The 53034-nt window shown below is 33.6% G+C and carries 88 protein-coding genes (2 of these 88 running past the window's edge); 84 read left to right on the top strand and 4 right to left on the bottom strand.

The window, feature by feature from the left end:
- Positions 1 to 1103 carry the 3' portion of an ATP-dependent helicase gene (locus CBF29_RS06850; protein ID WP_126808815.1) on the top strand. It extends 850 nt beyond the left edge of the window, so the window shows 1103 of its 1953 coding nt (coding positions 851–1953); its start codon lies off the left edge, out of view; the stop codon is at positions 1101 to 1103.
- Between the two features lie 457 nt (positions 1104 to 1560).
- Here CBF29_RS06850 and CBF29_RS06845 read toward each other — a convergent pair whose 3' ends face one another.
- Both CBF29_RS06845 and CBF29_RS06840 read right to left on the bottom strand, forming a co-directional pair.
- Positions 1561 to 2091 (bottom strand): hypothetical protein, encoded by a 531-nt coding sequence (locus CBF29_RS06845; protein ID WP_126808812.1) that lies wholly within the window; start codon positions 2089 to 2091, stop codon positions 1561 to 1563.
- Positions 2092 to 2103: 12 nt separating this feature from the next.
- Positions 2104 to 3012 carry a ParA family protein gene (locus tag CBF29_RS06840; protein WP_126808810.1) on the bottom strand — a complete coding sequence of 303 codons (909 nt, stop codon included), beginning with the start codon at positions 3010 to 3012 and terminating at the stop codon, positions 2104 to 2106.
- Between the two features lie 374 nt (positions 3013 to 3386).
- On the opposite strand from CBF29_RS06840, the gene CBF29_RS06835 reads away from it, so the two are divergent.
- From CBF29_RS06835 to CBF29_RS06645, 43 genes are all read left to right on the top strand, one after another.
- Positions 3387 to 3680 carry an XRE family transcriptional regulator gene (locus tag CBF29_RS06835; RefSeq protein WP_126808808.1) on the top strand — a complete coding sequence of 98 codons (294 nt, stop codon included), beginning with the start codon at positions 3387 to 3389 and terminating at the stop codon, positions 3678 to 3680.
- 213 nt (positions 3681 to 3893) lie between these two features.
- Positions 3894 to 4937 (top strand): hypothetical protein, encoded by a 1044-nt coding sequence (locus tag CBF29_RS06830; RefSeq protein WP_126808806.1) that lies wholly within the window; start codon positions 3894 to 3896, stop codon positions 4935 to 4937.
- Positions 4938 to 4941: 4 nt separating this feature from the next.
- Positions 4942 to 5532 (top strand): hypothetical protein, encoded by a 591-nt coding sequence (locus CBF29_RS06825; protein ID WP_126808804.1) that lies wholly within the window; start codon positions 4942 to 4944, stop codon positions 5530 to 5532.
- A gap of 557 nt (positions 5533 to 6089) precedes the next feature.
- Positions 6090 to 6989 (top strand): Rossmann-fold NAD(P)-binding domain-containing protein, encoded by a 900-nt coding sequence (locus tag CBF29_RS06820; RefSeq protein ID WP_126808801.1) that lies wholly within the window; start codon positions 6090 to 6092, stop codon positions 6987 to 6989.
- Positions 6990 to 9257: 2268 nt separating this feature from the next.
- Positions 9258 to 9656, top strand: coding sequence for a hypothetical protein (locus CBF29_RS06815; protein WP_126808799.1), 399 nt, complete (start codon positions 9258 to 9260; stop codon positions 9654 to 9656).
- 292 nt (positions 9657 to 9948) lie between these two features.
- Positions 9949 to 10308, top strand: coding sequence for a hypothetical protein (locus CBF29_RS06810; RefSeq protein WP_126808797.1), 360 nt, complete (start codon positions 9949 to 9951; stop codon positions 10306 to 10308).
- Positions 10309 to 10382: 74 nt separating this feature from the next.
- Positions 10383 to 10574 (top strand): hypothetical protein, encoded by a 192-nt coding sequence (locus tag CBF29_RS06805; protein WP_126808795.1) that lies wholly within the window; start codon positions 10383 to 10385, stop codon positions 10572 to 10574.
- A 38-nt stretch (positions 10575 to 10612) separates the two neighbouring features.
- The gene (locus CBF29_RS06800) at positions 10613 to 11179 is read left to right on the top strand and encodes a hypothetical protein (protein ID WP_126808793.1); all 567 of its coding nucleotides are present in this window, start codon (positions 10613 to 10615) and stop codon (positions 11177 to 11179) included.
- A gap of 56 nt (positions 11180 to 11235) precedes the next feature.
- A complete protein-coding gene (locus CBF29_RS06795) occupies positions 11236 to 11544 on the top strand; it encodes a hypothetical protein (protein ID WP_126808791.1) in 309 nt (102 codons plus the stop codon).
- Between the two features lie 125 nt (positions 11545 to 11669).
- A complete protein-coding gene (locus CBF29_RS06790) occupies positions 11670 to 12068 on the top strand; it encodes a hypothetical protein (protein WP_126808789.1) in 399 nt (132 codons plus the stop codon).
- Positions 12058 to 12564 (top strand): hypothetical protein, encoded by a 507-nt coding sequence (locus tag CBF29_RS06785; protein WP_126808786.1) that lies wholly within the window; start codon positions 12058 to 12060, stop codon positions 12562 to 12564. The genes CBF29_RS06790 and CBF29_RS06785 overlap by 11 nt, the downstream gene beginning before the upstream one ends.
- Before the next feature lie 25 nt (positions 12565 to 12589).
- On the top strand, positions 12590 to 12757 hold the full coding sequence (locus CBF29_RS13750; RefSeq protein WP_170170015.1) for a hypothetical protein: 168 nt from the start codon (positions 12590 to 12592) through the stop codon (positions 12755 to 12757).
- 34 nt (positions 12758 to 12791) lie between these two features.
- A complete protein-coding gene (locus CBF29_RS06780) occupies positions 12792 to 13166 on the top strand; it encodes a hypothetical protein (protein WP_126808784.1) in 375 nt (124 codons plus the stop codon).
- Between the two features lie 58 nt (positions 13167 to 13224).
- Positions 13225 to 13758 (top strand): hypothetical protein, encoded by a 534-nt coding sequence (locus tag CBF29_RS06775; RefSeq protein ID WP_126808782.1) that lies wholly within the window; start codon positions 13225 to 13227, stop codon positions 13756 to 13758.
- Positions 13758 to 14135 (top strand): hypothetical protein, encoded by a 378-nt coding sequence (locus CBF29_RS06770; RefSeq protein ID WP_126808780.1) that lies wholly within the window; start codon positions 13758 to 13760, stop codon positions 14133 to 14135. Before CBF29_RS06775 ends, CBF29_RS06770 begins: the two co-directional genes overlap by 1 nt.
- A gap of 38 nt (positions 14136 to 14173) precedes the next feature.
- Entirely contained in the window at positions 14174 to 14431 is a 258-nt protein-coding gene (locus CBF29_RS06765; RefSeq protein WP_126808778.1) for a hypothetical protein, read from the top strand.
- A gap of 25 nt (positions 14432 to 14456) precedes the next feature.
- Positions 14457 to 14768: a hypothetical protein gene (locus CBF29_RS06760; protein WP_126808776.1), complete on the top strand. Its 312-nt coding sequence runs from the start codon at positions 14457 to 14459 to the stop codon at positions 14766 to 14768.
- Between the two features lie 91 nt (positions 14769 to 14859).
- The gene (locus CBF29_RS06755) at positions 14860 to 15057 is read left to right on the top strand and encodes a hypothetical protein (protein ID WP_126808774.1); all 198 of its coding nucleotides are present in this window, start codon (positions 14860 to 14862) and stop codon (positions 15055 to 15057) included.
- 12 nt (positions 15058 to 15069) lie between these two features.
- Positions 15070 to 15225: a hypothetical protein gene (locus CBF29_RS13745; RefSeq protein ID WP_170170014.1), complete on the top strand. Its 156-nt coding sequence runs from the start codon at positions 15070 to 15072 to the stop codon at positions 15223 to 15225.
- Positions 15226 to 15260: 35 nt separating this feature from the next.
- Positions 15261 to 15626: a hypothetical protein gene (locus tag CBF29_RS06750; RefSeq protein WP_126808772.1), complete on the top strand. Its 366-nt coding sequence runs from the start codon at positions 15261 to 15263 to the stop codon at positions 15624 to 15626.
- Positions 15627 to 15708: 82 nt separating this feature from the next.
- Positions 15709 to 15918: a hypothetical protein gene (locus CBF29_RS06745; protein WP_126808770.1), complete on the top strand. Its 210-nt coding sequence runs from the start codon at positions 15709 to 15711 to the stop codon at positions 15916 to 15918.
- Between the two features lie 21 nt (positions 15919 to 15939).
- Entirely contained in the window at positions 15940 to 16386 is a 447-nt protein-coding gene (locus tag CBF29_RS06740) for a DUF7659 family protein (protein ID WP_126808768.1), read from the top strand.
- Positions 16387 to 16489: 103 nt separating this feature from the next.
- Positions 16490 to 16687 (top strand): hypothetical protein, encoded by a 198-nt coding sequence (locus CBF29_RS06735; RefSeq protein WP_126808766.1) that lies wholly within the window; start codon positions 16490 to 16492, stop codon positions 16685 to 16687.
- A gap of 48 nt (positions 16688 to 16735) precedes the next feature.
- Entirely contained in the window at positions 16736 to 16987 is a 252-nt protein-coding gene (locus CBF29_RS06730; RefSeq protein ID WP_126808763.1) for a hypothetical protein, read from the top strand.
- Between the two features lie 42 nt (positions 16988 to 17029).
- Complete coding sequence (locus tag CBF29_RS06725) at positions 17030 to 17281, top strand: hypothetical protein (protein WP_126808761.1); 252 nt, start codon at positions 17030 to 17032, stop codon at positions 17279 to 17281.
- Positions 17282 to 17362: 81 nt separating this feature from the next.
- Positions 17363 to 17554 carry a hypothetical protein gene (locus CBF29_RS06720; protein ID WP_126808759.1) on the top strand — a complete coding sequence of 64 codons (192 nt, stop codon included), beginning with the start codon at positions 17363 to 17365 and terminating at the stop codon, positions 17552 to 17554.
- A gap of 14 nt (positions 17555 to 17568) precedes the next feature.
- Positions 17569 to 17841 carry a hypothetical protein gene (locus tag CBF29_RS06715; RefSeq protein WP_126808757.1) on the top strand — a complete coding sequence of 91 codons (273 nt, stop codon included), beginning with the start codon at positions 17569 to 17571 and terminating at the stop codon, positions 17839 to 17841.
- Positions 17842 to 17843: 2 nt separating this feature from the next.
- A complete protein-coding gene (locus CBF29_RS06710; RefSeq protein WP_126808755.1) occupies positions 17844 to 18080 on the top strand; it encodes a hypothetical protein in 237 nt (78 codons plus the stop codon).
- Between the two features lie 2 nt (positions 18081 to 18082).
- Positions 18083 to 18331, top strand: a complete 249-nt coding sequence (locus tag CBF29_RS06705; protein WP_126808752.1) for a hypothetical protein — start codon at positions 18083 to 18085, stop codon at positions 18329 to 18331.
- Between the two features lie 112 nt (positions 18332 to 18443).
- Positions 18444 to 19163 (top strand): LPD29 domain-containing protein, encoded by a 720-nt coding sequence (locus CBF29_RS06700; protein WP_126808750.1) that lies wholly within the window; start codon positions 18444 to 18446, stop codon positions 19161 to 19163.
- An 85-nt stretch (positions 19164 to 19248) separates the two neighbouring features.
- A complete protein-coding gene (locus tag CBF29_RS06695) occupies positions 19249 to 19494 on the top strand; it encodes a hypothetical protein (protein WP_126808748.1) in 246 nt (81 codons plus the stop codon).
- A 2-nt stretch (positions 19495 to 19496) separates the two neighbouring features.
- Positions 19497 to 19940 carry a hypothetical protein gene (locus tag CBF29_RS06690; protein ID WP_126808746.1) on the top strand — a complete coding sequence of 148 codons (444 nt, stop codon included), beginning with the start codon at positions 19497 to 19499 and terminating at the stop codon, positions 19938 to 19940.
- Between the two features lie 34 nt (positions 19941 to 19974).
- Positions 19975 to 20145 carry a hypothetical protein gene (locus tag CBF29_RS13740; protein WP_170170013.1) on the top strand — a complete coding sequence of 57 codons (171 nt, stop codon included), beginning with the start codon at positions 19975 to 19977 and terminating at the stop codon, positions 20143 to 20145.
- Between the two features lie 23 nt (positions 20146 to 20168).
- Complete coding sequence (locus tag CBF29_RS06685) at positions 20169 to 20627, top strand: hypothetical protein (RefSeq protein WP_126808744.1); 459 nt, start codon at positions 20169 to 20171, stop codon at positions 20625 to 20627.
- Between the two features lie 51 nt (positions 20628 to 20678).
- Positions 20679 to 21503 (top strand): hypothetical protein, encoded by an 825-nt coding sequence (locus tag CBF29_RS06680; protein WP_126808742.1) that lies wholly within the window; start codon positions 20679 to 20681, stop codon positions 21501 to 21503.
- Entirely contained in the window at positions 21496 to 21738 is a 243-nt protein-coding gene (locus tag CBF29_RS06675) for a hypothetical protein (RefSeq protein WP_126808740.1), read from the top strand. Before CBF29_RS06680 ends, CBF29_RS06675 begins: the two co-directional genes overlap by 8 nt.
- Positions 21739 to 21749: 11 nt before the next feature.
- Positions 21750 to 21881 carry a hypothetical protein gene (locus CBF29_RS14110; RefSeq protein WP_281272910.1) on the top strand — a complete coding sequence of 44 codons (132 nt, stop codon included), beginning with the start codon at positions 21750 to 21752 and terminating at the stop codon, positions 21879 to 21881.
- Entirely contained in the window at positions 21878 to 22132 is a 255-nt protein-coding gene (locus CBF29_RS06670) for a hypothetical protein (protein ID WP_126808738.1), read from the top strand. Before CBF29_RS14110 ends, CBF29_RS06670 begins: the two co-directional genes overlap by 4 nt.
- A gap of 9 nt (positions 22133 to 22141) precedes the next feature.
- Complete coding sequence (locus CBF29_RS06665; protein ID WP_126808736.1) at positions 22142 to 22330, top strand: hypothetical protein; 189 nt, start codon at positions 22142 to 22144, stop codon at positions 22328 to 22330.
- 48 nt (positions 22331 to 22378) lie between these two features.
- The gene (locus CBF29_RS06660; RefSeq protein ID WP_126808734.1) at positions 22379 to 22564 is read left to right on the top strand and encodes a hypothetical protein; all 186 of its coding nucleotides are present in this window, start codon (positions 22379 to 22381) and stop codon (positions 22562 to 22564) included.
- A gap of 96 nt (positions 22565 to 22660) precedes the next feature.
- Positions 22661 to 22933, top strand: coding sequence for a hypothetical protein (locus CBF29_RS06655; RefSeq protein ID WP_126808732.1), 273 nt, complete (start codon positions 22661 to 22663; stop codon positions 22931 to 22933).
- Positions 22934 to 22957: 24 nt separating this feature from the next.
- On the top strand, positions 22958 to 23293 hold the full coding sequence (locus CBF29_RS06650) for a hypothetical protein (protein WP_126808730.1): 336 nt from the start codon (positions 22958 to 22960) through the stop codon (positions 23291 to 23293).
- Between the two features lie 13 nt (positions 23294 to 23306).
- Positions 23307 to 23492, top strand: a complete 186-nt coding sequence (locus tag CBF29_RS06645; RefSeq protein WP_126808728.1) for a hypothetical protein — start codon at positions 23307 to 23309, stop codon at positions 23490 to 23492.
- Between the two features lie 61 nt (positions 23493 to 23553).
- Here the strand turns inward: CBF29_RS06645 and CBF29_RS06640 are convergent, their stop codons facing one another.
- The gene (locus CBF29_RS06640; protein WP_126808726.1) at positions 23554 to 24168 is read right to left on the bottom strand and encodes a hypothetical protein; all 615 of its coding nucleotides are present in this window, start codon (positions 24166 to 24168) and stop codon (positions 23554 to 23556) included.
- Between the two features lie 288 nt (positions 24169 to 24456).
- On the opposite strand from CBF29_RS06640, the gene CBF29_RS06635 reads away from it, so the two are divergent.
- Together CBF29_RS06635 and CBF29_RS06630 are read left to right on the top strand one after the other, a co-directional pair.
- Positions 24457 to 24987 (top strand): DUF1653 domain-containing protein, encoded by a 531-nt coding sequence (locus CBF29_RS06635; RefSeq protein WP_126808724.1) that lies wholly within the window; start codon positions 24457 to 24459, stop codon positions 24985 to 24987.
- An 11-nt stretch (positions 24988 to 24998) separates the two neighbouring features.
- Entirely contained in the window at positions 24999 to 25277 is a 279-nt protein-coding gene (locus CBF29_RS06630; RefSeq protein WP_126808722.1) for a hypothetical protein, read from the top strand.
- Between the two features lie 58 nt (positions 25278 to 25335).
- On the opposite strand, the gene CBF29_RS06625 is transcribed toward CBF29_RS06630, so the two are convergent.
- Complete coding sequence (locus CBF29_RS06625; RefSeq protein ID WP_126808720.1) at positions 25336 to 26274, bottom strand: hypothetical protein; 939 nt, start codon at positions 26272 to 26274, stop codon at positions 25336 to 25338.
- A gap of 85 nt (positions 26275 to 26359) precedes the next feature.
- Between CBF29_RS06625 and CBF29_RS06620 the strand changes: the two genes are divergently transcribed.
- The 38 genes from CBF29_RS06620 to CBF29_RS06435 all read left to right on the top strand — a co-directional run.
- Entirely contained in the window at positions 26360 to 26599 is a 240-nt protein-coding gene (locus CBF29_RS06620) for a hypothetical protein (protein ID WP_126808718.1), read from the top strand.
- Positions 26600 to 26703: 104 nt separating this feature from the next.
- The gene (locus tag CBF29_RS06615; protein WP_126808716.1) at positions 26704 to 26961 is read left to right on the top strand and encodes a hypothetical protein; all 258 of its coding nucleotides are present in this window, start codon (positions 26704 to 26706) and stop codon (positions 26959 to 26961) included.
- Between the two features lies 1 nt (position 26962).
- Positions 26963 to 27160, top strand: coding sequence for a hypothetical protein (locus CBF29_RS06610; protein ID WP_126808714.1), 198 nt, complete (start codon positions 26963 to 26965; stop codon positions 27158 to 27160).
- Between the two features lie 174 nt (positions 27161 to 27334).
- Positions 27335 to 27946: a hypothetical protein gene (locus CBF29_RS06605; protein ID WP_126808712.1), complete on the top strand. Its 612-nt coding sequence runs from the start codon at positions 27335 to 27337 to the stop codon at positions 27944 to 27946.
- A 4-nt stretch (positions 27947 to 27950) separates the two neighbouring features.
- Entirely contained in the window at positions 27951 to 28352 is a 402-nt protein-coding gene (locus CBF29_RS06600; protein WP_126808710.1) for a type II toxin-antitoxin system PemK/MazF family toxin, read from the top strand.
- A gap of 215 nt (positions 28353 to 28567) precedes the next feature.
- Positions 28568 to 29101 carry a nucleoside/nucleotide kinase family protein gene (locus CBF29_RS06595; protein WP_126808708.1) on the top strand — a complete coding sequence of 178 codons (534 nt, stop codon included), beginning with the start codon at positions 28568 to 28570 and terminating at the stop codon, positions 29099 to 29101.
- A gap of 283 nt (positions 29102 to 29384) precedes the next feature.
- Entirely contained in the window at positions 29385 to 30455 is a 1071-nt protein-coding gene (locus tag CBF29_RS06590) for a tyrosine-type recombinase/integrase (protein WP_126808706.1), read from the top strand.
- Complete coding sequence (locus tag CBF29_RS06585) at positions 30452 to 30814, top strand: hypothetical protein (protein WP_126808704.1); 363 nt, start codon at positions 30452 to 30454, stop codon at positions 30812 to 30814. The genes CBF29_RS06590 and CBF29_RS06585 overlap by 4 nt, the downstream gene beginning before the upstream one ends.
- 25 nt (positions 30815 to 30839) lie before the next feature.
- On the top strand, positions 30840 to 32105 hold the full coding sequence (locus CBF29_RS06580; protein WP_126808702.1) for a hypothetical protein: 1266 nt from the start codon (positions 30840 to 30842) through the stop codon (positions 32103 to 32105).
- Positions 32098 to 32562, top strand: coding sequence for a hypothetical protein (locus CBF29_RS06575; protein WP_126808699.1), 465 nt, complete (start codon positions 32098 to 32100; stop codon positions 32560 to 32562). Before CBF29_RS06580 ends, CBF29_RS06575 begins: the two co-directional genes overlap by 8 nt.
- 5 nt (positions 32563 to 32567) lie before the next feature.
- Entirely contained in the window at positions 32568 to 32849 is a 282-nt protein-coding gene (locus CBF29_RS06570; protein WP_126808697.1) for a hypothetical protein, read from the top strand.
- Between the two features lie 87 nt (positions 32850 to 32936).
- Positions 32937 to 33608: a 3D domain-containing protein gene (locus CBF29_RS06565; RefSeq protein ID WP_126808695.1), complete on the top strand. Its 672-nt coding sequence runs from the start codon at positions 32937 to 32939 to the stop codon at positions 33606 to 33608.
- 22 nt (positions 33609 to 33630) lie between these two features.
- Entirely contained in the window at positions 33631 to 34254 is a 624-nt protein-coding gene (locus CBF29_RS06560; protein WP_126808693.1) for a hypothetical protein, read from the top strand.
- Positions 34255 to 35529, top strand: a complete 1275-nt coding sequence (locus CBF29_RS06555; RefSeq protein ID WP_126808690.1) for a hypothetical protein — start codon at positions 34255 to 34257, stop codon at positions 35527 to 35529.
- A 45-nt stretch (positions 35530 to 35574) separates the two neighbouring features.
- Positions 35575 to 36555, top strand: a complete 981-nt coding sequence (locus tag CBF29_RS06550) for an AAA family ATPase (RefSeq protein ID WP_170170012.1) — start codon at positions 35575 to 35577, stop codon at positions 36553 to 36555.
- 58 nt (positions 36556 to 36613) lie between these two features.
- Positions 36614 to 37846 (top strand): hypothetical protein, encoded by a 1233-nt coding sequence (locus CBF29_RS06545; RefSeq protein ID WP_126808685.1) that lies wholly within the window; start codon positions 36614 to 36616, stop codon positions 37844 to 37846.
- A 12-nt stretch (positions 37847 to 37858) separates the two neighbouring features.
- The gene (locus CBF29_RS06540) at positions 37859 to 38608 is read left to right on the top strand and encodes a hypothetical protein (protein ID WP_126808683.1); all 750 of its coding nucleotides are present in this window, start codon (positions 37859 to 37861) and stop codon (positions 38606 to 38608) included.
- 11 nt (positions 38609 to 38619) lie between these two features.
- Positions 38620 to 38958, top strand: a complete 339-nt coding sequence (locus CBF29_RS06535; RefSeq protein WP_126808681.1) for a hypothetical protein — start codon at positions 38620 to 38622, stop codon at positions 38956 to 38958.
- 12 nt (positions 38959 to 38970) lie between these two features.
- Positions 38971 to 40407 carry a DnaB-like helicase C-terminal domain-containing protein gene (locus CBF29_RS06530; protein WP_126808679.1) on the top strand — a complete coding sequence of 479 codons (1437 nt, stop codon included), beginning with the start codon at positions 38971 to 38973 and terminating at the stop codon, positions 40405 to 40407.
- Positions 40408 to 40421: 14 nt separating this feature from the next.
- Positions 40422 to 41489 carry a DNA primase gene (locus tag CBF29_RS06525; RefSeq protein WP_126808677.1) on the top strand — a complete coding sequence of 356 codons (1068 nt, stop codon included), beginning with the start codon at positions 40422 to 40424 and terminating at the stop codon, positions 41487 to 41489.
- A gap of 9 nt (positions 41490 to 41498) precedes the next feature.
- Positions 41499 to 42020 carry a deoxynucleotide monophosphate kinase family protein gene (locus tag CBF29_RS06520; RefSeq protein ID WP_126808675.1) on the top strand — a complete coding sequence of 174 codons (522 nt, stop codon included), beginning with the start codon at positions 41499 to 41501 and terminating at the stop codon, positions 42018 to 42020.
- Between the two features lie 109 nt (positions 42021 to 42129).
- Positions 42130 to 43284 carry a PD-(D/E)XK nuclease family protein gene (locus CBF29_RS06515; protein WP_126808673.1) on the top strand — a complete coding sequence of 385 codons (1155 nt, stop codon included), beginning with the start codon at positions 42130 to 42132 and terminating at the stop codon, positions 43282 to 43284.
- A gap of 64 nt (positions 43285 to 43348) precedes the next feature.
- Complete coding sequence (locus CBF29_RS06510) at positions 43349 to 45454, top strand: PHP domain-containing protein (protein ID WP_126808670.1); 2106 nt, start codon at positions 43349 to 43351, stop codon at positions 45452 to 45454.
- Between the two features lie 75 nt (positions 45455 to 45529).
- Complete coding sequence (locus CBF29_RS06505) at positions 45530 to 46540, top strand: helix-turn-helix domain-containing protein (protein ID WP_126808668.1); 1011 nt, start codon at positions 45530 to 45532, stop codon at positions 46538 to 46540.
- 226 nt (positions 46541 to 46766) lie between these two features.
- Positions 46767 to 47948 (top strand): hypothetical protein, encoded by a 1182-nt coding sequence (locus tag CBF29_RS06500; protein WP_126808666.1) that lies wholly within the window; start codon positions 46767 to 46769, stop codon positions 47946 to 47948.
- A gap of 44 nt (positions 47949 to 47992) precedes the next feature.
- Entirely contained in the window at positions 47993 to 48337 is a 345-nt protein-coding gene (locus CBF29_RS06495) for a hypothetical protein (RefSeq protein WP_126808664.1), read from the top strand.
- Between the two features lie 13 nt (positions 48338 to 48350).
- A complete protein-coding gene (locus tag CBF29_RS06490; protein ID WP_126808661.1) occupies positions 48351 to 48677 on the top strand; it encodes a hypothetical protein in 327 nt (108 codons plus the stop codon).
- Positions 48678 to 48703: 26 nt separating this feature from the next.
- Positions 48704 to 49360, top strand: coding sequence for a hypothetical protein (locus tag CBF29_RS06485; protein WP_126808659.1), 657 nt, complete (start codon positions 48704 to 48706; stop codon positions 49358 to 49360).
- Positions 49361 to 49392: 32 nt separating this feature from the next.
- Positions 49393 to 49935 carry a hypothetical protein gene (locus CBF29_RS06480; RefSeq protein ID WP_126808657.1) on the top strand — a complete coding sequence of 181 codons (543 nt, stop codon included), beginning with the start codon at positions 49393 to 49395 and terminating at the stop codon, positions 49933 to 49935.
- The gene (locus CBF29_RS06475) at positions 49929 to 50249 is read left to right on the top strand and encodes a hypothetical protein (protein ID WP_126808655.1); all 321 of its coding nucleotides are present in this window, start codon (positions 49929 to 49931) and stop codon (positions 50247 to 50249) included. The genes CBF29_RS06480 and CBF29_RS06475 overlap by 7 nt, the downstream gene beginning before the upstream one ends.
- Positions 50250 to 50262: 13 nt before the next feature.
- Complete coding sequence (locus CBF29_RS06470; protein WP_126808653.1) at positions 50263 to 50562, top strand: hypothetical protein; 300 nt, start codon at positions 50263 to 50265, stop codon at positions 50560 to 50562.
- The gene (locus CBF29_RS06465) at positions 50555 to 50770 is read left to right on the top strand and encodes a hypothetical protein (protein ID WP_126808650.1); all 216 of its coding nucleotides are present in this window, start codon (positions 50555 to 50557) and stop codon (positions 50768 to 50770) included. The genes CBF29_RS06470 and CBF29_RS06465 overlap by 8 nt, the downstream gene beginning before the upstream one ends.
- A gap of 59 nt (positions 50771 to 50829) precedes the next feature.
- Positions 50830 to 51039 carry a hypothetical protein gene (locus CBF29_RS06460; protein ID WP_126808647.1) on the top strand — a complete coding sequence of 70 codons (210 nt, stop codon included), beginning with the start codon at positions 50830 to 50832 and terminating at the stop codon, positions 51037 to 51039.
- A 19-nt stretch (positions 51040 to 51058) separates the two neighbouring features.
- Entirely contained in the window at positions 51059 to 51487 is a 429-nt protein-coding gene (locus tag CBF29_RS06455; RefSeq protein ID WP_126808645.1) for a DUF1642 domain-containing protein, read from the top strand.
- A gap of 38 nt (positions 51488 to 51525) precedes the next feature.
- Entirely contained in the window at positions 51526 to 51963 is a 438-nt protein-coding gene (locus tag CBF29_RS06450) for a hypothetical protein (RefSeq protein WP_126808642.1), read from the top strand.
- A gap of 14 nt (positions 51964 to 51977) precedes the next feature.
- Entirely contained in the window at positions 51978 to 52298 is a 321-nt protein-coding gene (locus CBF29_RS06445) for a hypothetical protein (RefSeq protein WP_126808640.1), read from the top strand.
- On the top strand, positions 52295 to 52726 hold the full coding sequence (locus CBF29_RS06440) for a hypothetical protein (protein WP_126808638.1): 432 nt from the start codon (positions 52295 to 52297) through the stop codon (positions 52724 to 52726). Before CBF29_RS06445 ends, CBF29_RS06440 begins: the two co-directional genes overlap by 4 nt.
- Positions 52723 to 53034: the 5' portion of a hypothetical protein gene (locus CBF29_RS06435; protein WP_126808636.1), read on the top strand. The gene runs 3 nt beyond the window's last position; the window shows 312 of its 315 coding nt (coding positions 1–312); it begins with the start codon at positions 52723 to 52725; its stop codon lies beyond the right edge, outside the window. Before CBF29_RS06440 ends, CBF29_RS06435 begins: the two co-directional genes overlap by 4 nt.

Here is a 53034-nt window from a genome sequence, read left to right as displayed (position 1 = left end):
ATTTTAGATCTACTAAAAATATTGTTGGAATATCGAATAAGATAATTGACATGAGTCCGATCGAAAAGTATAAGAACTTTGAGCCACAAGTAGCTGGTAGAAAAGAAGAAGGATCTAACATAGAGTTTAATGTGTATCGTGATGAAGCCTATGAAGTTAAAGATATAGCCAATCAGATTATAGATTTAGTCGAGTCTGGTGAGAATGTTTATGAAGATTTTGCTATTCTGCTAAGAACTAATGCTCAATTAGGTATATATGAAAGTGTATTTTCTAGCCAGGAGATACCTGTCGATGTTTCGTCAGATCGATCATTTTTTGATAGAAGAGAAATATCAGATTTGTTAGCATATGCTGAACACACACTTGATCCAAATGATGACAGTTCGTTCAGAAAAGTTTACAATTCACCTAGTAGATTTATAAGTAATCAAGTACAAAAATCTATAGACGAGTATGCATATAAACACGAGGTAAATTTAGAAGAGGCTGCAATTAGAGCTGATATTGGGAAGAGTGGATCTGTACTGAGTAGTTATGTAGATCTTTTCGATGACCTAAGAGATATTGTTGACGATGTTAGAGCAGACTCATTTTTAATCGAAGTTTATAAGCGAACAAATTATAAAAAACATGTAGAGAATACATCTACCACTGCCGTCGATCTTGAAATGCGATTAGAGGCAATAAATAGCCTGTTTGAGATCGCCAAGAAGTTCCGTAGTGTTAATGCATTCCTTGCTCATATAATGGCTGTAAAGCAAAATAATAGCAAAACAAACGAGCATGCAGTTAGGTTGATGACAGCACACGCTTCTAAAGGTTTAGAATTTAAGCATGTTTTCTTCCCTGCATTCACAAGTGAGAATTACCCTCATAAGATGAATCCAGATATTGAAGAAGAGCGTCGATTGTCTTATGTTGTCGCAAGTAGAGCTGTGGATAAATTAACAGTAAGTATGCCTAACTTTATATCTGATGGCGGATCTAAATACGATCCTTCTCCATTCCTAGTCGATATTGCTGGAGACGAAATAAAGGATCTTCAAAAGAATGTGACTCGTGGAGATTCAAAATCTAATTTAAGTATTTCCTTTTTATAATATTTTAGCTATAGTAGTGATGATGCATCATACTGTTTTATATATCATCACTCTACAAAGCTATATATACCAACATTCGTAAAGAAAGTAATATATTATATTACTATTATATTAACATTACTAATATAATATATTCCGTAACATAATGTATTATATTAAATAAACCTTATCTAATGTATTTTATTATATTAGATAAGGTTTATTATTATAATAAGTAAACTAATAAAAAACATTACTTAATGTATTTTGTTATATTAAGTAAAGTAATAAATTGTATTATGTAATTATTACTATTATCAATATATTAGTAATAGTATTATAATATAAAACTAATGTATTATGATTTTATTATATTAGTAATATTAATAGTAACGTAATAGTATTATAATAATAAACATTATGTAATCTATACTTATCTTAATAGTAATATAGGCAAAAAAATAGAGCATAAGCTCTATTAGTAACTCTCTAATTTATCTAAATAGTCCTCGTCAAGTGCACCAAGTTCCACCAACTCTTTTATAAGAGCATTTGTTGCCACTTTTGACATCATGCCTCTTACTCCTTTGATTTTTCTTCCTCGACTGTCTTCGAAGAGCGAGTCGAAAGCCTCAACAACATCTTCTCTTATCTTAAAAGTCTTGGCTACCATAGCCTCTGTATCGCTCATAAAAGAAAGGGCGTTGGCCTTTTTGGAAGGCTTCTTATCTAAGGATGTTTCATCATTCTTGCCCTCTTTTTTATCGTCTCTCTTCTTAGGAAGCTCAGACCAGTTTATAGGTGTATCATCGCTCTCAGTGACTGGATCTTCTTGAGAACTGCTTCGATCTTCAATCTTGTTTTGTAGTTCAAAAACAACCTCGTTAGAGCGATCCACATCTTCTAATTCATTTTCAACTGGTATAAACTCCTCTGGTTCAACATCAAAATTCATCTTGTCGTTTAAGAAACTGTTGTCTCTCTTTTTAAAAGTATCTCCTCTTGCCATCTAGAACACCTCCTATAAAATTCCTTGATTAGTCATTTCATCTAGCAGAGAATAGTACATTAAACTAAAATCATTTTTTGGTTTTGCTATAGTTGCAGGAACTCCATGAAAAGCATTAGAGTCAGCAAATCGTATAGAGTTGGAAATTTCCGTTTGATAGTAATTTATTTTATTTCTCATACAGAACATCATTACACCTTTTGTAACCTCTGCGTGAAGTTTTGTATTTCCTTTAACCTTGGTTGCTAATAATCCAGCGACCTCAAGCTTAGGATTGTACTCCTTTTTAATTGCATTTATTCTCGATAATATATTTTCAAGACCATCCATTGCATACAGCTCTGGTTCGAATGGTATAAGTACATAGTCACAAATAGCAAGTATAGAACTCGTAACGGCTTTAAGCTCTGGTGGAGTGTCGAAAAATATATAGTCGTATTTCTTATCTAACTCGTCTAGCTTTCCACTAAGCATATTAAAGTAATTCTGAGTAGGTGATCCGAACTCTTTTGTTAGTGCTTTAAAGGTTTCAAAGTCCATACTAGAAATGTCTACATTTTCTGATTCCATCTGTTTAGATAGTTTATACATATTTTCTGTCATGACTTGTTCGAATCTAGTCATTTCATCAAATTCAAGAAAGTTCATGTCGTTGTTCGCTGGTATAATATCAATGTTTTGAAATGCATTTACAACACAGTCCTCAGCTTTAGCATTCCCCATAAATACGTCATATATGCTTTTATTCAGTTTTTTTGATTCGATTCTAAAACTCGTTGATGCATTACCTTGAGCGTCACCCTCAACTAATAGTATCTTAGCATTTGGTTTTGTATAAGTTAGAGCGCCTGCCAAATTGACTATTGTAGTAGTTTTTGTAGATCCACCCTTGTTATTCACTGCTGCTAATTTTACAGCCATTGTATAAAACTCCCCTCGACATATATTTTTTTTAATAATCTTTTTATAATTTAAAAGTAATATAATATATTACTAAAAAATTATTTGTGAATTACTTTTTATTTACAAGATGAATTATAGACTATTATAGGGCTGAAATCAACCCTTTAATTATTGATGTTATAACATTTTATACAAAAGTAATACGAAAGGTAATGATAAGCATTAAGTAATATAGATTATTAGTAATATATTACTAATAATAATATAAAAGTAATATATCTTTTTTGTTTCAAATATGTTTAACAGGGTTGATTTCAGCCCTTGATTTATTTTGTATACATGCTTATAATGGGTTTTACAAGATAGATTTGTTTGTGGGGTGAGAGTGTTTGATGACTACAAGTGGGATTGATAGGATGGACAGGAATATATATGTTAGGTACGTCCTTAAGATCTTGGTAGAGACATATTTAATTAACCAGGCTCAGCTTGCTTATAGAATAGGTGTTCAGCCTAAGTATTTAAGAGAGTTTACTAATGGATCTAGAAATATCGGTAATAAAAGATTAGACGATATCGAAGAAATCATATCAGAATTGTATAGGCCTATACTAGAAGAGGAACTACCTAGTACACCAGAGGAACTTAGTAATCTACTTGAGATTATAAGACCTTCGAATATTTAACAAAAAAATACGCTGCGGGAACAGCGTAGACTCTCATGATTTATCATGAGTATAATTTGGCTTAAGAATCACAGAAGCATTATTTATAACCATTTATATTAAAGATAAACGGTTCTTTGACTAGCTATGAATCTTGTACTGATATTATACTATACAAATTCATCAAGGTCAATTACACCAGTCTTTATAACAACGATGATTGGAGAAATTGATATGTCCGAAAATAGCGGAGGAAGAATTTTCAATGTAAGTAAAGGTAAAGGTTACGAATCTCTTAGTAGGGAAATGCTACAGGATGAAAATCTAAGCCTAGAAGCAATTGGTTTATTGGCTAATATACAAAGTTATCCATCAAATTGGAAGTTGTATAAAACTGAGTTATATACGAGGTTTAAGCACAATAAGCGAAAAAGCATTGAGCGAATATGGAATGAGCTAGTTTCCAATGGGTATATAGTTCAATTTAGAAAACGAATTGGTAAAAAATATATATATCAATATCTCGTGTCTTCTGAGAAATATACCAAAAATGAAATTATAGACCTCATAGAAGAGGCTAAAACTGATGGCTTTGATTTTTATCATAAAGATATGTTAAATGTTGACGATATATCCTCTATCAATCCGATCGATTTTATCAACTTAAAAGGTGATAAAATTAAAAACTCGGATAACGTTAAACAAGGTGGTGGAAAGGAAGCAGCATGTAACTCGGATAAACATGATAATATCAATGATTCTTGGGATGTACCTTTTGGACAGTCCAACTTGAACAGCTCAAAAGGTACAGATAATAAATTAACTAGTAAGAGATCTACTACAAAGAAATTAACTAATACTAAAGAACTTAGTAAAAAAGATGATGATGAAATAAATAATAATAAAGCAAATGACTTACTTGACAGAATGTCTCAAATAATCAAAAGCAACGACGAATTTAAAATACTTGCCCAACTTCTTTTTGAGATAAATGTCGGCCTGGACGAGATATCGATTATACTTGAATACTTTAATTCTAACCCAGAAAATTTTAAAATAGATGTGATCGAACAGCAGCTAATATGGATGCAGCAGAAGAGTGCCACTGGAGTCGGAATAAGTGACTTCTCTGTTTATTTTATAAAAGGTGTCGAAAAAAGGATGCAAAGCAACAGAGTTTCTGTAGACGAATCAATCGAGAAGGAATTTTATAGCAGGCTTGGAATTGAAGAGGATCTTCCGCAGGTTCCTATGTTTAATTGGCTAAAAGGAGAGTAAGGACATGATGACTATGAATGAAATTGAGAAAAGACTATACAAAGCATTGGGTGAAGACTTATTTAAGGTCTACTCAGATGGACATATACTTGAAAACAGGTATTCTAAGACAGGTATAAATATTGACGATATAGAATCATATTGGTTTGATGAATACGATTATTTGCTTTTTCCAGTATTTGAACAGCAGCACCCTTTTAGTGATGGAAGCGAGTTTATGTATAAGGAAAAGCGTAGACTAATGTTTATGTCACCAGTTTTTATTGAGGATGAAGAGTCTGATATAAAAAAATATAAGCTAAACACGATGCTGTACTACACTCCATTTGACAAGCCAAATGTGATCATTAGCAAAAAGGTTCCAAGAGGTATTGTGGAAGTTAATAAAACAATCATTTTAAAGATAATGCTGTCAAATGGCAGAGTCATACCAGTTTTAATGGACGGCAATTCCCTTAAATGTGAAGATGATGGATTATACCTGGAGAATGATGGAATGTTGACTCCTACAGTTGAGTATTTTAACAGATCGTCCAGTGTCGCTCGTGTTTTAAAAGAGTTTGGCATTGAATGTGTCGATAAACCGTCAGAATAAGCATTGTGTTAAAAAGCATGGCAAGTTTACGATTTTATATTTCTCTAAAATTACGATAAAATATATGGCAAAAAACAGTGCGTTTTTATCCAATATCAGCCTATATTTGGCTCGTTAAAGTGAAATATGATCAAAATAACGTAAAAACTGTTGAAAAACGCAAGTTTTCATTAGATTTTAGTGTCGTTAAAAAAATGGCATAAAATTAGTTATCTTTATAAAAGATCTTTTATAAACTTAGTCATTTTCAGAGTAACTTTAGTGTTATTTAATATTCAAAACGCACCATAATTGATCGTAGTAAATAGAGTAAAATTTAATCATTTTTAGATTATTTTGATATAAAAATTATAAATGCTATGTTTCACGGCCGATATCACATGCTAGATATATGTTATTCTATGTTTTATATGATTGAAATTTAATATAAATTAGGTCATACAATGGCGATTTACATATATATATGCTAGTTTAAGTCTGCATAATGATGTGGTCTGCTGCTGTGAAACATTTGATATTTTTTAATTATCTATTTTCAAATATATGGAGGTAGTTTCTTGCACTATTTTGATATGAATAAGTTTTATAAAATAAGATCCTTTTCTTTTTGGATGTATATCGTTTTGATTGCTGCGGCATCTATATTTTCTTTATATGAGATATTTAAGGGAAGTGGAGTTCCAATACTTCCTACTATAGTATCAGCTTTTATTTTTGTTTATTCCAGTTCAAGAAGAGAGATAGTTGAAAATTACCTGTACGACATATCAAAAATTAAGTATAGAAGAGTAGATGCGTGCGCGACTACGATATTGTTTCTTTCAAATGTTCCACTTGTACTATCTATGTACTCTATATTTAGAAAGGTATTCATCAGTAGAACTCAAGGAGGTTTTAAATATGATGCTATAGCAATAGTTGCTAGTATAATTATAGTTACACTGCTGAGCCTTCTTAAGTGGATTTTAAAGTTTGTCACCTCGTCAATAGGACTAAAAAGAATGAGTATGAGAAAGTATTCTGATAATTTAGAAGATAACGGATCATGCATTGATGAGAATGATGAAGTTATTAAGTCTTTTAAAACAAATAATGGAATGACAAGGTTGTCCGACGATTATTTTGACTATTTAAGCAATGACGGAAATCCCGACGAATATAAAGGTATCAAAAGTGTTTTGAATGAATATACGATTGAATTAAGATCAACTAGAAATGGACAGAGATATTATGTAATACTTGATACGAATGATGGCACACATCCTGGAGCTTTTGTTAAGATTATGTTTGATGCTTTATATGATGGAAACAAAGATTTGAATAAGAGTATTCCGATGTTTAGGGAAGACACTTGGCCGATGTTGGATCAAGGATCAGATAAGAAACTTCATGAGAGTTTAGTAGAGTCATTTATTGGCGAAGTAAAGAGTTATTTTAGATCTTGGCTTGCTAAGTAGCTTAGTATTTTATTGATTGCTGGAGACTATAATTGATTGCTTTGTATGGATTAAATTTAGCCCGTGTAGTGAGTTAAGTTCTTGTTGTGTTAGTTTATTGGTGAATAGATTAAATTTGTTAACTGCTTTAAATTAGCTGAGACGAGAGAATAGAAGAGTAGTAATAGAAAAGTTTGATCAGAGTATGATAAAATTATTGTAGATGAAAATTGAGGTTGGGATCAAGGTTAAAATTAATATGGTTGTCAATTATAGTAAACGTGGAATAAACGAGATAATTTTAATCATGTTTGCGTGTAGTAACTACCCTGTATTTTTAAAAATTTTAGTCCTTGTTTTGAGTAAAAAATCCCCGTCACTTACTTTTTGAAAGTATCACTAACTATGGTTATTTGTACTCATAAGATTTTAGATTAATTTTTGAGTAAAAAAGACAACTTAATAATTATTTTTGAAACGGTCATTTTTTAATAAAGTGACTGTTTTTTTATTGTCATTTTAGCAGCAGCCAAAAAGTCGTTTTTTTGATTACTGGAAAAACTGGACGACTATTTTTAAAAATTTAAAATTATTTTTTTAAAAAGTTTTATGTGTGTTTTTAACTACTCAATTTTTCCACCAAAAATTTCTCACACTATTTTCTAATTTTTTTCTCATGTCAGCTTAATTTTTATTTTTGCCTATTTTTTCTAACATTTTTATTTTTACTTTTTATTTTCACTCACTTAATTTTTTATCTATCCAATTTTTATTTTTATTTTCAATTTTTATTTTCTCACACTCAAAAAAAATCTCACTGAAAGATTTTTAATCACTATCACAAATTTATTTTTTTATTTTCACTTTTCACTTTTCGATATCTCACTTTTTATTTTTCATTTTTCTTTTTATTATTCTATTCTTTCACGCACGCACACACAACACACGTATATATCACTAGTCATTTAATAGGCTATCACTCACACCAGGCACACGCTAGGGACTCACTGGCACACTATACAACTATAGATTGATAATCATACATAACTATATATAACTATATATAACTATATTATTTTATTATCACACTATAATTTTTAATCAGTCAAAAATATATTATCATTTTTTTATTTTCGCTATGATCCCGACAATTTTATTTTATATATTATTTTCTTACTGATACCACGCGACAAACAATAAAATTAAATAAAAGTTTTTTTGTCTATATATAGAAGGAAAAAGTTTTTTAGAAAAAAATCAAAAATCTTTTAATTTTTTGTTGACAATTGAAAATTATATATGGTATAGTTGTTTCAAGTTAAACGAACGCAACAAACAAGGCACTACAGAAACACACGTTTAACTTTATATACTATTAAGGAATACCATCACAACAAACTTTTAAATTCTTTTTTAAAAAAGTGTTGACAACAAATAAGCAAGTATGGTAATCTTTAAACATCAACAAACGCAACAAAAAATCTTTTTAAAAAATTCTTTTAAAAAGTAGTTGACAATCGAAAAGCTATCGTGTAACATGATAGACAGGTTAGACATCACTAACAAAACAACTTCAAAATTCTTTTAAAAAAGAGTTGACAATCCACAAAGCAATGTGGTAAAGTTAAAACAGTTAGTGAGCCATAACTTTTGACAACTAACTACTCAAACTAATTGCTAGGTATTCCAATTCAAACTACCTAAAACAGAAACACATTTTTATTTTATCGAAAAAGAACCATAAGTATTTACATCTGTTAAAACTGATTGCAAGTAGGCAATTCAAAAAATACGTTTAGTAATTTTAGTCTATGAAAGTATCGAACCATGAAAAATTGTAGGTGCTGATATAAGTAGCCTCTTATATCAAGAAAGATTATCAAACGGCGTTCATTGATAATTAAATAGGTAACGGCTAGAAAACTTTTAAGAGACTCTTATAAGTTGATGTTATAAAAACAATCGCTATCATGCTTGAGAAAGTGGACTACCATTTTTAAAACAGACCGAATGAACTTAATTCGAAGTGAAAATGATTGCCAGTAATAACTATAAAACTTGCCAAAATAGGACTTATCTCCTAATTCATATCGTTGCTTTACTAACCATGTAAAGACCGTTACCACGTAGAAAACTTACTATCGAACTAAAACTTTTAGATAGTAACTTAGTATACAAATATTATCGTAGAAACTTTAAACTGATACTGATTTTAATCAGTATCAGAAACAAGGTTTTTACCTTGAAATAATCGACTGTAGGAAGTCAAAATGAAAGGAAGTAAATAAAATGTTTAAATTAATGAATACAGTATCAATCACACTAATGAACGAGGATAACAATCAAAAACCGCTTAATTATGGTGCATTCTTAAAACAGGCAGCAAATGAATTTGGAGGATATACACTAACTAATCAAGAAGGTGGTTGGTTGTCTGATGAAATTAACGAATTAATGGTGGATAAATCTCAAAAATTAGACTTGAGTTTTGAAGAGTTAGATTCTGGAAAATCACAAGTAATTAGCAACGTGGCAAACTTCTTATTTGATAAGGACTTTGGAGGTCAAGAATCGATATTCGTACAATTGGACGGAAAGCCTATGCTAGTATTTCCAGGTCAAGTAGCAGAAATGATGGAATTTATAGAATCACATTACAACGTAGAAACAAAAACAACTGTAAAATAATCGGACTAGGGAAGGACTTCCTTCCCTTAATAATTGGAGGAACTCAAAATGATTAAAATATTCATGTTATCAAACTTAATCGCACTATATACAATCGTAGGAATCGCGAACGGCTATAATATCGCTTATCGAATCGTTAGACAACGCAAACAATCTAAAAAAGAGTGCTTTTTAGCATTCGTAACAATTATCGTATCATTGCCAGTCTTTATTATATCAATCGTATCACTACTAGCATTCTATAGAAAACGCAAAGTTGAAAGAAGAGAAAGACAAGGATCGGTGGCTTAATATGAAAATCAGAAATATTGTAGGGATTATTGTATCATTCGGATTAGGTTTATCAGTGAATGCAATTGTAAGCAGAACGGAAGCAAGTAATAATAAGCAAAAAAATGACGTATCATATCAAGTAATCGAAACGGAAAAAGTAAAGGTAGAATATTGGGATATTGACAATGGCGACTTTGATATATTAGTGACACCAAAAAATGAATATAATATATCACCCGAATTTTCTCTTGATGAAACTAAATATTATCAAGATGGCTACCTAGTTGGGAAAACAGAATCGAATGCAAAAAAATTATTTAACAATAGCAAGGAAAAATACCCTAATATCGTAACATGGGATTTTGATTGGAATAACTAATATCACGAATAAAAAGAAATTTTAGGCAAGTGACAAACAGGAACGCTTGCCTAAAATAAAAGGAGAAAATTAAAATGAAAAACCCGACAAAAATTAAAGTACCTAAAAAATATGCAGATTTTATTGATGAAATACATGATGGCGATGGTTATTGGGCTTATTGTAAAGATGGCTATATATTCGGTGCGACTGGCTGCCAAACGGCTCATGCCTACACTCAAAAAGAAATTTTAGCTGAAATAAGAACATTGCAAGAAAATAACTAATATCACGAATAAAAAGAAATTTTAGGAGGAAATAGAAAATGAAAGAATTAAGAGCACTTATCGAATTAATGGTGGAATTTGAAGGAACAATAAACATCTTAGGTAATGACGGAAAAATGTATGAAGCTTGCGAACTTATTAGAGATTTTCATGAGAAAAAAGAATTTAAAGCAATGGGTGTTAGTTATTGGCTAATTGATTGTTTTGGCAAGGCATACCAAGGAGAACAAACGACTGGAGGAAAAAATAATATTGAACCTGTGTCGGGATTAAAAGAAATTTTAGATTGGGTTCGCGAGCTTTTAGATGAAGACGGTCATGTGTACCAACACTGTGACGAATGCGGACATCACTTTACAAGTGGCGAAGGAATGTTTAGATATGCAGATGGCGATTATTTATGTAACGGCGATTGCTTTAGAAAAAAATTCCCTACGGATAGAGACTGGCATATCTACGCTTTAGAAGATTGGTGGAAAGAGTATGGCGGAAACGAACAATGGACGGAAGAGGAATTAAAAAAATTAAGTGACGAAAAACTTGATGAATTAATGAGTGAAGCAGTAGACGATTGTGACTTCCCTTGTTTCTATACAGAAGCATAAGTATTTACATCGGACAAAAAAGAAATTTTACCTAATAAAAATCGGAGGAATTAAAAATGAAATTACATGAATTAATGGCGACAACAGAATACTATGACGGCGAATTGATTTTAAATGGTCACAACTTTTGGAATGAGTGCAGCTTTCACTTCAATCAAGTAAAAGTTAGTGAATCGGCACTAAAAGAGTATGACGGCGTATTAAATGCAGAGTATATCGGGAAAAATAAAGATGGCGATATTATGCTAGAAAATAAAAAACTTGATAGCGAACAAACGGCAACGCAAGGAAGAAAATTTCTATTCGCTCATAGTGGTTACATATCAGATAAATTATATCAAGAGTATTTTCCAGAAATGGAATAAGCAAGTGTTAAATCACTTGCTAGATTGTATGAACCTTCCTACAGGAAAAATAAAAAAACTTCCATTCGTACAATCTAGTAAGTGATTTAACACAAATAAAAAGAAATTTTAGGAGGAATTAGAAAATGTTGACATTGAAAGAGAAAATAATTGAAAGTGCCTTAAGTAAAGGTAATCATTTTGAAATTTGGGAAAAGGAAGTGAATAAAACCGAGATTGGAGTTGAGACAGAAGTAAAGAGTCGTACAAGAGAGTACATGCTAGACCACGAATTTGATTACCTAGACGAGTTGATAGATTTAGGGTACTTAAAAAGATTAAATAAAGATGAGGGTACATTTAAGCTAGGTAGCAGTGAAGATGACGAATTTCTACTAAAAATTGCTTATACATTTACGGAAGCCTGTGGGTATATTACAGAATACGAAAATGATTACTACGAAGTGGCTAAGCAACAAGGCATAATCGCGAAAGAATTTTTAGCAAAAAAAGAAATTTTAGGAGGAAATAATAATGGCAACTAACAATTTTTGGAATCATGAGAACGGTATATTCGTATTACAACAAATAAGTGAGTCAGACGCAAAAGAAAATTTAATCGAAAACGGCTGGGAATTGGCAGATATTACAGAAGAAGCCATCCAGGAAGAAATTAACATGTATGAAGAAATGGATTGTGGAGAAATGTTTAACGACGGTTGCGGCCTAAACTATTGGTTGACAGAACGCGGCTATACAGTAGTAAAGGAAAAAGGAAATTATTCAGCAAAAGTTTATAACAAAACAGATAAGCTTGTAGCCGAGTTAACTCTTGAAAGTGGGTACTATGCAGGTGTGCAAGTAATTGTAGAGACCGATCCCGACAATTTACTTGACGGATACTACGATACACAAGCTGAATTATTGGAACAGTACACACCACACCACAAACGTTTACTTAAATTAATTGGCAAGTATACAACGCCATTATTGAAGGTTGCGCAATTTAGCAACGGCGAAGCGATTTATAAAGCAGCGTAAAAAAGAAAATTTAGGAGGAAATGAAATGGGAATCGAAGAAAGAAAGTACATTATTGAAAGATTAGAAATTATGAGAGGACATGGGCAATTCGAAGGACAGACAGAAGACGATATGGACTTCTCAAAATTAAGTGACGAAGATTTGAAATATTACAGTGATGAATGGCTTGTTGGTCAGTTTGACGAAGAGTAGTTAACGAATAAAAGAAATTTTAGGAGGAATTAAAATGAAAGAAAAGCAATATAAGGTATTAGATGATTTTTCAAAATTAGAATCTAGCATGACTGAAAGTGAAATTATAGAGTATGCAAAAACATTAAAAGGAGAAATGGAGAAAGAGACATTTGAAGAGTCGTTTGAAGTAACATGTATTTGTAGCGCATTAAGCGTATTAGAATCAGCCAATATTTATTGCAAAAACATTGATGATTTTAAAGATTTTTATGAGAAAGAATATAAAAATGAAATCGGAGGCAGCGAAAGTGACTTAAAGGATAGCTGGAAGATGTTTGTTGACAGCCATGATTATTCCGAGTTTATTAACTATAATTTACTGATTGACACAATAGACCAATGGATAACTGATATGCAATTTGATTAATGACAACTGTATAAAATGATGATTTTAACAACTAAAAGAAATTATCGGAGGAATGGAAATGACTTACAAACTTATCGAAAAAGAAACTGGAAGCAAGATTATAGATGAATGGTGCAAAGGACAGGATAACGAAAGCTATGAATTTACAAGCGAAAATACAGGCAGCTTTATTTTCCAAGATGGAGAAATTTTTATAGGAGTCATAAATGAAACCTATTCAGAATGCAACGTAGAGGAATTTGACACATTAGAAAAAGCAGTAGCTTGGATAAACGGAGAAGATGAAGCGGAGGAAATGGAAATGGAAACATTAGAAAATAAATTTAATCAAGAGGATATCTCATACATATTAGAAATGGTTGGCATTCAAGGTGACATTATCAACGAAGGATACGAAGCTATCGATGGAGATTGTGACCTACATGAGTATGGTGAGTTTGTGACAAGTGTTAGATATTCAGACACAGTAATGAAGGCCTGGAAAGATGAAGATAGTCCATATCATTATTGGTCGCAATTATTTAGTGACAATCAACTTATGAAATCGGCAGTGAACGAGATTGTAGAAAAAATTAAAGGCGGAAGAAAATAATGAAAACAGTAAAAGAATTTTTATCAGAAGAAGAATTGGCAGATGTTAGAAAGAATCATGAGCAGATGTTTTACGAGTCATTTATGTACGACGGACTAATATACGACACAGCATTGAAGGCTATTGAAGAGTGTTGTGGAGAAGATGGATTAAAAAAAATTGCTAGAGGGTACGCAAGAAAAGAATTTGATAGAACTATTGATATGACAGTAGAAGAATACATTGACTACTACGGAGATAATGACACAACAGTAGCGAGTAAGTGGGAAAAATATCTAAATGATGTTGAGAAGTTTGCAGAAGATTATTTAAACATATTCCAATTGACAGATGGTACGCCAGCCAACTTTAAAACATTCGTAGTTATTTCAATTTAAAGTTATCAAATAAAAAAGAAAATTTAGGAGGAAGAAAAATGAAAAAACATACAAGTAAGTTAGTGATAGGAATCTTATTAGTAACGGTGGTAGTTATGGCCGCAGCACTTAAAGAAAGGAAGCAAGAAGCAGATTATTATCATACTCTTCACAACAGACAAACTTGGATGCTTCAATTACTAGATGATGAATCAAACAATAAGCTTGGCAAAGAGATTGAAAAGCGTATGAATAAAGATACTGACGAGGTTTTGAGCAAGCGATACGAACACATGAATTATAAAGGGCAAAAATAAAAAGAAATTATCGGAGGAAATGAAAATGAAAACATTTGAAGAGAGACTAGAGCAGTATTTCCAAGAAAAAGATATAACAGACGAAGATTTAAAAAAATCAATTAAGAATTGCCTTGGAAAACCATCGGGCAACGCCGAAGAGATAATTAATGAAGTTGATAGCGATTGTCAAACATACTACTACGACGCAAGTTTTGAATCGGTGTTAGATTTATATTCAAACTTATTCAGTGAAGAGACGCCAGCTGGGATCTTTGAAAGTGTATGCGGGTATTATGGTTGCGATACGCTGTTCGTTACAAGTGACTTACATGGAATATCAGTAACAACACATTAAACCATAAGTATTTACATCTTTAATCGTTGCTAGAGCACTTATTAATTAAGTGTTCTATGGAGCAATTAAAAAAATTTTAGGAGGAAACAAGATGATTATAAACCCAGTAATTTTATACTATGAAGAAAAAGGTGTCGAGAAGGTAGTCGCGTTTGAAAGAGAGTTTGTTGAGAAGTGGCTAGACGGTGTGACAGATGGTCAGCAAGATTTAGAATTTTTCCTAACTGACTACACATATGACGACGTAGAAGCTTTAGTATTAGAAAAATCATTAGAGAAATTAATCTAGGAGGAAATAAAGATGACACAGGAAAGAATGAAAGAAATTGCAGAAGAGGTTAAAGGAAAAGCAAATATAGGCTTATCAGATATTTATGATGGACGCTACAACGATGATGAAATTGAATTTTATCTAACTATGAGAGCTAGAGAAAACGTTAAATACACAAATATGTAGGGCAGCATTAAAAAGAAATTTTAGGAGGAAGAAAAATGAAAAATTTAGGGTTTGATATTACAAAATTAAATGGTGGCAACGTGACTTATGAGAACAGAAAATTTGTTGGAGGACTTAAGACAATCGCGAGATTAGAGCAGAATGGAATTATTACAGAAGTATCTTATGTAAAAGGCGAAAACAATAATCTATCAGCTTACTTGGCCTTAGCAACAAGAATGAGTGAAAACGGAAAGAACAAAACGTCAAACCTAGCGAATGACATTAGACATCTATTATCTTATGGACTAACTCAATTAGAGGTAGCTAATAAATTAGATAAGAAGAAGTCTTATATTAATCAAGTAGTAATGTTATACCAATTAAATAATCGTCCACAAGTAATTGTCGGTCAGCAATAATTATTGTCAGAAATAAAAAGAAATTTTATTAAATGCGAAACGCAGTGATAAGCAAGGTTAATAAAAATCGAAAGGAGACATCATGAAATTAGAAAATGCCGTAATAATAAAATCAACAATGAGCGGCCAAACATCGACAAATTATAAAGACTTTGAAGCGGCCGACAATTTTATGAAAAACCTAGCTAGTCAGTCAGAAACAAAAGAAAATTATCGAGACCACGAACAGTGGTACATAGAAACATCGGAAAATATTGGATATGAACTTAGATATAAAGAATACAAAAACTAAAAAATAAAGGTGGAAAATAAAATGACTAACAAATACGCAGAAATGAAAAGCAGACATCAAAAACGAGTAAACGAATTTCCTATGAGATTCTTCTTTGATGAAAAACAATTCGAGGAAGCAATGAATGATTTAGGCCTTACAAAAGACGACAAAGACAAAGTGTTATCAATTGCAGGTGGAGGAATCATTAGAAAAACTGACGCAGAAGCTTATGAAAAAATGTTTGAAGAGATAAGGGCAGAAGAAAAAAGAAATATCGCAGAAGATAAAGACGGAACAGGATATATCGCAGATATGTTTGAGTACGAGCTAAACAACCATGAATATGGATATACTTATGACGCTGATCCTGCTATTGAAGCACTTGGAATGACTGTCGATCAAATCAAGAATGATAATGCGTTACTGGTGGGAGTAAACATCGCAATGAAACGAATCGAAGATTTTGAAAATTCAAAAGAAGACTAATAAAAAAATAAAAATTAAAGGCGGAAATAATCGCAGAACAAAGCGAACACGATTGATAGAATATTTCTTTTATCAAGAAAAATAAAATAAAGGTGGAATTGAAATGGAAAAATATAACTTTACACACTTGTTAGATTTAGCAGAGAATAGCGAGGTTAATGAAAGATACAATAAAGAAAAATCTTTACTTGATAGAGGTTTAATTACAAAAAGTGAAGCTATCTATTCTTTTCAAAAGTGGGCAATGGATAAATTTACTAATCATGAAGCTTTTGAGATATGTACAAATATAGAATTTTAACTAGATAAAAAATTACACAAATAAAAAGAATTTATTGGAGGAATTGAAATGAGAATAGAGGTCATCAAGTCAAAGTACGAAACAGGAAGAGACTCTTATAAAGTCGAAGTATCCGAAGATGAATATATGGAAATTCTAAATAAAAAGTTGGAAGAACACAATTGTACAGAAAATGAAATAAGTCAAAATATAAGTATTAATATGTGGAAACAGTGTAGTTACAACGGATATACATACGGAAGCACACCAGAGCAATGGATTGAATACATGATAGTTAATTTTAGAAAAGATGTGGAATAGAAATGTAGATAAAACAATTATTTTAGAAAGTAGGAATATATCATGAAGATTTTTAAAGAAAAACCATATTTAGTTTATCATTCAGAAACAGAGAAAAATTATTTTAAACCAGAAAAGAGAATCAAAAGAGATAATACAGAGTATTTAATAGGTAATTATCAACAGAATAACTTATATGATAGGGAACAACTTGATTCAACTCACGAGGTAGAAGTTAAAATAGATGGCTTTAAGAGAGAAGAATATATCGAATTTATGGGGCAAGTCATCTTTGCTTCAAAGTATAAAAGATGACAGGAATAAAAAGAATTTTTGCTAAGGCATTCATATTATGAGTGTCTTATGGAGAAAAACTTTTAATAAGGAGAGGTTAATATGAGTTTAAGAGCATGGTTTAAGAGGTTTGATGTAGACAAAAATAGTACAACAGAAACAATCACTAATGAGTGTTTTTCATTCTTGGGAAGTTGCGAAGAGCTTAGTGTAGAGGATAAAAAATATTTAAACGAGCTAGGATATAGCGATGGTGAGATTTCAGAAATTGAAGAAATTATGGATGAAAAATAAAGGAGGAATAGAAAATGTTTGAATTTGAGTCAATTGAGTTCACTACACAGTCAGTAATGAATAAAGAAAAGAAAAGACTGGTAGAAGAGTTATGCGAGTTCGCAGGGGTTAAGAGAGAGGAATTTAGACTACAGCAGGGAAATGTTACAATGTATGGATTAACTAAGGAGGGAAATTGGATACCACTTACAAGTCACATAGGAGATTTTGCTGATAGAATTAGACAGAAGAGTTACGAGTCATTTAAGCTAAAAACTAAATTACAAATTAAGAAAAGAGGGAGTTAATCATGAGAAGAAAACATAAATTCATGTTGGTGGATAATAATATAGAGAATCACAAAGGAATAGAGCTTGCTATGTGTTGGGATATAATGACGGCGGATATGTTAGCCGACCATTACAGATCAGTGTACGAAGGTAACGACATGGGATTGAGTGTAATGTACAAGCTTGGACGAAAAGAAAAAATTATCGTAGATGGAAATAGTCAAGAAAATAAAGAAATTATCCAGGAGGGAAAATAAATATGAGTAGAGAAGACATTTTGAAGATAATCGAAGATAGAAAAGTTACGGTTGAAATAATGGGTCGTCAAATAAAACATGCTTATAAGATAGAAGAAATTGATACTTGTCACAATGAGAGAACAGCTGCAGTAAAAGAATTATATAAGCTTGAAGAGTTTTTATCTATGTTTGACAAGTATATCAAAGAGGTAAGAGAGAATGACGAATCAGAAATGATTGAAGCTGCAGAAGAATCTTTTGGTATGTAAAAAAAATATTAACCATAAGCATTGACAACAAAAGTATATAGTGTTATGATTCATTCATCAGCAAAAGTTTCAAAGAACCATAAGTATTTACAATTAAAAAGGAGAGATTAACATGGCACATTTTAAGAGAGTTAAATCATTTGATGATTTAAAGAAACAATTTAGAGAATTATCGAAAAAGCATCATCCAGACATTACTGGCGGAGACGATTCAGTAATTAAAGAAATTAACAATGAATACGATATGCTATTCCCGATTTGGAAAACGAAGAGTAAAGTCAAAACAACAGAAACAGCTAGCAGCACAAGATCTGAATTTTACACTCAATATGGATGGGCTGGTAGCCAGTATAATTCTAATCTTGGAACAAAAGAAATTGCAGCAAACTTAAGAAAATATGTAAAAGAAGTTTATCCGACTTGGAAATTCAGTATCACATGTCAATTCTATAGTGGAGGATCTTCTATCAGCGTGGCAGCAATGGAGGCCCCTTATGAAATTCTAGAGCGCGACAAGATTAAAGATAACTGCTACGTAGACTTTTACGATCACGAAGAAGGAGAAGATTTTAAAGCAGGTGGAATTAACATTGATATTCATAGAATGCGAGATAGAGAGGAAATGCCTATCTTAAATGATTTTGGATATGAAGTATTAAATGATGTTTTCGAGCAGCTTATGTCTTATAGATACGACGATAGCGACGGTATGATCGACTACTTTAGCACAAACTTCTACTATAGCTTTGGTCTTGGAAAATACGACAAAGGTTTTAGAATCGTTGAGAAGACAGCAAGAGTTAAGAGTCCAAAATTTGAAGTGAAAAAATAAATTGTCCCGAATCTAGAGAATTTTTCCTCGAGATTGATTCTCTAGATATCAACTTATACAAACGAGCAAATTGGAGGTAGAAAGAATGCCAAAACATGAAGATAATCGAGTTGCGATATTAAGATCTGGGGCTACAAACAAAAGAAATTATATTACAGCTGAAATGCGTCATTACAAACCAAGCGATTACGAGGCAGATGATCTAGAGTTTATCCTTATTAATCATGGAGTAAATGATCAGATGACAAAAGATCAAGTCATTACATTTGCTATGGGGTTACTGGAGTTGACTGGAGTATTAGAAACAGAAAAATTTATTAAGGAGTTATAAAAATGAAATTTATCGAACCAAGCTTTAAAGGAATGGTGTCAAGCGGAGACTTAAAAGGTCAGTGGGTATTTGGAACTGGATTGTCATTCGTAGAGTTTTCAGATGACTACAAGAAGGAAACTGGAAGAGAAGGAAATTGGTATTTAGATTTAACGGATTACGATGGACATGCAATAGTCGATGGAGATACTATCGGCCAGTTTATAGGGAAGACGGATGTTGAAGGAGAAAAAATTTATTCTGGAGACAATGTACTTATTACATACACAAATGGATCAAAATATATCGCTAAGGTTGTATATGATATTGAATCTGTAAGTTATAGATTGGAGATAGACGAAGATACGACGGTTCCTTTCAATAACTGTTTAATATCAAAATTAATCATTAACGGTGTTGTAGAGTTATCTAATAAGAATGTTATTTCTGAAATAAAAGTTATGTAAATAAAATGAACATTTTATAAGGAGGAAGTCATTTATGAAAGGTGTAGTATTTCCTACAGATATAGTAATTGATACGTGTGGATTATATCAGACTAACAAATCACTACTTACTAACGAGAACAGTGATAATGTATTCAAGGATCTGGAAGAGGCCGTAAAAGAAAGCAAAGGCGAATGTAGAACTATTATTATAGATTCTATTTAAAAAGTACATCAACGGAGGAAATTATGAGTAAGAGTTTAAAAGAAATTATCTTTACTGATACAAATGGAGTAGATTTAATAGTTCAATATAGGAAATCAGCAGTATTCTTTATGAAGCGATACGAAGACAGCGACTTAAAAGAGCATCCTCGTGGCGGCATTTACATTGATGGCAAAGGTCTTAAAAATGATTATGAATTTACGTCAGATCAATTTAAGAAATTACTAGATTCATTAAAAGAGATATCTGACGAGTGCTGGACAGACTTTAAACCAATTGAAGCCGATTCTATAAAGGCAGATTATGATGATTATTACGATCGTGACTTTGACAACAATGGTTACTTAAGAATTAAAGAACGTGGCATAGTTATTGAAGGCGCATATGCTCAGCCACCTAATAAGGATAATCTTACAAGGTTGATTAAGTTCAATAAAAGAACTTTTTCATCGTTTATTTATGACATGGAAAAAAGAATTTAAAGGGCAGAATAAAAAAGAATTTTTACTATAAAAATAAAAGGGGAAACTTATATGATTAACGCAGAGGAAATGAAAGTAGTATTCGGACAAGGAGACATTTTAGTAGAGGGTAGAAAAGATTTGACTCTTTGTGTATTTAGTCTGGGAGGAAATTATACTGTAGGAGAGCAGGTTAAGCCTGGAGAAAAGGATTATAAATTTGTTGGAGCCATTCAATCTACGGCACAAGGATGGTTCGATACGATTCAATATTTAAAAACTATTGATAAGCCAGATGTAGAGTCAAAAATTAACTATAACGGACGTGACCTAACAGTTATCTTTACTGGTGATGACTGGATGAAATCAATTAAAATCGTTCAAAGAGCTATTTTATATACATTAAAAATCGAAGCAGAAAGAATTGAGGCGCAAGAAAGTAAAATTCCAAGCAGCCTTATTTATGAGAATAAAAACGGAGAGGTAACCTGGATGTCTAGATCAAAAAATGTATTAAGTATTACAGAATCAGATATTGAAATCATTTCTAAATCACTAAAAGAGGATGCGGACAACACTAGGTTATCATTGAAAGAATCTAGAGAAAACATTGATAAAGTTCCTCAAGATAAGATGAAGACTTATGAAGCAGCTATGGATGAAATGGATCGAGATATTAAATATACAGAGGATTTATTATCTAAAATTAGCAACCCAAAAAATATTGATGAGGATGGATGGAGACATATCTTTATTACACTTGTAAAAGATGATGATGAACAAGCTGCATCATTCCTTAGAATGGAAAAGAAATCTGACGAATACTACAACAGCCTAAGAGATACTACTTATAGAGTCGAACTAATCAGTGGAATTGCAGGAATGTACAATGGCTAAAGTATACAAAGCAACCGTTTATTATGTTGATGCGAATGATCAAATTGAAAACAAAGAAGCTTTCAAAGGTGAGTTATCTCACCTTTTTGAAAGAGGCTATATGGGGAGAGCTGATTTAATCGTCGGAGAGGACGAGTCAAATGAGTTTGAGTGGCATGACGATATTGACTTAAATAAAATTAATGCCACGAAAGAAACTTATGACAAGTATTTTCAAAACAAAGAAAATGACTAGGAGGAATTAAAATGGATGATATTTCTAAAAAAATTAATGAGTACAGAGACAATAAAATTAAAGAAATTGATTGGCCACATGAAGGCTTGATCAATGGTATCATCGACGATATTTTGGAAATAGTAGAGGAGTCGTCAAAATGAGAAAGGAATATATATCTGTTCTAAAGCCAGGAAATGTCGTTGTAGATGTATCTGGTATGTATATGATAACTGATTGCGAAGATGATGACGATAAAGTTACGGTACTAAATCTGTCCGATGGCACATTAGAATCTAAGTATACCGAAAGTGTCCTTAGCGATATTAACTTTGTTTTATCTATAGATTTCCTGGAGAGCATTAATGAAGTAGAAGACTGGATGAAGAAGCAAAAAGGGATATGGAAATGGTAGGCTATGGAAATGACTAAAGAAGAAATACAAGAATTATACAGAAAAAGCAGCGACTACTCATCAAGAATGTTTTGGATCAAAATAAAAAACTTGTTTCTTAAAAATAAAATTGATGAAGCTCACTGGATAGACGACAGTCGATGGTGGCACCTAGAATACAACCATAAGTGGAAGGAGCGTTTTAAGAATGGCAATTAAACCAGACTTTCATATACTTGCAAGAGATTGCGGAAACGGAAAATTAGATTGGAAAATCATATTCACACATCTGAAAAAGCAGCTAATGAGTTTAGAGATAAGCTTGATGGTAAATGGAGGATTTTTAAACTTAAACCAGTTGAAGTTATTGAAGAAGTTAATGAGGGTGACGGAGAGTATTATGTGGAACCAATTCCAGACGATGAAATGTTCCATGGAAGTAATGGGTGGTAGATAAGATGAATAGTAAAAAGTATAAAGATAGTAAAAAGGTAATTATGGAAGATTGAGGGAGTATATCAAGCATAAATAGAGAGAGGGTTGATATTAATGACAACATTCGAAGATATTAAAGATGTTATCGTAGAAGAGGTTATGAAGAATAAGGGAGATCTTATATATGTCAAAGTCCAGGATCACAGTATGAATATTACTATTCATGCAGGTTTACTGGAAACAACGTGGTCTATAAGTAAGCGTACAGTAAGGAGCGTCTCTTCATGTTCTGAAGAATTTAGCTTAGAAGATCTATCTAATGACTTAGTTAGAATGAAAAATTATAGCTGGGTATTAAGTGTTATGCAGAGAATGTTATTAAAATAATCATTTTAGAAAGTAGGAAAAGATATGGAGAAGAAAAAGGTTAGGCACAAGCTAAGTTGTAACAATTGCTCCAAACCATTTAATATGCACTCATTTGTTATTAGAGAAGCTAGGATAGTAAGAGATTTGGACTTTTCATCTACTGGTGCGTATTGTTCAGATTGCTTCCATGAAGCCTGTAAGTCCATCAAAGAAAAGCGCTTTGTGGAAGAATACAAAGGAGAAGCCATTTACATGAAAGATGGTCGATATGCTCCATATTGGGGAGCTAGTTACGCTTTCGATAATATAGACGATTGCAAGAAGAGAATGGAAATGAAAGGTATAGCTGTTACGCCTTTTGGAATGATGGATATATAAAGGAGAATGAAAAATGAGTTTATTAAAAAATAACATAATACCGATTTTGATATATGTAATAGCTGGACTGGTGTTATTTTCAGCTTCCTACATTCCAAGCTATATACTTACAACCATTTTAAGAGTTTTGGGAGCTATAAGCGAAATAACACCTTTTGCAGTATTGTCATGGATAATTATAAAAGGGCGAATTAAATAGAAATTTATCGTTGTTGATAAAACAATGATTTTATCAAAAAAAACATACTTTCAAGTATGTTTTAACTGTTATTGACAACTGAACCAATGATGTCAAAATATGCAGTTGTTTTTTTAATCTCATTATCTATCTCTTTGTATATACTACTTCCTTCTTTTACTTTAGCTCCGCCCCATATGATACAACTTTCGAAAGGATGGTCGAAATTGTTGAGATAAATGGTAACTTTTGCACTATGCAATCTTTTGACAGAAAAAGTTCTAACGTTTGAAGCCGCTGGTGTAAATAATGCACCAGCCAAATCTTTTTGAACGATACTAGAATCATCTACTGTGATTTCATACTTGTTAACTTCTTCAAATTTAAAAGATTTAACTTCGTTATTTTCGTTTAGTAAAGTAACTACTTTTTCATCGGCATTAATTGCAATGATTGGCGTTTCAGAACCTACATTTAAAATGAATTTATCATTAGGATTTATTTTTGCCACCAATTGATTTCTCAATATTTTTGTTTCCTTTTGAATCTTCGAATTTTTAACAAATCTGTAGATGAAAAAGACAAAGATGGCTACTCCTATAAAAAAAGGAGCGGATTGAAAATCGAATCCTTCAACAGACATGTAGAAGAAAAACAAACTCAAAATTAACAATAACAACTGCGTAAATTCAAACATAAAAAATCCTCCAAATATAATTTATGATTTTATCATATCACAAATTTGGAGAAATAAAACTAAATAAAAGGATTGATTAATATGCACGGAGATATAAACGAATGTCCTCACTGCGGACACGACACCTGCTACACAACATCTACCGTAAGTGGTAGAAGTCAGTTTCATTTGAGATACGATGGAGAAGAGACTGATAACGGTGGAATGTACGAAGTGTTGATACATAAAGAGCATAAATGGGCGAAATGTTCATCTTGCGAAAAGAGATTATTTATAGGAGGAAGATTGATGGCAAGAATTGGAGAGCCGATAGTTTTAAGCAGCGAAGAATCTAGAGATTTTCTTAAATTAAATGGAGGGAAAGTAGGAGAGAGTAACACTCCAATACAAAGAGTCGCAAATGATTTTTACAAGCACTACAAGGGTGGTATTTACGAAGTTGTAGGAGCTTCTACTCACACAGAAACAGAAGAAGAATTGGTTCTATATAAGGACGAGAGTGGTAGGTTGTGGAGTAGACCTGTCGAGATTTTCTTAGATGTAGACAATTTTATTCCAGAGCTTAGATCACAGATGTCAAGATTTGAAAAAGTTTGGGTGTCAGTAATTGATACAAATTTTGGATATTTAGGTGGGCGTGATTCGATATATGCAGGTCGTGGGATGTCTTGGTCTGGAGGGATGTTGTTTACAAATTTCAAACATGCCAAAAAGTATGAACATGACGAACGTGGAATCGAAGAATTTCAAAGAGATTTTGATATGCACAAAGAAATCGGAGCTGTATCAAGAAAGATTCATAAACAAAGGGAATATTAGGAGGTGAAATGATGAACGAGACTTTAGTTGTCAGACAATCGTATCATGGTACTGGATCTTACGAAGGATATGTTTGGAAAGTATATGACAGAAACAATAACTTTATTGGAGAGCTCGGTAGTTTTTCTTCCGACGTTAATGTTGATAGCGTATGTAAATTAAACAATAAATTGTATGTAGTAACAGACGTATGTGACAGTAAAATTCAAGAAGAAGTTCATGACGAAGTTATCTATTTTAAACTTAAAAGATGGGAATACAGTCCAGATTTTGATTTGAATTTTAAATAGCTGGTAAAAGAATGGTTTTATAAAGAGAAAGAGAGCGCATAAGCACTCTCTCGAAAGTTTAATATACTTTGATATGCCAACTGATAGGTTCTACATTTTTCAATTCAACATGGAAACTACCGCTACCTCCTTTTGGAACAGACGGGTTGAAGTAGAAAGAAAATTGACCGCCAGAACTAATATCGCTGGATATTTGTTCGTCATAGATTGTTTTAAGATATGCAGTAACAACTCCGTCGGATTCTCCACTTATTTCAATAGTCTGACCTTCTGTTATGTTTTCAATGGTAAATTTTTTCAAGTTTTCGTCGTTGTAGGTTTCGTTTATGGTTAAATCTTTATTGTCTTCACGAGCTGAGATTTCATCTTTCTTTTCTCGCTCTAATTTTTCGGCAGCGTTCTTCTCTGATTTATTTTTCTCTTCTTTTCTCAATAACGAAAGATAGTTTCTTTGATATTCTACTGACGAATTAACAAGCTTTAAGCTATTATATTTTCTATCGATCAAACCTCCAGAAATCGAAATTGGAGTTGTGTCTACATATTTCTCCAAGCCATTCTCAAGAGATTCTACAACATACTTGTCTTTATCTTTAAATTCTTCTTGAGAAACATAGATATTTTTACCTAAAATCTTGTCATCGTCTAATTTTGATTTTACAATTAAGTTTCCACGCTTATCTGGACTTGCTTTAGAAAACTTAAAGTCAATGATCGTCGATTCTGAACCGTTTTTTTTAATATCAGCAATTGGAACTAGAGAGGTCTCGGTAACTTCCATCAAAAAAAGTTCATCGACATCACTTTGAAATGAAAATGAATGTGAAATTTCATCGTTGACATCTACGACTTGAACGACACTGTTAGGAGCTTGAATGGTTGAAGTATCATTCTTTTTAGCTTGATAAAGATTGTACCCTAACAGAAATAATAAAAGCATTACAAACAAAATAATCACAACCAAGCGGTCTATAAAGGTATTTTTATATTTATACATTGATTATTCAACTCCAATTAGTTATTTGTGTTCATTATAACATAACAATTTTTATATTTTTGTATTAAATGAGAAGGAGGTTTATATGAGAAAGTTAGTTTTAACACAGGATTCAGTTGGCTACAGAACTAAAGTTAGAATCGTCGGTACTAATGTTGTAGGCACTATTGTTAAGGATATTATATATCCTACATTCCCACCTAAATACCTATTTACTCCAGAAGGAAATGGAAAGCAATTTTATGTTTTTGAAAGTGAATTTACTGAAATAGGAACAAGGGAAGAGTTTGTAAAAAGAACCAATAGAAAGTGGAAAAGTAGATAGTATCAACGTTTTGTATTTATTTTTTAATAATTGAGCCATAAGTATTTACAACTTATCAAAACGATGATATTATGTATTTAGCAATAAGAAGTGGAGATATGGAAATGAAGAATAAGAAATTTATATTTGTTAATAATGAATGGTGGAAGGTCTTTGACGTAGAAGACTTTACGAAACCAGAAGAGGATGCTGGTCTAGGAGAGAGATTGTTTTATACAAAATTAAAACAGCACTCAGTATTATGCGTAGACAAGCATGGCAATTGGAACCATTGGGTTTGTGAGGGCGCAGAGTTTACGGTAATATCTGATTCTTGGCCAGAATGGATTCCAGTTGAAAAGGAAAAGGATCGGGTGAATTAGTATGAAGAATGACATTACTGCAGATGAATGGTCTGTACTTGGAGAGTATTTAAGATTTGGCGGACATGTTTACGAAGACTGGGAATTAGACGGAACTCTTAAGGAAAAGAGCGCTCTATTAGATTCGGCAAAAGGGAAATTTCAAAGAGTCTCAAAGGCTATCGATTCGTGGAAGATCCAATCTAAAAATCAAATCTAGATATTTTCAAAAATGGGGTACCCCCCCCTATTAGACTCTGGTGTAATAATGATTACATATGTATAATTGTATTACACCAGGTAAAATAGAATATTTTTTTGATAATATACATCGTTTGCATGTCAATATACAAACGATGAATTACATTGAAATTTGATAAGGGAGATATACTACATGAATATACTAGAAGATAATTACAGAATGCTAAAATCCTTAAGAGACGAGATATATAGGCTTAATCTCAACGAAAGTCCTTCGAAAACTGACTATAATAACTTAAGGGATAAAGATGCATCACCAGCTTCATCTACCGTTTTATCTAGAACAGATTTAACTTGGTCGCAGGTGATGCAATTAATAGGGTTAAAGTATGATGGAATGGCTCTACAGAAGGATTTAGAGTATATAGAAGATGGATTCTCTCAAATGACGCAGGATCAAAAGTTTGAGTATTTTAAAAACAAGGTTATAAGAACTGGACTGACCGTAGATGGATGGTATAGAGTGTTGAATATTGTTGACGAAGGAAATTCTATAAATAAGCAGGCGTCTACAGCGAGAAGGGATAGATATGTTTCATCAGAGTTTAAGGATCTATCCAAAGAGGAGCAGTTAGATTTTTTATTGAGCTACATCGAATCAAATAACATAATTAATAGCGTTGATTACAATGCTCGCAGAAGCAAAGAAAAAACTCCGTCTCTATCGTACATTAATGCGAACTTTGGCGGATGGAAAAATATAACAGAAGTATATACTAAAAAATATAAAAAGGAAATGGGATAATTTAATGAAAAAGTCTAAAAGTAACAGCAAAGAAAAAGCAACATATTTAAAAATTAAGCAGGGAGATATTTATCTAATTGATTTTGGCGAGTACAGAAATCATGTAAAAGGTGGTGTCAGACCAGGTGTTGTACTATCTTCTGATCACGAGAATATCAAAGCGAGTCAAGTATTGGTAGCACCAGTTACCTCTATTAAACACAAACACCTAAAGAAGCAGTATAGAAATGATGTGGTGGTAGATGTAAGTAAAGAGAATGGACTTCACTCTAAGTCAGTAATTCATGCAGGTAACATTCAATCAGTAGATAAAGATAACTTTCATCACAGAATTGGAACTCTAGAAAAAACTAAGCAAGGAGCTATGGTTCGGGGGCTGATGTATACATTAGGTCTTCCTTATTAGAACCATAAGTTTATATAACATTAATGAATGTTTATCACTAATTTTCTATTTAGCATAATTGAGAATATAAAATTTGCGTCCATTATTTTATTGGACACAATAAAGAGTATAGAAAAATGAGAAGATAATGATTAATTTAATGAATTAATTATAGTAAGAGACAAGCTTATTAAATCGATAGTTAACTTGTTATTAATGGAGGTGTAAATAGATTTATGAAAGATTCAATTTTTGTTATATCTGGATCTAGCGGAAGTGGAAAGACGTCAGTGCTTAGTATGGTTAATAATATTGGAGATAGAATAGTAACGAGTACCACAAGAGATAAGAGGGATGGAGAGGTTGACGGAATTGACTACTATTTTTTAGATAAGGACGAATTTCTATCTAGAGATTTTGTAGAGTATGACACAAAGTACAATAATTACTATGGGACAGAAGTTGATGAAGTTTCTCTGAAAACGTCGAATGGATGCGCATATGTAATATTAACTCATCAAGGATATATTGATTTTAAAAAATGTTATGGCAGCAGAGTTGTTGGAATTTTTATCCATACGAAGAAGGACGATATTGTAAAAATGCTGAAAAACAGGAAGGAAGACAATATTGATGGCAGAATGTTAAACTATGATTATGATCTAAGAACAATGGTAGATTATGATTATGTTGTAGCAAATAGCTTTGGAGACATGCAGACGACGATTAAGGAAATCGAAAGAATTGTGGAAATTGAAAGAGCACAATAGAATTTATAAAACAGTCATTTTATATATCAATTTAATATGCTAAAAGGGGTGAATATAAATATTAAATAATCACCTAAAGGAGGGGTAAGTAATAAGTGTTGTATTATTTTTGGGCGCATATTACTTATGACAACGTTGATTTAAAGACGTTTGTTTGAGGAGGGGCATATTTATTTAAAAAAGTGTGGCGAGCGTGTTGACAACAAGGTGAAATGAATGTATACTTAAGTCAATCAGTAAGGAAGTAACGGATAATAACTATAAGATGGGACGTGTCAAAACAATGGAAGAAACAAAGATGGAATTAAACGCCGTAGTTACAGACTGGTTGAATAGAATGGAAAGCGACAATTCAAAAGTTAGTTACTTTAAATCACTTGATACATTCGCAAAAATGACATTCAAGATCAGTGCACTACCAGAAATGAACGAAGCACATTGGATGAATTTAAAGCCATCTGATGTAAGAAACAATTTTATCGAACCGCTACAAAGACAAGGGTTACAAAACAGTACAATTAAATACTACATTCGTGTTATTAGATCATTCGTAACGCACATGGAGAGATTTAAAGATTTTAGTCAGTTAATAGACTTGTCTTATATAAAGATCTCATGCTTAGAGACAAGAAACATTTCAGATGATACAGTATCCAGAGCTAAGCTTGGAGCTAGTGAGTTTTATGAATTTATTGAATGGCTTAAAGAAGAACGTTTTACAGGCAGAAATGCAGATCTTGGTAATAAGTATGCTCTAGCAGCCGAGTTTATGTTTAAGACAGCGTCGCGATTAACAGCGGTGTTTAAAAAAGTAAGATGGGCAGACATTGTATGGGAAGGAGATTCTTATCATAATTTTGGATGGAATGCATATATTCTTGATAAAGGTAATAAGGTTAACAAGAAAGCTATACCATCTTCATTATATGACAGAATCTACAAAGAGTTTTACCACGGAGATAGAACCGAGCCAGTATTTAAAGATATAAGTAGTCAAATGTTTTCAAGATTGACTAGCGAATATGGAGAACTTGTTGGAAAAGAATACGTTCCTCACTCGATCAAAGTTGGTGCTGGTACAGAATATTACAACAGAACACAAGATTTAGTTAGAACAATGGAGTTCCTAGATCATGAAGATCCAAAGACAACACTTAAATATATTAGACTTGGAGACGATAGAACAAAGCAAGGTGGATATGTTCTTTCATTGGATGTAGATAAGGATAAGCTGGAAGATCTTTCAAAAGAACAGCTTATATCTATCATAAAAGGTGATGACGCTATGGCGATGGCTATAGCTAGAGAAGCAGAGAATAGACACTACGCGGAAGGGTTAATCGTAGAACAATGAGAAAAACCAATAGTCAGATTAGAAAAGAACGCATAAAGAAGAGAGAGGTTCACATAAGAAAGAACTCTCATGGAATAAGTAACTGGAGTGAAAAGTATGTCAAGGAGGTTCTTGATAGAAACAATATCAAGGACTTCTCAATTAAAGATGGATCTCAATGCATAGTTATAAAAACTTCATTTGGTTACTGGTATATAGAACATGATAACAAGGTTGTCACACTTAAGCACTCTAACTTTTCCAATCATGACAACAATGAGAAGCTGAGAGGCGGCTATCATAAGCAGGATGTATTTTTTACACTAAATCAATGTTTAGAATATATAATAAAACACGACAATTTTAAGGGTTACAGATAGATTAAAAAACAGGAGGTATGGAATAATGATTATCGAGATAAAAGTGAAAGACGGTGCGATCGCTGGGAAAAGTGATTTTGCAGATTTTTTAAAAACAAAATTATCTAAGAAGGTGTACGAAAAAGCAGTTAATGGAGAAAACTTAGTTGACATCGTTTCGATTGGTAAATTAAAGGAAATCGTTGGTACACTTTACACTCGCGGATGTGATGACTGCCTTGTGGGTGAAATAGAAGATTCAGAAGGTAATAAAATGGACTTGGTTTTTGGATATAGCGATATGCTAAAAAAATTATTCCTATTTGAATTGAGCAAAGAGTGGGAGTTAGACAGTGCTATTAAAAGAGCTGTTGCCATTTTTAAAGAAGTTGAGGCTATTGAAAAAGAATTTAAAAAAGGTATTATTTTATTTACAAAAGAAGAAATTGAGGAGACAATCGTTTCACTTTTTGTAGACCAAATGTATTATAAAATGAAGCTTAGACTAAATCTTTTTTCAAAATATGAAAAATTTTGGAAAGGAATTATTGTTCGAAATGACGAAGATACTAGCTGGAATGCTTATCTTAAAAAGAACAAGTTTGCCGATATTTTAGGTGGTAGACATGATGAAAACGAAAATACATTGGTAACAAGAGAGGATTTATTATCTTTATTTAAACAGTCTCCAACTCCTCAAAATGCAATTATACCTATTTTAATTTTCGAAGGTGTAAAATTAGCTGAGGCTCCAAAAGATGACGAATTGCGCAGATTAAAGATTAGTGATATAAAAAAAGATAGAATTGTTATCAGAGACCATGAAGATGGTGTTGATAGAGAGATTGCTATTGATAGCGATACTAGAAAATTAATTTTATTAGCTGCCTCTCAAACAAAAGCGTACAAGCCGTTTAATGGGACAATCTCAATAGTACCATACCTAGAAAGTCCATATGTATTAAAGCCTATAGACGTTAAAATTGCTTACAACAGCGACTCAAAAGAGGATGAACGAGCTATTACATACCGAGGTGCATATGACAGAATGCTAAACATTAGATCTCTTGCAGAATCTCTTGGATATGAAAAAGATTTGACAATATCATTAGTAGCTAAAAGTGGAAAAATTAATAGTATTAAAAAATATATAGCGAGTGGGATGGATAGGTATGACGCTATTAGAAAAACTCTTATGAAGTTTGGAGAATGGAATAAGACTGGGGACTATATTGAAGAAAAAAAATTACCATCTAATAGACAATTAGTTAATCGTTTAGGAAAAGAATACAAGGCGGCTACAGGTGAATAATCACTGTAGCCATATAACTGAAAAGGGAAAGGTTAGGTTTAAAAAAATGAATCATAAAAGTATTGAAATTCTTGGAAATCATAGACTAGAAGAGTTGGTAAAGAAGGAGTATTCAAGGTTTAAGTCGGTTATAGATGCTGATACCCCAATAGGAGAAATAGAGTCAAAAGTAAAAGAGATTGCCTTAACTGAATATCTCGACGAGGATAAGCTTAGATCAGTCGTAGAAGAGATCCAGGAGGAAATATCTGAATCAGCTAGAAAGAAAATGCAGGATATTATGTATTGTAATATTAGTGCGCTTATTTTTAAAGACTTAAGCATAAGTATGTATAACGCGAAGAGAGTATTTGGCGTGGATAAGGCTTTTGATATTATTAGAGAGCAGATAAAAGATCCTCTAATTATTGGCAATATTGTATTATTAATCTTATCAATAGAAATGGAGGCGAATTAAATACAATGACTAATATTGAAGAGTATAACGAGTTTGATAGAAGGGTTAGGGAGTTAGAAGATGGCATATCACGGCTTGTTTTATCGGCCAACCTATCATACGATAGCGATCTTCACATGGAGATAACAAGAGCTTATACAACATTGTATAGAGATCTTCATTCTAGTGGTTTAAACGAAGAGTACAAAAATCATTTTCGCATATTAATTAATGAACTTTTAAGGGAGGCAGAAATTGATGTAGATATTATGTTGAAAAACATTAGCATAAGTATTGACAACCAATAAAACCGATGGTAGTATTATAAAAGTAGAAGAGAGCGTGTACTGTTGTCCCTAGACAGGGCAAATAAAAACAAGAGAGAGGAGTCAATTATGACTAACAAAAAATTAATGAAGAGAACAAAATTATTCGGAGGAGTTACGCTATTGTTATTAGCAATTCTTGCTGGAAGATTAAGTGGATCAGTTACTAATCAAACAAAATTAGATACTGCAAAGGCGGATTATGAACAGCTTGAATTAAAGTTGAACAAAGAAGTAAAAGAGAAAACAGCTTTGGTTAAAGAAGTTGAGGCAGCTCAAAAGGAACTTGAAAAAGCAAAAAAAGATGCTAAGAAAGCTGACGAGTCTGTTGAAAAAGAAGTTGTAGAAAATGTAGAAGTTGATACTCAAGCCGAACAGGTAGAAGAGCAGCCTGTTCAAAATCACGAAGAGAGCCATAATATTTTACAACAAGAACCAGAAAAGCAGTTTGCACGATCTGGAGAAGTAACTCATGTAATGTCAGCAACAGCGTATGACGGAGTAAGCCTTGGTGGAGTTACGGCATCTGGAGTAGTTATCAATAGCACTGGTGATCGAGTTGTGGCAGTAGATCCAAATTTCATCCCATTAGGAACAATGTTGGAGATTGAGGGTTACGGAATTGCCGTGGCAGCCGATACTGGTGGAGACATCGTAGGTAATCGAATTGACCTTAACATGTCTTATGAAGAAGCTATTCAATTTGGAAGCAGACCAGTAAATGTAAGGATTTTATCTTAATAATTATGTAGGAGGTTTTAATATGGGGAAATATGTTTTAAGAATGGATTTAGCCATTGATTTAGAAGACTTAATGTCTGATAAAAACAGGGCAGGTGCTGAAATAATCCTTGGAGGCAAGAATCTAACAGATGACGAAATTGCCGATAGATTTGGGGATTTTGTCACATTAATTGTTGGAAGAGGGCTAGCGTCAAGAGAAGATGTTGAGATTATGCAATACGAGATATTTAAAAATACCTTAGACGATAATTCCGAGGATCTATCAGAAGAGTTGAGAGAGGACGATTTAGAAGCCGTTTTAATAGACGAAAGTCAAGATGACTTTGCGAATGAAGAAACTGAGGCCATCTTAGATGATGACGTTCTTGAAAAACCATTCATCGTAGAAGTTTGCTCTAAGGCCTTTCAGATAGTGAGTGAGGCAGGTTTGATCGAGACAATCTTGTTTAATAGTGAATTAGCAACTGGCGAAGAGATTGGTTTTGCTTTAAGAAAAATTGTAGGAATTGAAATTGAAGACAGATGTATTAAACGCGACGATTCTCTGGATGAAAATCTATGCACCATTGGCTATGATTTACTTGGGAAAAAAGAAGTTGGAATTTTAAAATACACAGAGACAAATAGAGAGGGAGAAATGTAAATGGCACGAAAAACAGCAAAGAAAGAATTATTGAATGAATTAAAGGGAGGAATCGCTTCTGTACGACTAGTTGGTAAAGCCATCGTAGGAAAAGACACATTCCCTGGTGCGCAGCAAAAAGAAGGAAAGACATGGAAACATGTAAGAAGTTCATTTGGCGTAGCTAGTGGCGAAGGAAACATTAACTATGTACAAATTGATGGTGGATACAAAACTGACAGACCCATTCTTTATTTATTAGACACTGACTTTAAACCAATGCAGATTGACTGGGAAGATCGTTTTAATGAGGAAATCATTGAAACAGTATCTCAAAACCGTAAATTAACAGCAGCAATTGAAAAAGACGAAAACGGAAAAGTTATCAAAAAAGAGTTCTTAAGTGAAATTGATCTTGAAGAATATCTTAAAGAAAACCTTGAAAATGGAATGGAAATCATTGTTCAAGCAGATGTTGAGTATTCTGAATGGGAAGAAAAACAGTATACAAATTACAAAATTCGCTCAATCTACTTAAACGAGCCGCGCAAGAGAAACGGCGTAGATATTCCAGCTCGACCACATGAAGCTACATTGCGACAAACTTATCTTTTAAATGACTACTCATTAGAAAAAGGCTGGGCTAAAGAGTTAGAAAAGAACGGAAGCGTAATGGTTAATGCCTTTGTTCCAGAGTATGTTAGTACCGTAAACATTAATGGGGAATATGTAGAAGTTAAAGAGACATGGGCTTTCCCACGACGATTTAAAGTTCAGCTACCAGAGAAAATTAGCGAAGAAAAACTTCCTAAGTTAATGGCTTTGTATAAAAAGTTATTCTTTGTTAAAAAGGACACTGTTCGCGAAATTTCACTTGTTATGAAGCTTAATGAAGGATATGAAGAATCATCTGGAGAGGTTGAAATTACACCAGAAATGCAAGAATTGATCGATTGTGGAATCATGACAGAAGAAGAAGTAATGCAGGACGTTACTATTCGAGGCGACAAAGTAAGTGAAGTTATCTTTGTTAAACCAGGATTTAAAAAATCTGACGGAGAAAAAGGTAAAGTATTGGCAATTGATGATGAAAAATATGCGCCAGCTGCATTAATTAGACCAGATCTTGAGGAGGAGTTAGATGACGAAGGCGAAATCGACTTAGACGACGAAGACTTTGACAACTCTGATAAAAAAGAAGAGAAATCTTCTAGTAAGAAAGAAGAGAAAACAGAAGACGATGACGACGGAGACGGTCTAGACGACTTATTCGACGATGAGGATATTTTTTCTTAAAAAGAACCATAAGAATTGAATACAAATTAAAAGGAGAGTATAACATTGACATTATTTAGAAAACCAGGAAGTAAACGTATAGGATTGAAAATTTTAGTAATTGGTAAAACTGGTGTTGGTAAGTCCATTTTTGGACTTACTGCACCAAAGTCTGCCGTGCTTGATAGTGAGGCTGGAATTGCTCTATATGAAGATGAGCCAGAAGGAAAAAACATTATGCTTGTCGCTAATACTCAGTCATACAACGAGCTAGAAGAGGCCATCGACGACATTATGGAAAACCAAGAGGAATATGGTATCGAATCAATTATCATTGACTCAGAATCGAAATTCTATGGCGATATCAACCAAGCCATTATGACGGTGGAAGAGCGAAAAGCTGTTAAAAAAGGCGGAGATCCGCTGGATAGTAACTTAAGCATTCGCTCATATGGAAAAATTGGTCAAATTGCAGAGCGATTACAAAACTTTAAAATTGACGCATCTGGAGCTGGTATTAACATTATTTCAATTGCACAAGAGAATGATATTAAGAAATTCGATAAAAAGGCTGGAACTTATGAAGTAATTGGAACGAAACCAAATATGAAAAAAGAAGCCGAATATGATTACGATATCGTATTAACTCTTTTCAAAGAAGGAGAAGGCGAAGACACTAAATACTTTGCAAAAGTTGGCAAAGACCGTACAAAAGTGTACAAAGCTGGCGACGTGATCGAGAACCCTAAATTTAGCATGTGGGACAAGCGTACGAAGAAAATGAAGGGTAAAGAGACCTTGGGGACATCGTTTGCCAAAGGATCAGAAAGATCACAGGAGGCATACAGAGAAGAAGCTGCAGAAGAAGAAAAAGATGCAAAAACGAAGGTTGCTGAATTGTCAGTATTTCTAAAAAGTGAAGGCAGAGACGAGGATCGCGCTCGACTTCTTAAAACAATTAAAGAAGACCTGGGAGTTAAGAGCTTGAGTAAAATGACTGCCTCACAAGAAGAGAAGGTACTAGCATTAGTAAAAGAGTTTAGGTAGGGAGAAATAGTAAATAGGGATTCTTCTCAAAAATATTGATAGTAGGAGCTGATATTAATTGGGAAGAAGCTACACCAATAAAAGTGGAGAAAAAATAAAGGTAAGCGAATCGCACTTGGATGCGTCGTTGGAGCTTGTAGAAGAGTTGCAAAAGGCGAGTCCAAGTCGTCGTGTATCATGGGCTGCACACAGAAGAATGATGATCGAGGAAGGTTTTGATGATTCCGAAAATAGCGAGGCTTATCGTCAAATGATTAAAGCAGAGCGAAAAGCTCGCGGTGTGCTGCCACAAGTAGAAAAATATGCAGACATGGTTGCAGAAGGAAAACTTGAGTCAATTAAGAATGAAATTGGAATGATTCAACACAACAAGCTTGATGCTAGGCAAGAGTTCCTAAGACTTAGCAGACTTAAAAGAGAGTTAAGCAAGGAGATTGTTTTGATAGAATCTCTTGAGAGTGCTCTAAGCGAAAAAGACTTTGCTAGTGTTAGATTTACGCCAGTTGTTGACAGACGTTTAAAAGTTAGAAAAATGTATGCTGGTCTTTCGGATTTCCATTATGGAGCAATTGTTGATGTGGAAGGTTTTACTTACAATATCGACATTGCCGAAGAGTTATTAATGAAGTATGCAGATGAATTGATCGATGTTGCCACAAAAGAAAATGTAGAAGAGATTCACGTTGTAAATATGGGTGACGCTATCGAATCAGCATATATGCGTCATGGACAAGGCTATTCTGTCGATAAGACATTATCAGAACAAATAGCTGATGCAGCAGAGTTAATAATTGCATTTTTACAAAAGTTATCACAGTACGTAAAAGTAACATATACAGGATTTAATGGAAACCATGATCGCATGAGTTCTAAGAATGACACCATTTATTCAGATGGGGCAGTAAATGTTATCAATAGAATCATTGAGACATTTGTTAAGTATTCCGATACGAAGATTAAATTTGAGGCAACTGAACCATATCACTATGTAGGAAGTAGCTATGGTCGAAACTTCTTATTCGTTCACGGAGATTTAACACCGATCAAAAAACAAAGCGTTCTGGCTGAGCAATCTATGCTTTACGGAATCGACTTTGATGTATTAGCAGCAGGCCACATCCACCATTTTACTATGAAGGAAGTTGGATTGAATAAGTTCGTTACAACGTTTGGATCAATTAAAGGTAGCGATGAGTACAGTTTAAAAACGATTAATACGTCTTCTTCTAGATCTCAAGGTGTAATTCTTGTTGACGAAGAAGATTTCGAGATTAGAAAAATTAAATTATAAGGAGCTAATTAGATGGCAGAGGAGAAAAAAACCAAGAAGAAGAAACAGCCTAAGAATAAGATGAAAGGCGCAATTGTTGAATCAGAAACGGCAGTCCTCTGCTATTTTTGCGGCAAAGATATCACGTTAAAAAGAGACTTGGCATCAGTTCAAGTCCCCTTAAATAAGGGAACTGGTGAGGTTATCGACGTCGCAAGAAATGTTCACATCGGATGTGCTACAAAGTACATGGATACGATTGAATATGAAGAGGAAACTCTGGCAGAGAACTCCGAATGGGGTAAGTGTTATGCAGCGTTTAGAACAGTTATGGGAATCAAAGAGGGTAGGCCTTTAAGCAAACATGCTGTATTAAGGCTGAGAGGTTTGAGAATTGGTAAGTATTATCCTAAAGGGGAGAATGTTAAAAATATCAAACGCGGATACACGTATGAAGAAATTAGACTTACGATACTGTACTGTACTCCAAGTATTAGACAGGCTTTAGGAAAGAATAGCGAGTGGAAAAATGGAGATCATCAAGTCAATTACGTTATGACTATCATTGCCAATAACATCAACTTTATAGCAGAGCGAGTTGAGAAGAAAAAGGAAACAGAGAAGAAATTAGAATCTATTCCAGATGAAATTATGGAAGTTGAATATAAACCATTTAAAAACAAGGTAGACAAAGGTCGCGTAAAAGTTGTTAAGAGTAAGATAGACGAGGATCTTGAGAGAGAGAAACAAGAGATTGATGAGCTAGAAAGCATGTTTAACTAGGAGGATTTAAAATGAATTTACAAAAGACTATCCAGGCATTTTTAAGAAAGAACGATCACACTATTCGATGCAGTGTTGTGGACTTTGATAAAAAATCAATTGATGAAATGTATGCAAAGCTATTTAACGCTGTTGACTATAGATTTTCGTGGAGTGACGTTTTGCAAATAACTTTATCTGAAACAATGAGAATCGTAGATGAAGTGAAAAGATGGAAGATAACTGATGAGACATATTTAAAGTTTGCGTCAGTAATGTTAGAAGTATCTGAAAGCAATGAATTTGACAGTGTTGAATTGTTATATTCACTAGTCACAAGATCAGCATTAGAGGGAGAAAATAAGGTATAAGGGGATTTATAGATGAGTTTTACTGAGGAGTTATTACACCATAAAAAAGTTGCCGATACACAATATGTTTTTAGCTTGTATAGCGACGTTAATTTATTTCTTGAATATAAATTAGATAAATCATTCATTACAGATGGGAATACAAGATTATATTATATGATCCTGGAACAAATGATTGAGAAGAAGAACTATCAAGTGATCGACTCAGTGAATGTGGAAGTGTATATGGGACAGCAAAGTGATAAGCTGCAAAAACTATTTGAGCGAGCTGGTGGATGGTCAACAATCGCAGAAAGCATGAATTTAATAGAAGCAAACAATATTGATGTCTACTATAAAGAGGTAATGAGATACGAAGCTTTACGCAAGTTGAATATGTACGGCTATGACATTCAAAGTGAATGGGCTGCATATAACAAATTATCTTATGAAGAGCTTGCTGCAACTGTAGAAGATAAGATTGGAAAAATCTTCGCAGAGGGAACAACGGAAGAGAAAGTATTAGATTTCAAGCATGATATCAGAGGAATGATTAAGAAGGCTGACGAAGGTTTAACTCGCGGACTACCTGTATATTCTAGAATGCTAAACGCCACAGTCAATGGAATGGCTTTAGGTAATATTACAATGGTAGCTGGAGCAAGCGGATCTGGCAAGACGAATTTTTCGCTCAACCAAGCATTAACTGCGATGATTGAGAATGAAGAAAAACTACTTGTCATGTGTAATGAGGAAGACCTGGGTAAATGGCAGCAAGATATGTTAACGTGGCACATCAACAATATCCAAGAAGGCGACTTTATAAAATCCAGATTTCATCAAGGAGATTTCTCAGCTGACGAGCACAAGTCGTTAGATGCGGCCGTAGAGTGGATGGAAGAAAAACTAGAAGATGGATTAATTCAATTCGTTAACTTCAATACATTTAGCATGGATAAATCGATTAGATTAATGAGAAGATATATTATTCAAGAAAATGTAAGATACTTCATCATTGATACTTTGAAATTAGATAATGATCTTGGATCATCATTAGGAGATAATTCATGGCTTCAATTACAGCAAAATATGGTTAAACTATACAACGTCGTTAAACCATCAGCTCATAATTGTCATGTTTGGGTTACTTATCAGTTAACAAAGACTCAGCGAACAAGGTTCTTGGATCAAACATCACTTGGTATGAGTAAAAACGTAGCGGATGTTGTTTCAACTCTTATATTAATTAGAAATGTTTTAGAGAGCGAAAAAGGAAATGATGGCCTTCTAATCAAGAAGAAGCGAGATAGAGAGGCTAAGCCATTACTGAAAAAAGAGGCAGAGTACATGATTGCATTCATCGATAAGAATAGACGTGGATCAACTGAAAATCAGCTCGTCTTTAAAGTAGATAAAGGTCGCAACACAATGAAAGATATTGGATTTACTAAAGTAGCTCAAGATTATTAGAGAGGGTGAGCAGAATGAAATCAAAAGAGCTTAAGCAATATCTTAAAGAGGACGAAGATAGAATCATTAAGGTATTGGAACATTTTGAATTTCACGATTTCTGGAGAGCTGGAGAAGAAATCAGATGTGCTTCACCGACTGGAACTAATAGTACAGCTATATCAATTAGGCTAGACGAGGATGATCTTTTTGCTTCAAGCTATGACAGTATGGTTAACTATCACGGAGATATACTGGGGCTAATTCAAGAATACAACGATTCTGGCTTTGGTGAGATTATGGGCGAGATACACAGGCTTTTTAATCTAAGTAATAGTTACAAAAAGCAGGTTCAAAAGGTGGACATTCTAGCTGATATTAGGAATCTAAAAGCTCGCGAAAAAAGAAGAGCTGATACAGAAAACGAGAAGCATGACAAAGATGTACTCAACAGATTTATAAAAAGAAATCATGTATCGATGCTTGAAGAGGCGATATCGCCATCTGTTTTAAAGCAGTTTGATATCATGTTTGATCCAGTTAAGAGCAGGATTATATTCCCTCACTATGACTGGCTGGAGCACGATAAAGTTGTTGGAATCAAAGGTAGAACAACTATGAGTTCAGAGCTTGCTAGAGAGTTTGATGTTCCAAAGTATTGGAACTATATTAAAGGATATAAGAAGACTGGTAATCTATATGGCTTTGATAAGGCTTATAAAAATGTAATTGATAGCAAAATGCTGATTATATTCGAGAGTGAGAAGTCAGTTCTTAAGCAGTTTACTATAGAAAAAGGAAAAGGCTTTTCTGTTGCGACTGGTGGACATGACGAACTTTCCGAGTCTCAGCTTAGATTTATTATACAAAATACACCATCAGATACAGAGATAGTTTTCGCATTTGACAAGGATATCATGGTTGGAGACGAGAAAATCGATGGCAAGGAGTATTTGGAATCAGTTTGCAAAAAGGTATCTGGGTTTAGAAGAACAAGTTATATCTATGATAAATTTAAAATATTAGAAGATAAAGATTCGCCAATAGACAGAGGAGTTAAAAGATGGAACTACCTCTTGAAATGGAGAGTAAAGGTTAGTTAGGAGAGAAAAATGAGTATTAAGAAAATTGCACTTGTTGGAAAAATGAGAAGTGGAAAAGACACTGTAGCAGAGATTTTATCAGATTACGGATATTCTGAATATAAGCTAGGTGCTGGAATTGGTGATACTGTAGAGCTATTATTTTCAGATGGCGAGCATGGCCTTTCAAAGAGAGCGTTATACCAAAAGATTGGCCAGGATATGAGAGAAATTGATTCTCATGTATGGATTAAAAAGATGCTTAAGAGAATTGAGTCTCACAATCCATCGTTAATCGTAATAAGCGACGTTCGTCAGAGAAATGAAGAGTTAGCGCTTAGAGAAGCTGGCTATACAATCGTAAAAGTTGTAGCTGATGCAGAAACTAGAATTAGAAGAATCGAAGCGGTCGAAAAGTTTGACCTAAAAGCTTTCGATCATGAAACTGAATTATCTGTGGATGATGTAAGAGCAGATATTGTAATCAATAATAACAAAGGTATTCCAGAGCTTGTCGGTGAGGTTTATAGTAAATTATTAAATTTAAAATAAACCATAAGTATTGACAACTATATAAAAGGGATGTATGATGGTGGTAGTTGAATTAGACTTTCGCTGCCGTACATCCCTTTTAGTATTAAATAAAGGAGAGAGATAGTGAATGGCTAGATTAACAAGAGAACAAACAAATGCACTTAAAGAGAAGTATGGAGTAGATAGAATATGGAGTTGGTCACGCTTCTCGTGCTACGTCGATCACGCCTGGGAGTATAGAATGAAGTACCTAGAGGGAAATTACAACGACGGGAATATCTATACATTATTTGGAACCATCGGACATGATACCATCCAGGATCATATCGACGGGGATTATCCGTACGAAAAAATGATCGACGTATTTAATGATAAGGTTGAAGAGTGGAGATTAAATGACAGAGGCATGAAGTTTACAAGCCAAAAGGCTGAGGCAACATATATCTCATCTTTAGAGCACTACTTCCAGAATACTGAAATTCCAAACTTTAAAATTCGTAATGAGCTTCCAGTAATTTATAAAACAAAACTTGCTAAGACTGGCGAGCCGCTTGTATTTGTTGGGTATGTCGATTCAATCTATAAAGATGATAAAGGTATCACTCACCTTGTAGATTATAAGTCATCGACAGATACTGGATTTACTGGAAAATCATTAAAGGAAAAATCAAGACAGTTACTGTTGTATTCTATGGCAGTTAGTCAGAGATTTAATATTCCGTTTGAGGAAATGAATCTTCGTTTTGATATGATGAAATATGTTAATGTCTACTTCAAGATGAAAGATAAAACGAACTCAAAAGGTGAGATCAAAGAAGAAGGTAAATTTAAACCTTCTAGAAAACTAAGAACGGAATGGGTTTCTAAGTCTGCTAATAATATCAGAAAGGCAATTCAATGGACTTGTCCAGACCTTGATTTAGTAGAGATTGATGACCTGGTTGATCAAGCAGTAGAAGAGGAATCTCTGGATTGCTTACCTCAATCGGTTAAAGATCGTTTCAGAGTAGAGAATTGTTATATTGATGTACCAGTCACTCAAGAAGATGCTGATGCTTTGGACAAATTGCTATCTGAAAAATGTCAAGAGTGCCTGGAACTAGAAGCGTCAGACGATTTAGAGGCAGCATTTCCAGAGCCTGTGATTGATTTTAGTAACAAATTTTACTATGAACAACTTTCTGGATTACTTCATCTTCATAAAGGGTACCAGGAGCAACAAAGGTTACACAATAGCTCAGTTGATATGACGGAAGATGATATTGATGAGTTATTTGCTTAAATAGCATAAGTTTTTTACAACTCCAGGCAACTGGAGATTATCGGAATAGGGAGGAAGTAAATAGATGTGTAACAAACAATTTGTACATTTACATATGCATTCTGATCGCAGCAATAGTAATATGTTCGAGTGTGTGAGTAAACCAGAGGATTATATTAAATTGGCGCAAGAGCAGGGAGCACCAGCCGTAGCTTTCACTGAACACGGTACGATATTAAACTGGGTTCAGAAGAAGCAAATGGTTGAAAAAGCTGGACTTAAATACATTCACGCAATAGAGGCATATGTAACAGAGTCATTGGACGAAAAGGTTAGGGATAATTATCATTTAACGATGATTGCAAAAAATGAAGAAGGGGTTAAAGAGATTAATAGACTTTCATCTATCGCACATAATAGAGAAGACGGACACTATTATTTCAATCCTCGTAACTCTTTTGAAGAGATTAAAAACACAAGTGATAACATTATTATCCTTACCGCATGTTTGGGGAATCCATTATGGCAGCACGCAAAAAACAAAAACAAAGAAGCATTTAGTAGATGGATGAACTTTTTCGCAGAGAATAAACATAGAGTTTATTTAGAGGTTCAACCTCATACAGATCCAGAACAGGTTCAATATAATAAAATCCTATTGAGAATGGCCGAAAAACATGGAATGAATCTGGTAGCAACTAATGATGTTCATGCACTTAATGAAGAGCACGACAATTTAAGACAGATTATGAAAAAGGCCAAAAAAATTGAATTTGCTGGAGAGGATGAATTAGACTTAACAGCTAAGTCAAGAGACGCAATGATCGAATCATTCGAAACTCAAGGCGTATTAACAAGAGAGCAAGTTGAGACAGCCTTAGATAACACGATGGTTATAGTTGACTCTATAGAGGAATTTGAGTTTGAGAGATCGATTAAGTATCCTCAGCTTTACGATAACCCAGAAGAAGAGTTTCAAAAAAGAATCAAAAAAGGATTAAAAACAAGAAATATTGCGAGACTTCCAAAAGAGACTCAGAAGCAATATGCTAAAAGAATTAAACACGAATATGCAACATATAAAAAGACAGGCTCTGTTAACTATATGCTGCTAGAGAGAACAGTGAAAGACTTTACGGAGCCAGAGAAGATCTACTCTGGATATGGACGTGGATCTGTATCTGGTAGCTTGATAGCATATCTGATAGGATTAACAGAAATGGACTCTATAGAACACGGACTAAACTTTGAGAGGTTCATGAATCCAGAGCGTATCTCTCTAGCAGACATAGACTCTGACTACTATAAGCCAGACCGAGATAGGGTTCAGAAGTTCTTATTAGAGCATCCAGACCTAACATGCGCAAGTATTGTAACTAAGAATACAGTTGGACTGAAAGGCGCAATCAAGGATATCGGTAGATCAATGGGCTATAACGCCGATGTAACAAACGAAATAACCAAGAAAATAGATGATGACGGCGATTATCCTTTCGATCTATACGAAGCGCATAAAGAATTGTTCGATACAGCGTTCAAAGTAGTTGGTGTTATGACGTCAATAGGCCGACATGCGGCTGGAGTTGTTGTAACAACTAGAGATCTCGATTCTGAAATGGGGACAATGACAATTTCAAAATGGGACTATCCAGTGACGGAGTTAACAATGAAAGAAGTAGACTTTTTAAACTTCGTTAAACTTGACGTTCTTGGACTGGATAACATGGGATTAATCAACATCACTGCAGATTTAGTTGGGCTACCTAGATTAACTCCAGACTCAACGGATATAATAGACTTTGAGGATGAAAAAGTATGGGATTCAATGAGGGAGTCAAATATTGGAATTTTTCAATTTGAAGGTGTTAGAGCTGGAAAACTGGTAAAAGATCTATTTCAGCCGCAGGTTATTTCTAAGATTAGAAAACAGAATCCAGATTTAAAAATGATAGACCTGTTAAGCCTATTGAACGCTGCGCAAAGGCCGTCGGGAGCATCAACGATTGACTCAATATTAATGGGTGAGTTTCACGACAATGGTCATGAGGCACTTAATGATTTCTTTAAAGATACACTTGGATACTTAGTATATCAAGAACAACAGACCGCGTTCTTAGAAGAGTTTTGTGGCTGGAGTACAGCACAGGCTGACTTAATAAGACGAGGAATCGGTAAATTTTTGCCTAGCTAGAATGGAAACATCTAGTCGTAAAGGAGCAAAATCGGTGGAGACTAAGTTGGTTATATACTCTTAAGGAGCGTATAAATGACGAAAAGAACATTACTCACAGATGGTGAGAAAGAAACTATACTTAAATTAAATGATGAAAAATATACAAATGTAGATATAGCCAATATCTTAAATAGAAGTGATACGACGATTGGACGATTTCTTAAAAAATGTGGAAGAACAAGCGCTTTTTCTCTGACAGCCAAAGAGAAAGACCTGGTTAAGACCCTGTACTGCGAGGAATATCTAAACTCTGTTGAAATTTGGGAGAGACATTTCAAGGAAAGGTGTAACCAAAAAACAATTGAGTTGACAGTAAAGAACGGTGGATACTCCAGAGGACAGGGAAGGGGGAATTATAATAGAAATACCGTTCACGACTACTTTAAAGAAATCGACAACTCAAATAAGGCCTACGTATTAGGATACCTAACAGCAGATGGAAGAGTTACTGGAAAGTTGTTACGTCTTGAATGTGCAAAAAAGGATGAGGAGATAATTGATTTTATTATCTCAGAAATTTGTCCAACTGCTGTTAAGAAAGATTATGAAAGACGAGGCCACTTGTATACGGTTTGCTATCTGGGATCCATTGATATTGTCAATGATCTTAAACAATATAACGTTGTAAAGGGTAAACAATGTGCCAACCTGGAGTTTCCAGAAATTCCTAAAAGGTTCTATCCAGACTTTATTAGAGGTTATTTTGATGGAGACGGTACTATAACAGGAAAAGTAAAGAGCGTTGATAATTGTCAAGGTTATGCAGCATTTTGCGTGGATGAGAAGTTCGGAGTGACATTAGATAAAATTCTCAAAAACGAATATGTTTTAACCAAGAGTGCCAACAACTTAGTTGATATGAGTAAGTATGGTTCGAACATACTTAGTCTAAGGATTAGTAGAATAAGAGACGTGTTGGCTTTATATGAGTATTTATATTACTCAAAGGATATATTTTGGCTAGATAGAAAATTTCAAAAATTTACGAAAGTATATAATCAATATGTTAATACCGAGGTAATCAAAAGGGATAAAGCCGTTTGATACCGTAACGCATAGTGGCTGAACCTCGCAAGAGAATATAATGCCACCACGAGTGTTCCTCACGTATCTTTATAAAAGATACCTCAAAAGAGCCTAACGTTAAACGAGGGTGGAAATGTATGCTAGACTGGGGCGGAAATGACCGTCAGATGGAAATGAGGGAAACCTCCAGAGCTGTAGATAAAAAGCTACAGGTTAACAACAATCGAAAAAGGATCATAAAATAATGGATGAAGAAGTTCCTAAAATCAAACCGTCATTCATTAGAACGATGGTAGAAAAATACGGAGATACGGAAGAACATGCTACAGAAGTTGCAGACAGCTTTGTACAAGTATTCCTAGACTCAGTAAACTATGGCTTCTCCATTAATCACGCCTCCGCATATAGCTATATTGGATATATCTGTACATGGTTACGATACTACTATCCAGTTGAATTTTGTACTGCAGGTTTAATTGTATGGGGCGGAGATCAGGAGAAAACGGTTAAACTTTTAGAATATGCTGAATCTAAAAATATTAAACTAGAAAAACCAAAATTCAGATATTCAAAAGGTGAATACTTCATGGATACTGAAACAAAAACAATCTATCAAGGAACCTCACCTATTAAGAACTGTAATATGAGATCTGGAGACGATTTATATTCATTAAAAGATGAAGAATTTAAAAACTGGATTGAGTTCATGCTTCGTATCAAAGATGGTACAAGCTTAGTAATTGATGGTAAAGTTAAAGGTTTGTACGAAATTTACACAACGTATACAGAAGAGGAAGTTAAGGCACTAGACAAGGATATTAAAGCCAATCCAGATAAGTATGAAGTCATTGGTACTCCACTTCCATCTTTAGATAAGAGAAATATGGAGCCATTAATTAAATTAAACTACTTTTCAGAATTTGGAAATCCTAAACAATTAATGACTGCATATGAATTATTTAATAATAAATATAAACCAAAAAACAAAACGTATGCAGGTAAATTCAAGAACTTTAATATGATATTAGATGCTTTCAATAGTAAAAAGATTGATGACTATAAGGCCGTAGAAACACTTGAGAACGAACTATTCTACACTGGTCGAGTTACAACATCATTCGAACACATTCCTGGAAAATATGCTTTTGTTACTGATATAATTGTCAGAAAAACGAGAACAACCGCCAGAGTATTTAATATCAAACATGGCAAAATGGTTGAAATCAAGGTCGGATCGAAGCTTTACAATAATGTTCCTTTTGAACCAGGAGATTTAATTGAAATTGTAGAAGGAGAAAACAAGCCTAAGAATGAGCTAGTTGGATCTAAATGGGTTAAATCAGAAACCAAAAAGGAATACTGGGTTAAACGACTTAAATCTATTCGTAAGAACAAATTATTCGATGCAAAAAAGAAAGATAAATAAAATTAACCATAAGTATTGACAACTTATATAAAGGAGAGTATATTATGAATACAGAGATCAAAAAGGTTTTACAATCAAAAATTTTAAACGACGAGGTTTTACATGAAACAGTCGCCTTACTGGACGAAAAGTTCACCAGCTACAAAGAGGTTGGAGAGGAAATTCCAGAAAAGGTTCTAAAATACTATCACGAGGTTCAAAAGGTTGGTAGACAATTACTTGAGACGGATAACAGAATTGTAGCAGCTGCATTAGACAAGGAGAATCCTACAGTCTTATTAATCGAACTTGATATGGACTATAACGATGAGATTTATGGTGCGACAAGCTTTGAGGTTAATGATGAGACTGGTGCATTAGAATCAATTCACTTGGAACAGGTTAAATAGGAGGAAAAGAGAAATGAGTTCAACAACGATTGCAACTAGAAATAATTCGTTTTTAATGGAGAAAACTGGAGCGATTCAAACACGTCAAAAGTTAGTTATTCAAACAATGCAAACCGAATTTCAAAATGGTGTAACTGCTAAACAATTAGCAGCTCACCTACATTTTGAAGGAAAGGTCGCTACACCAGAGAGAAATCAAGTTCATCCACGTTTGAATGAATTGGTTAAAGCGGGACTTGTGGCAGTTAGCGGCAAAGTTAAAGACAATTCGACTGGAAGAAAAGTAGCGTGGTACGTATTAACGGACGATGGCATGACAGCATTTTCTAATGTAGCATAATTTTTTACAACTTAGGAGGAATGGGAATGTTAAAAATTTTTACAAGTGGCAGAGCAGAAGGAAAGACAACAAGAGTAATTAAAGAGGCAGCCTTAAGAGGCGTGCCAATATTAGTATCAGATCATCAACAGCAAAAGTTTATCTATGAACAGGCTGAAATGATGGGGTTAAATATTGAAGTCGTTACATATAACGATGTTAAAAAGGGATCATTAAAAGGCAGTTCTAAATCAAGATTAGAAACAGAAGTTTATGTAGATAATATTGAATTACTGTTAGCACAGGTATTAGATGTTCCAGTTGCTGGTTTTACAGTGAATAGCGAGCTTGGATCAATCGAGTTCCTGGGTGTAACTCAGTCCAGCTTATTAAATGCTCATAAAGCTAATAGTTTACTGGTTGTTAAAAATGGTGAACTTAAAAATACAGTTACTCACCTTAAACTTCAACGACAATCGTTTATTAGAGAGAACAAAAGTCTTGACACAAGTGTTCGATATAAGAACAAGGATATTGCAGAATTAAAAAGTAAGTTAGAAAAGTTAGAAAAAGAAAACAATCGCTTAAAAGAAACCGATACTTTTTGGAAATGGCTGAGAAGTAAATTCGTAAAAAATAGCAAGTCGTCAGAGGGAGATTCTGGTGCAAGTTCAAAACCTAAAGGGGTAATCATTCACAAATAGATCTTAGAATCGATTTAAAGGAAGTGAAATTAATGGCTGTAAAATATGTATCAATGTATAGAAGTAGAGAAGCCTTAAATGTGAAGACAGGCGAAACTGGAACGATGGTTACTTCATCAAAAGGAGATAACGGATCTCACAAGGAGGTCAGAGTCAATCTTAGGTGTAAAGATGGAACTAGAGTTAAAACATCTGATATAACATACGAAGAATTTAACGATAGCTGGAAGGTTTTACCATATGGAATGAACAAATGGGGAGAGCACATTGAAGTTGGGTCAATCTGGTTTATGAAGAACGACTTCTTTGGAAGGGATGAATCATGGCTAGCAATGGTTATAGATGTAGGACAATTTGGCATAACTCTTGAATATGTAAACTGGAAGAGAAAAGGCAATGGAAGAACTTACTCATTTAGATTAGATGATATGTCTCTAACCACTGGTCAAGGAGCATTCAAAGTTGCTACTGAGGAACAGGAAGCCTATTTCCATAAACGAACCAAAAACAAATATAAAAATAAAAAAGAAGAAGAGCTTCTAGAATTAGAGGCTTCACTGGAGGAATCATGTTAACATACGCAGCTTTATATGTATTCATTGCTATTACAATATTCGTTGGAATTTGTGGCTATGCGATCTACGAGCAGGGACTTGTAATCGACACTTTAGTCTGGTCTATCTTATGGATTATAGCAATCCCACTACAGATATATTATTACTACATCAGATTGGCTGCCAAGAGGAAGTTAATGAAATATACAGGAAGTGACTGGATTTCAGTTGGCATGGCTATAAGAATGAAATACAAGAAACCAATGGTTGTCATGTATACACAAATTATGTTTACAAGAGGAAGTAAATTAAAGGCTGCTTATAAGAAGCAGTAGAAAGAGGTATGAAATGCTTAGCAGTGCAGACAAAACAAGAAATATTAAAATATCTGATATCACTTGCATAACAGCTCCAGTAGAAGATACACATCTTAAATTATGGCTCTTATTTGACACTGAATGCGTCAGTGGGATTGAGTCTATTATAGAAACATCGCCATCAGAAAGTGGCATCTTAGAAAAAACTGCACGCTATTGTTTGAGAGGCAATGATTCTACCTATCTAGAAATTGGGTATATAGACCTGCACACTGGTGAGGCGAAAAGATACAATGTGCCAGAGAAAGATGATGGTGAAAAAAATGAATAAACGTCAAAAGAAGAAATATATGGATAGAAGATATGAGATTGTAGAAGGAGAGCCATTTTGCTTTCACTTATTTGAAACTGGGGATGTAGTAATGTGGACTGGTGAGATTTATCAAAAAACTGGAGGTAGGGTATTTCGTAATTCCGATGGTATAGAGCAGATTGTGCGTAAAAAAGATTTAAAACGAAGTTACAAAAAGTTTAAATAATCGGTTAATAAAATGCGTCTTTTATAAAGAGGCATCAATGACAGAAGGAGGGCAAGTCTATGTGTGGATTCTGTGAAAATGAAGAGGCGATTGAAGTGGTTGAGTTTGAAGACGGAGAATATTTTTCGTCAAGACTTAAAGTATTCGTTCGTATGAACAGACTAAAGATTAGCTACGATGCATACTCAGTAGATAGCTCATTTAGCTGCAGCGGAACAATTAAGTATTGTCCAATGTGTGGCGATAAATTAAAAACTAAACAGGTTTAGAAGAGGTTGAGTGATAAATATGGAAAGAAATAAAGTTTTAATACCAAGGTTTATGGCAGATTATATCAAAGAGACAAAAGAAGCTGGATGCGATCTTAATCTAGTATTTGCATGGAATGACAATGAGCCTATGCCAAAAGCAGTTCAAAGATGGTTGTTTAGCAATGACAGCCAAGAAGAAGATGATCGGAGATTCCTTATTGCAGTCAGCGCCTGGGTAAACGGATATGAGATAGAAGAAGATAAGTATTACTGGGCTTTATCATTAGAGAATTGTATTCAACCAGTTTTTCTTTTAGATGATCCACAAACATCAGAGAAAAACTACTTTGCGGATACGGTAGAAGACATGAAGGATGCTGCATACATAACAGAGTCTGAGGCATTAAACATCTTAGTTGAAGACTTTCATATGTTTAGAAAACTGGAGGCTAACGAAGTAGAATAGTGGATTTAGTCCACTTTATCGAATGGAGGATTATTTTTATGAAAAAGGTGTTAAAAAATGGTCATGTTAAACATGAAGTTTTAATAGAGAGAAGTGATGGCGGTCGTATCGTAGCTGGATCTTCTCTGCATAACAGCATTGTTGTATCAATTAAACAGGGTAGAATATCTAGAGGAATTGGAATGGACATAGAGGAGTTCAGATCATTCTGCGAAGACAGTTTAAAGATGCTAGATGATATTGAAAAACAAAGGTTGTGTGCTAGAAGGTGCAGCTCATTTTCAAAAGAAGACAGTATACTGTGTCCAATATGTGAAAATACATTTGAAGAGTATTCTACTTTCCAAAACATAGCAGTGTTTAAGGAAGAGTATGGATCTGATGTTTCTAAGTGGAGCGATGAAATTGTAGAATTGTTTTCTGAGGATAGAGAGTATATTCAGTCAGTATGCGACAGTATTAGGCCGCGATATTAGGAGGAGACTAAATAATGAAATTAAGACATAAGTTTGCAAAATATATAAATGAGAAAACGGGGTATACCCCCCATGTAGAAGAGCCCTTAAAACCGATTTCTGAGCCAATTAAATATCCGACAATGAAGAATATTTTCGAACTAAGAGGGTTATATAAGGTAGGTAGACATCCATTAACCGAAACACACATTAATGCAATTAAAACTCAAATGGCAATCGACTTATCACAGCAAATGCTGGATAAGGGGCATATAACATTTGAGAGACATATCAACGAGTATGATGGAGCAATCCAATACTCTGCAACGGTTACAGTATTGGAGGAGCTAAGATGAGAATTGATGATAAGAATAAAACAATATGGATGAATGAATCTATTCCAGATGAATTAATGCTTAAGTTAAAAAAGTACAACTATATCTCTAAACTAGCCGAACTGTCAAAAATAAGCGGTAAGTTTGGTATGCCAATAGCTCAAAATGATCGCGATTGGAGCGATATTACATTTGCGGTTTTTAATGGATATAAGTTTGAGTCAGAGAACAATAAGAAATACTACTGGCGTAAGAAGAATGAACATTCAGCTTGGTTCGAAGAAGAAAGATATCTAACAAGTTTTAAATTCTCCGACAATGAAAATTATTGTTACGTGCTAGGTTCTAAAAACGGCTCTCTAAAAAAGACTGAAAAACAAGCACGCGACATTTTAAAAGATGATTTTGACAAGTTTGAAAAGGTAGAAATGGAGGAGAGTAAACAATGAAGTCAGTAACAACGGTAACGTGGACTCAAGAGAGTCTGGAAATCAATGATTATATTTATGTATCTGGATTGGGCATTGGAAAAGTGGTCGGAGTCAATCAAAAGACTAAAGTTTTAGACGGTAAAATTGTTGAAAGCAACCATAGAAAAGTTAGATTTATGAGAAGATCGAGCCTTATTCGTGTAAGTTTCATAAGTGAAGAATATAGCATTCTAAACTATATTCCAGCTACAACAGATCAAATTAATCAATACAAAAAAGAGTTTAAAAATTATGTAAAACAATTTGGAGAGGGAGAGATAATTAAA

This window comes from Vagococcus elongatus (genome assembly GCF_003987645.1).
Lineage (GTDB): Bacteria > Bacillota > Bacilli > Lactobacillales > Vagococcaceae > Vagococcus_A > Vagococcus_A elongatus.
Note: the sequence above shows the minus strand (reverse complement) of the source record. Positions and strands in the feature narration are given on the sequence as shown.

Excerpts from the sequence above, each read along its gene's own strand:
- CBF29_RS06845 (WP_126808812.1), bottom strand. The coding sequence starts at position 2,091 with ATGGCAAGAGGAGATACTTTTAAAAAGAGAGACAACAGTTTCTTAAAC.
- CBF29_RS06840 (WP_126808810.1), bottom strand. The coding sequence starts at position 3,012 with ATGGCTGTAAAATTAGCAGCAGTGAATAACAAGGGTGGATCTACAAAA.
- CBF29_RS06835 (WP_126808808.1), top strand. The coding sequence starts at position 3,387 with ATGACTACAAGTGGGATTGATAGGATGGACAGGAATATATATGTTAGG.
- CBF29_RS06830 (WP_126808806.1), top strand. The coding sequence starts at position 3,894 with ATGTCCGAAAATAGCGGAGGAAGAATTTTCAATGTAAGTAAAGGTAAA.
- CBF29_RS06825 (WP_126808804.1), top strand. The coding sequence starts at position 4,942 with ATGATGACTATGAATGAAATTGAGAAAAGACTATACAAAGCATTGGGT.
- CBF29_RS06815 (WP_126808799.1), top strand. The coding sequence starts at position 9,258 with ATGTTTAAATTAATGAATACAGTATCAATCACACTAATGAACGAGGAT.
- CBF29_RS06810 (WP_126808797.1), top strand. The coding sequence starts at position 9,949 with ATGAAAATCAGAAATATTGTAGGGATTATTGTATCATTCGGATTAGGT.
- CBF29_RS06805 (WP_126808795.1), top strand. The coding sequence starts at position 10,383 with ATGAAAAACCCGACAAAAATTAAAGTACCTAAAAAATATGCAGATTTT.
- CBF29_RS06800 (WP_126808793.1), top strand. The coding sequence starts at position 10,613 with ATGAAAGAATTAAGAGCACTTATCGAATTAATGGTGGAATTTGAAGGA.
- CBF29_RS06795 (WP_126808791.1), top strand. The coding sequence starts at position 11,236 with ATGAAATTACATGAATTAATGGCGACAACAGAATACTATGACGGCGAA.
- CBF29_RS06790 (WP_126808789.1), top strand. The coding sequence starts at position 11,670 with ATGTTGACATTGAAAGAGAAAATAATTGAAAGTGCCTTAAGTAAAGGT.
- CBF29_RS06785 (WP_126808786.1), top strand. The coding sequence starts at position 12,058 with ATGGCAACTAACAATTTTTGGAATCATGAGAACGGTATATTCGTATTA.
- CBF29_RS13750 (WP_170170015.1), top strand. The coding sequence starts at position 12,590 with ATGGGAATCGAAGAAAGAAAGTACATTATTGAAAGATTAGAAATTATG.
- CBF29_RS06780 (WP_126808784.1), top strand. The coding sequence starts at position 12,792 with ATGAAAGAAAAGCAATATAAGGTATTAGATGATTTTTCAAAATTAGAA.
- CBF29_RS06775 (WP_126808782.1), top strand. The coding sequence starts at position 13,225 with ATGACTTACAAACTTATCGAAAAAGAAACTGGAAGCAAGATTATAGAT.
- CBF29_RS06770 (WP_126808780.1), top strand. The coding sequence starts at position 13,758 with ATGAAAACAGTAAAAGAATTTTTATCAGAAGAAGAATTGGCAGATGTT.
- CBF29_RS06765 (WP_126808778.1), top strand. The coding sequence starts at position 14,174 with ATGAAAAAACATACAAGTAAGTTAGTGATAGGAATCTTATTAGTAACG.
- CBF29_RS06760 (WP_126808776.1), top strand. The coding sequence starts at position 14,457 with ATGAAAACATTTGAAGAGAGACTAGAGCAGTATTTCCAAGAAAAAGAT.
- CBF29_RS06755 (WP_126808774.1), top strand. The coding sequence starts at position 14,860 with ATGATTATAAACCCAGTAATTTTATACTATGAAGAAAAAGGTGTCGAG.
- CBF29_RS13745 (WP_170170014.1), top strand. The coding sequence starts at position 15,070 with ATGACACAGGAAAGAATGAAAGAAATTGCAGAAGAGGTTAAAGGAAAA.
- CBF29_RS06750 (WP_126808772.1), top strand. The coding sequence starts at position 15,261 with ATGAAAAATTTAGGGTTTGATATTACAAAATTAAATGGTGGCAACGTG.
- CBF29_RS06745 (WP_126808770.1), top strand. The coding sequence starts at position 15,709 with ATGAAATTAGAAAATGCCGTAATAATAAAATCAACAATGAGCGGCCAA.
- CBF29_RS06740 (WP_126808768.1), top strand. The coding sequence starts at position 15,940 with ATGACTAACAAATACGCAGAAATGAAAAGCAGACATCAAAAACGAGTA.
- CBF29_RS06735 (WP_126808766.1), top strand. The coding sequence starts at position 16,490 with ATGGAAAAATATAACTTTACACACTTGTTAGATTTAGCAGAGAATAGC.
- CBF29_RS06730 (WP_126808763.1), top strand. The coding sequence starts at position 16,736 with ATGAGAATAGAGGTCATCAAGTCAAAGTACGAAACAGGAAGAGACTCT.
- CBF29_RS06725 (WP_126808761.1), top strand. The coding sequence starts at position 17,030 with ATGAAGATTTTTAAAGAAAAACCATATTTAGTTTATCATTCAGAAACA.
- CBF29_RS06720 (WP_126808759.1), top strand. The coding sequence starts at position 17,363 with ATGAGTTTAAGAGCATGGTTTAAGAGGTTTGATGTAGACAAAAATAGT.
- CBF29_RS06715 (WP_126808757.1), top strand. The coding sequence starts at position 17,569 with ATGTTTGAATTTGAGTCAATTGAGTTCACTACACAGTCAGTAATGAAT.
- CBF29_RS06710 (WP_126808755.1), top strand. The coding sequence starts at position 17,844 with ATGAGAAGAAAACATAAATTCATGTTGGTGGATAATAATATAGAGAAT.
- CBF29_RS06705 (WP_126808752.1), top strand. The coding sequence starts at position 18,083 with ATGAGTAGAGAAGACATTTTGAAGATAATCGAAGATAGAAAAGTTACG.
- CBF29_RS06700 (WP_126808750.1), top strand. The coding sequence starts at position 18,444 with ATGGCACATTTTAAGAGAGTTAAATCATTTGATGATTTAAAGAAACAA.
- CBF29_RS06695 (WP_126808748.1), top strand. The coding sequence starts at position 19,249 with ATGCCAAAACATGAAGATAATCGAGTTGCGATATTAAGATCTGGGGCT.
- CBF29_RS06690 (WP_126808746.1), top strand. The coding sequence starts at position 19,497 with ATGAAATTTATCGAACCAAGCTTTAAAGGAATGGTGTCAAGCGGAGAC.
- CBF29_RS13740 (WP_170170013.1), top strand. The coding sequence starts at position 19,975 with ATGAAAGGTGTAGTATTTCCTACAGATATAGTAATTGATACGTGTGGA.
- CBF29_RS06685 (WP_126808744.1), top strand. The coding sequence starts at position 20,169 with ATGAGTAAGAGTTTAAAAGAAATTATCTTTACTGATACAAATGGAGTA.
- CBF29_RS06680 (WP_126808742.1), top strand. The coding sequence starts at position 20,679 with ATGATTAACGCAGAGGAAATGAAAGTAGTATTCGGACAAGGAGACATT.
- CBF29_RS06675 (WP_126808740.1), top strand. The coding sequence starts at position 21,496 with ATGGCTAAAGTATACAAAGCAACCGTTTATTATGTTGATGCGAATGAT.
- CBF29_RS14110 (WP_281272910.1), top strand. The coding sequence starts at position 21,750 with ATGGATGATATTTCTAAAAAAATTAATGAGTACAGAGACAATAAAATT.
- CBF29_RS06670 (WP_126808738.1), top strand. The coding sequence starts at position 21,878 with ATGAGAAAGGAATATATATCTGTTCTAAAGCCAGGAAATGTCGTTGTA.
- CBF29_RS06665 (WP_126808736.1), top strand. The coding sequence starts at position 22,142 with ATGACTAAAGAAGAAATACAAGAATTATACAGAAAAAGCAGCGACTAC.
- CBF29_RS06655 (WP_126808732.1), top strand. The coding sequence starts at position 22,661 with ATGACAACATTCGAAGATATTAAAGATGTTATCGTAGAAGAGGTTATG.
- CBF29_RS06650 (WP_126808730.1), top strand. The coding sequence starts at position 22,958 with ATGGAGAAGAAAAAGGTTAGGCACAAGCTAAGTTGTAACAATTGCTCC.
- CBF29_RS06645 (WP_126808728.1), top strand. The coding sequence starts at position 23,307 with ATGAGTTTATTAAAAAATAACATAATACCGATTTTGATATATGTAATA.
- CBF29_RS06640 (WP_126808726.1), bottom strand. The coding sequence starts at position 24,168 with ATGTTTGAATTTACGCAGTTGTTATTGTTAATTTTGAGTTTGTTTTTC.
- CBF29_RS06635 (WP_126808724.1), top strand. The coding sequence starts at position 24,457 with ATGGCAAGAATTGGAGAGCCGATAGTTTTAAGCAGCGAAGAATCTAGA.
- CBF29_RS06630 (WP_126808722.1), top strand. The coding sequence starts at position 24,999 with ATGAACGAGACTTTAGTTGTCAGACAATCGTATCATGGTACTGGATCT.
- CBF29_RS06625 (WP_126808720.1), bottom strand. The coding sequence starts at position 26,274 with ATGTATAAATATAAAAATACCTTTATAGACCGCTTGGTTGTGATTATT.
- CBF29_RS06620 (WP_126808718.1), top strand. The coding sequence starts at position 26,360 with ATGAGAAAGTTAGTTTTAACACAGGATTCAGTTGGCTACAGAACTAAA.
- CBF29_RS06615 (WP_126808716.1), top strand. The coding sequence starts at position 26,704 with ATGAAGAATAAGAAATTTATATTTGTTAATAATGAATGGTGGAAGGTC.
- CBF29_RS06610 (WP_126808714.1), top strand. The coding sequence starts at position 26,963 with ATGAAGAATGACATTACTGCAGATGAATGGTCTGTACTTGGAGAGTAT.
- CBF29_RS06605 (WP_126808712.1), top strand. The coding sequence starts at position 27,335 with ATGAATATACTAGAAGATAATTACAGAATGCTAAAATCCTTAAGAGAC.
- CBF29_RS06600 (WP_126808710.1), top strand. The coding sequence starts at position 27,951 with ATGAAAAAGTCTAAAAGTAACAGCAAAGAAAAAGCAACATATTTAAAA.
- CBF29_RS06595 (WP_126808708.1), top strand. The coding sequence starts at position 28,568 with ATGAAAGATTCAATTTTTGTTATATCTGGATCTAGCGGAAGTGGAAAG.
- CBF29_RS06590 (WP_126808706.1), top strand. The coding sequence starts at position 29,385 with ATGGAAGAAACAAAGATGGAATTAAACGCCGTAGTTACAGACTGGTTG.
- CBF29_RS06585 (WP_126808704.1), top strand. The coding sequence starts at position 30,452 with ATGAGAAAAACCAATAGTCAGATTAGAAAAGAACGCATAAAGAAGAGA.
- CBF29_RS06580 (WP_126808702.1), top strand. The coding sequence starts at position 30,840 with ATGATTATCGAGATAAAAGTGAAAGACGGTGCGATCGCTGGGAAAAGT.
- CBF29_RS06570 (WP_126808697.1), top strand. The coding sequence starts at position 32,568 with ATGACTAATATTGAAGAGTATAACGAGTTTGATAGAAGGGTTAGGGAG.
- CBF29_RS06565 (WP_126808695.1), top strand. The coding sequence starts at position 32,937 with ATGACTAACAAAAAATTAATGAAGAGAACAAAATTATTCGGAGGAGTT.
- CBF29_RS06560 (WP_126808693.1), top strand. The coding sequence starts at position 33,631 with ATGGGGAAATATGTTTTAAGAATGGATTTAGCCATTGATTTAGAAGAC.
- CBF29_RS06555 (WP_126808690.1), top strand. The coding sequence starts at position 34,255 with ATGGCACGAAAAACAGCAAAGAAAGAATTATTGAATGAATTAAAGGGA.
- CBF29_RS06540 (WP_126808683.1), top strand. The coding sequence starts at position 37,859 with ATGGCAGAGGAGAAAAAAACCAAGAAGAAGAAACAGCCTAAGAATAAG.
- CBF29_RS06535 (WP_126808681.1), top strand. The coding sequence starts at position 38,620 with ATGAATTTACAAAAGACTATCCAGGCATTTTTAAGAAAGAACGATCAC.
- CBF29_RS06530 (WP_126808679.1), top strand. The coding sequence starts at position 38,971 with ATGAGTTTTACTGAGGAGTTATTACACCATAAAAAAGTTGCCGATACA.
- CBF29_RS06525 (WP_126808677.1), top strand. The coding sequence starts at position 40,422 with ATGAAATCAAAAGAGCTTAAGCAATATCTTAAAGAGGACGAAGATAGA.
- CBF29_RS06520 (WP_126808675.1), top strand. The coding sequence starts at position 41,499 with ATGAGTATTAAGAAAATTGCACTTGTTGGAAAAATGAGAAGTGGAAAA.
- CBF29_RS06515 (WP_126808673.1), top strand. The coding sequence starts at position 42,130 with ATGGCTAGATTAACAAGAGAACAAACAAATGCACTTAAAGAGAAGTAT.
- CBF29_RS06510 (WP_126808670.1), top strand. The coding sequence starts at position 43,349 with ATGTGTAACAAACAATTTGTACATTTACATATGCATTCTGATCGCAGC.
- CBF29_RS06505 (WP_126808668.1), top strand. The coding sequence starts at position 45,530 with ATGACGAAAAGAACATTACTCACAGATGGTGAGAAAGAAACTATACTT.
- CBF29_RS06500 (WP_126808666.1), top strand. The coding sequence starts at position 46,767 with ATGGATGAAGAAGTTCCTAAAATCAAACCGTCATTCATTAGAACGATG.
- CBF29_RS06495 (WP_126808664.1), top strand. The coding sequence starts at position 47,993 with ATGAATACAGAGATCAAAAAGGTTTTACAATCAAAAATTTTAAACGAC.
- CBF29_RS06490 (WP_126808661.1), top strand. The coding sequence starts at position 48,351 with ATGAGTTCAACAACGATTGCAACTAGAAATAATTCGTTTTTAATGGAG.
- CBF29_RS06485 (WP_126808659.1), top strand. The coding sequence starts at position 48,704 with ATGTTAAAAATTTTTACAAGTGGCAGAGCAGAAGGAAAGACAACAAGA.
- CBF29_RS06480 (WP_126808657.1), top strand. The coding sequence starts at position 49,393 with ATGGCTGTAAAATATGTATCAATGTATAGAAGTAGAGAAGCCTTAAAT.
- CBF29_RS06475 (WP_126808655.1), top strand. The coding sequence starts at position 49,929 with ATGTTAACATACGCAGCTTTATATGTATTCATTGCTATTACAATATTC.
- CBF29_RS06470 (WP_126808653.1), top strand. The coding sequence starts at position 50,263 with ATGCTTAGCAGTGCAGACAAAACAAGAAATATTAAAATATCTGATATC.
- CBF29_RS06465 (WP_126808650.1), top strand. The coding sequence starts at position 50,555 with ATGAATAAACGTCAAAAGAAGAAATATATGGATAGAAGATATGAGATT.
- CBF29_RS06460 (WP_126808647.1), top strand. The coding sequence starts at position 50,830 with ATGTGTGGATTCTGTGAAAATGAAGAGGCGATTGAAGTGGTTGAGTTT.
- CBF29_RS06455 (WP_126808645.1), top strand. The coding sequence starts at position 51,059 with ATGGAAAGAAATAAAGTTTTAATACCAAGGTTTATGGCAGATTATATC.
- CBF29_RS06450 (WP_126808642.1), top strand. The coding sequence starts at position 51,526 with ATGAAAAAGGTGTTAAAAAATGGTCATGTTAAACATGAAGTTTTAATA.
- CBF29_RS06445 (WP_126808640.1), top strand. The coding sequence starts at position 51,978 with ATGAAATTAAGACATAAGTTTGCAAAATATATAAATGAGAAAACGGGG.
- CBF29_RS06440 (WP_126808638.1), top strand. The coding sequence starts at position 52,295 with ATGAGAATTGATGATAAGAATAAAACAATATGGATGAATGAATCTATT.